The following is a 47,255-nucleotide window of genomic DNA, read 5'->3' on the forward strand; positions in this document are numbered from 1 at the left end:
GTGACGGGCCCGCGCATCGTGACCGACGAAACCAAGAAGGTCATGAAGCAGGTGCTGAAGGACATCCAGACCGGCGAATACGCCAAGAGCTTCGTGCTCGAAGCGGCTGCCGGCCAACCCGCGCTGATCAGCCGCCGCCGCCTGAACGCCGAGCACCAGATCGAAGTGGTGGGCGAGCAGCTGCGCGCCATGATGCCCTGGATCAAGAAGAACAAGCTGGTCGACCAGACCCGCAACTGAGCGCCATTCCACGCGAATCGCAAGGCCACTCCGGTGGCCTTTTTCGTTGCCGGGCCGCCCCTGGACGAAAGGCGCCCCCTTGGGGGCAGCGACCACGCGCAGCGGGGAGCGTGGGGGGACATTTTCATTGGTAACGCTCCACTACACTCGCCGCATGCATGATGGCAACGAATCCGCACTGATCGTCCAGGACGAGGCCACGCCGCGCAAGCGGCGCAAGGGCATCTACATCCTGCCGAATCTGTTCACGCTGGCCGCCTTGTTCGGCGGCTTCTACGCCGTCGTGATGGCCATGAACAACCGCTTCGACCTGGCCTCGGTCGGTGTGTTCTGCGCCATGGTGCTGGACAGCCTGGACGGCCGCGTGGCCCGCATGACGAACACCCAGAGCGCCTTCGGCGAGCAGATGGATTCGCTGTCCGACATGGTGTCCTTCGGCGCTGCACCGGCGCTGATCGCCTACGAATGGACTTTGCGCGAAGCCGGCCGCTGGGGTTGGATCGCGGCCTTCGTCTACTGCGCCTGTGCCGCGCTGCGGCTGGCACGCTTCAACGTCAACACCGGCGTGGTCGACAAGCGCTGGTTCCAGGGCCTGCCGTCACCGGCTGCTGCGGCCCTGGTCACGGGCTTCATCTGGCTCATGACCGAGCTCGAGGTGGCGCGCGCCGACGTCACCTGGTTCATGTTCGCGCTGGCCCTGTATGCGGGCCTGACCATGGTGACCAACGTGCCGTTCTACAGCTTCAAGGACGTGCAGATGAAGAAGAGCGTGCCCTTCGTCGTGATCGTGCTGATCGCGCTGGGCATTGCCATCGTCAACATCCATCCGCCCATCGTGATGTTCGGCCTGTTCGTGGTCTACGGGTTCAGTGGCTATGCCGTCTACGCCTGGCGCAAGGCCAAGGGCCACCAGACCAGCGTGATCAGCACCTCGACCGACGAACCCGACGAGCGCGGCCTGCACAAATGAGACAGTTGTTTGCCAAGCGTGCAGCGCATCTGTGCTAGAGTCCGCGCCATGCAGAATTTCGCGCTAGCCCTACTAATCGACCCCTACGGGCGGAGACGGTAGCGCGCGCGCAACTTTTGTCGAAACGGCCCGTTTGCACCAGCAACGGGCCGTTTTTCTTTTTGGGTTTGCTGGTGTTGTTTGACCACTCTCGAGGATCCGCATGATGTTGAAGAACCCCGCCAGCAAGTACGCCGCCTTTCAACCGGTGCGTCTGACGGACCGCACCTGGCCCGACGCTGTCATCACCCAGGCGCCGATCTGGCTGTCCACCGACCTGCGCGACGGCAACCAGGCGCTGATCGAGCCCATGGACGGTGCGCGCAAGCTGCAGATGTTCCAGGCGCTGGTCAAGATCGGCTTCAAGGAGATCGAGGTCGGCTTCCCCTCGGCCTCGCAGACCGAATTCGACTTCGTGCGCAAGCTCATCGAGGAAGACCTGATCCCCGAGGACGTCACGATCCAGGTGCTGACCCAGGCGCGCGAGCACCTCATCGAGCGCACCTTCGAATCGTTGCGCGGCGCCAAGCGCGCCATCGTCCACCTCTACAACGCCTGCGCGCCCATCATGCGCCGCGTGGTGCTGGGCATGGACGAAGACGGCATCGTGGCGCTCGCCACCGCGCAGGCCCGCATGTTCCAGGATCTGGCCGCACGCCAGCCCGGCACGCAATGGACCTTCCAGTACTCGCCCGAGATGTTCTCCGGCACCGAACTGGCCTTCTCCAAGCGCGTCGTCGATGCCGTGACCGAGGTCTGGCAGCCCACGCCCGAGCGCAAGTGCATCATCAACCTGCCGTCCACGGTGGAGCACTCCACGCCCAACATCTTCGCGGACATGATCGAGTGGATGCACCGCAACCTCGCGCGCCGCGATGCCATCGTGCTGTCGGTTCACCCGCACAACGACCGCGGCACGGGCACGGCGGCCGCCGAGTTCGCGGTGATGGCCGGAGCCGACCGCCTCGAAGGCTGCCTGTTCGGCAACGGCGAGCGCACCGGCAACCTCGATGTGGTCAACGTCGCGCTGAACCTCTACACGCAGGGCGTCTCGCCGGGCCTGGACTTCTCCGAGATCGACGAGATCCGCCGCGTCGTCGAACACTGCAACCAGCTGCCCGTGCACCCGCGCCACCCGTACGTCGGCGACCTGGTCTACACCTCGTTCTCCGGCTCGCACCAGGACGCAATCAAGAAGGTGTTCTCCGCGCGCAAGGAGGGCGACATCTGGAACGTGCCCTACCTGCCGATCGACCCCAAGGACCTCGGCCGCACCTACGAGGCCGTGATCCGCGTGAACAGCCAGTCGGGCAAGGGCGGCATCTCCTACCTGCTCGAAAGCGAGTTCGGCCTGGAATTGCCGCGCCGCCTGCAGATCGAGTTCAGCCAGGTGGTACAGGGCGTCATGGACGCCGAGGGCAAGGAACTGACCGCGCACGACCTCTGGACGCTGTTCGAGAAGGAATACGGTCTGCACGACGTGGCCGCGCCCCAGCACCGCCTGAGCGAGCAGCGCGGCGCCGGTGGCACGACCGAGGTCGAGCTCTCGGCCGACCTGGTCTTCGCCGGGCAACCGGTGCAGATCCAGGGCCGTGGCACGGGTCCCATCGACGCGTTCGTCGACGGCCTGCAGCAGGCCACGGGCCGCGGTGTGCGCGTGATGGACTACCACGAGCACGCCATCGGTGCCGGCGCCAACGCCAAGGCCGTCGCCTACCTCGAACTGCGCGTGGACGACGGCCGTACGCTGTTCGGCGTGGGCATCGACGCGAACATCGTGTCGGCCTCGCTCAAGGCCATCGTGTCTGGCCTGCAGCGCGGCACGCGTGCAGACGACAATGTGGCCGCGGAGGCCGAAGCCGCAACGGCGCGCTGAGCGCCGCGCCTGCACGACAAGGAGACCACGATGAGCGACCAACTGATCATTTTCGACACCACCTTGCGCGACGGCGAGCAATCGCCGGGCGCCTCAATGACGCGCGACGAGAAGCTGCGCATTGCACGCCAGCTCGAACGGCTCAAGGTCGACGTGATCGAGGCTGGTTTCGCGGCCAGCTCCAACGGCGACTTCGAGTGCGTGCAGGCCATCGCGCGTGCGGTGCGCGAGTCGACGATCTGCTCGCTCTCGCGCGCCAACGACCGTGACATCGCGCGCTCGGCCGAGGCGCTCAAGGACGCAGCGCGTGCGCGCATCCATGTGTTCATCGCGACCTCGCCGCTGCACATGGAGAAGAAGCTGCGCATGTCGCCGGACGAAGTGTTCGAGCAGGCCCGCCAATCCGTGCGCTTCGCGCGCAACCTGGTCGGCGACATCGAGTTCAGCCCCGAGGATGGCTACCGCAGCGATCCCGACTTCCTGTGCCGCGTGATCGAGGAGGTCATCAAGGAAGGCGCGACCACGATCAATGTGCCCGACACCGTGGGCTACGCGATCCCCGAGCTCTACGGCAACTTCATCCTGAACCTGCGCCAGCGCATCCCGAACAGCGACAAGGCGGTCTGGTCCGTGCACTGCCACAATGACCTGGGCATGGCGGTGGCCAACTCGCTGGCCGGCGTGAAGATCGGCGGCGCGCGCCAGGTCGAGTGCACCATCAACGGCCTGGGCGAGCGCGCCGGCAACTGCTCGCTCGAAGAGATCGTGATGGCCGTCAAGACGCGGCGCGACTACTTCGGCCTGGATGTGAACATCGCCACCGAGCACATCGTGCCCGCCAGCCGCATGGTCAGCCAGACCACGGGCTTCGTGGTGCAGCCCAACAAGGCCGTGGTCGGCGCCAACGCCTTCGCCCACGCCTCGGGCATCCACCAGGATGGTGTGCTCAAGGCCCGCGACACCTACGAGATCATGCGCGCCGAAGACGTGGGCTGGAGCGCCAACAAGATCGTGCTGGGCAAGCTGTCGGGCCGCAACGCCTTCAAGCAGCGCCTGCAGGACCTGGGCGTGCAGATGGAGAGCGAGGCCGAGATCAACGCCGCGTTCGCGCGCTTCAAGGACCTGGCCGACCGCAAGAGCGACATCTTCGACGAGGACATCCTGGCCCTGGTCAGCGAAGAGAGCGTGGCGCACGAGCAGGAGCAGTACGCCTTCGTCTCGCTCAGGCAGCACAGCGAGACCGGCGAGCGGCCGCAGGCCGAGGTGGTGTTCACGGCCCAGGGCCAGGAGGTGCGCGGTGCCTCCGACGGCAATGGCCCGGTCGACGCCTCGCTCAAGGCCATCGAGTCGCATGTGAAGAGCGGCGCCGAGATGGTGCTGTATTCGGTCAACGCCATCAGCGGCTCGACCGAGAGCCAGGGGGAGGTCACGGTGCGGCTGCAGAACAGCGGCCGCGTGGTCAACGGCGTGGGCGCCGATCCCGACATCGTCGTGGCCTCGGCCAAGGCCTACCTGGCGGCGCTGAACAAGCTGCACAGCAAGGCCGAGCGCGTCGCCGCACAAGGTTAGCGGGGGCACCCCGCAGAGCAAAAAGGCTTCCCGAGGGAAGCCTTTTGCGTTGCCGGGGCAGGACGCTTACTCGACCTTGGCCTTGGCGCGCAGTTCCTGCTGGTACTGCTGCATCTTCTGCTGCTGCAGCTGCTGGGCGATCTGCGGCTTGACCTGTTCCAGCGGCGGGAACTCCTGCTGGCGCTCGTCGTTCAGGCGGATGATATGGTAGCCGAACTGGGTCTTGACGGGCACCTCGGTGGTCTGGCCCTTCTTGAGCTTGACCAGCGCATCGCCGAACTCCTTCACGTAGCCAGCGGGGTTGGCCCAACCCAGGTCGCCGCCGTTGGCGCCGGATCCAGGGTCCTTGGACTGCTTCTTGGCGATGTCCTCGAACTTGCCGCCCTTCTTCAGGCTGGCGATGATGGCCTTGGCGTCGGCTTCCTTCTCGACCAGGATGTGCTGGGCCTTGTATTCCTTGCCTTCGCTGGAATTGGCGGCCTTGACCTTGTCGTACTCGGCCTGGATCTCGGCGTCGGTCACGGGATGGGTCTTCTGGTAGTCCACCAGCAGTTCGCGCACCAGCAGCGACTGGCGGGCGAAGTCCATCTGGGCCTGGAAGTCGGGCGTGGCGTCCAGGCCGCGCTTCTGCGCTTCCTGCATGAACACTTCGCGCATGATGACTTCCTCGCGCAGCTGGCTTTCCTGGTCCGGCGTGACCGGGCGGCCGGCGCGGGCCATCTGCTCGGCCAGCGCATCCACACGTGCCTTGGGAACGGCCTTGCCGTTCACCACCGCCACGTTCTGCGCGAACGTGGGCATGCTGGCAGCACCCAGCACGAGCGCTGCCGCGACTGCGGAATACAGAGACTTCTTCATGTGTTTCCTCAAGAACTTTGGGAGGGCGGGGCCTGGAGCGACGACGGCGTCGCGGCCGGGTGCACGGGAGGGAGAACTTCGATGGCTATGGCGTGCACGCCCTGGGTGATCATTTGGCGCAGCGGATCATACACAAGGCGATGCTGCGCCACGCGCGACAGTCCGGCGAACTGTGGAGAGGCGATGCGCACGCGGAAATGCGTGCCATAGGGTTGCGGGCCGGCGCCCGCATGGCCGGCGTGCGCGGCACTTTCGTCCAGCACTTCGAGCTGCGTGGGCGCCAGCGCCGCACGCAGGACCTGCGCCATGTCCTCGGCCGTCGCCACCATCAGCGGCGCTCCTTGGACTCGATCTCGACCACATCGCCGTCGGACCTGAGATAGCGCGAGACGTACAGGCCCTGGCCGACGATGAAGGCCAGCGGGAACACGTAGCCCCAGAGCTTGAAATCGACCCAGGCGTCGGTGCTGAAGTAGTAGGCCACGTAGCCGTTCACGACCGCCATGAACAGGCAGTAGGCCACCCACAGCCAGTTCAACCGCATCCAGACGGCGTCGGGCAGTTCCAACTGGCTGCCCAGCACGAGCTTCAGAAAGTTCTTCTTGAACACCCAGACCGTGACGGCCAGCGCGAACGCCATGGCGGCGTACAGCACCGTGGGCTTCCACTTGATGAAGCGTTCGTCCTGCAGCACCAGGGTCAAGGTGCCGAACACCAGCACCAGCGCCAGCGTGGCCTTCTGCATGGTCTGCAGCTTGCGCTCCAGCGCATAGGTCACGCCCATCTGGACCAGAGTGGCGACCATCAGCACGGCCGTGCCGACGTAGATGCCATAGAGCTTGTAGGCGCCGAAGAACAGCAGGATCGGCAGGAAATCGAGCAGGATCTTCATGGGCTCACTTGTCCTCGAACTGCAGCGAGGCCGAGTTCATGCAGTAGCGCAGGCCGGTCGGCGCGGGGCCGTCCGGGAACACATGGCCCAGGTGGGCGCCGCAGCTGGCGCAGACCGTCTCGGTGCGCACCATGCCGTGGCTGCGGTCGACGATCTCCTCGATGGCGCCGGGCACGGCTTCCTGCGAGAAGCTGGGCCAGCCGCAGCCGGCGTCGAACTTGGTGCCGGAGTCGAACAGCTTGGCGCCGCAGCAGACGCAGTGGTAGCTGCCATCGGCCCAGTGCTGTTCGTACTTGCCGGTGTAGGGCCGCTCGGTGGCCGCATGGCGGGTGACCTGGTAGGCGGCCGGTTCGGCGCCTTTCTCGGCCAGCAGTGCACGCCATTCGGCGTCGGTTTTCTCGATGGGGCGGGTCATGAGGAACAGCTGATCTCGATGGAGGAGGCCCAGTCGGGCGGGAAGTCGGCATCGGCCTCGCAGCCGGGGTGCTCGTCAAAGGGGGTCTGCAGCAGGCGGTACAAGCGTTCGACCTCGGAGAAGTCCTTGGCCTGCGCACGGCGGATGGCCTGCTCGGCCAGGTGGTTGCGCAGCACGAACTTCGGGTTGGCGCTGCGCATGCGCGCGCCGGCCTGCGCGAGATCGGTGCCGGCCATGCGGCGCTGGTAGAGCGCGGCCCAGCCGTCGAAGGCCGCGCCGTCCAGGAACAGGTCGCGCACGGGCGTGAGCAGCATGCCGGACACCACGGCATCGGACAGCCGGCGCCAGAAGATGGTGTGGTCCACACGCTGCGCGGCCAGCAGCTGCAGCGTGGCCTCGATCAGCGCGCGGTCGTCGTCCAGCGGCTGCGCCAGGCCCAGCTTGGCGCGCATGGCCGTCTCCAGCGCCGCTGGAAAGTCTGCCTTGTAGGTCTCCAACGCGGCCAGCGCCAGGTCCTGGTCTTCGATCAGCGGCAACAGCGCCTGGCCCAGGCAGAACAGGTTCCAGTAGGCGACGTTGGGCTGGCGGTTGAAGGCGTAGCGGCCCTGCGTATCGCTGTGGTTGCAGATGTGACCGGGGTCGAAGGCATCGAGGAACTGGAACGGCCCGTAGTCGATGGTCAGGCCCAGGATGCTCATGTTGTCTGTGTTCATGACGCCATGGCAAAAGCCCACGGCCTGCCATTGCGCGAGCATGGCGGCCGTGCGCTGCGTCACGGCGCGCAGCAGTGCCGCGTACGCATTGCCGGCGAAGTCCACGGCCTGCTCGCGGCACGCGGGGTAGTGGCGGTTGATCACATGGTCGGCCAGCGCGCGCAGCGAAGCGTGGTCGCCGCTGGCCGCGAAATGCTCAAAGTGGCCGAAGCGGACGAAGCTGGGCGCCACGCGCGCGACGACTGCGGCGGTCTCCAGCGCCTCGCGGCGCACCGGCGCGTCCGAGCCCGTCACGCACAGCGCGCGCGTGGTGGCGATGCCCAGTCCCGCCATGGCTTCGCTGCACAGGAATTCGCGGATCGACGAGCGCAGCACGGCGCGGCCATCGCCCATGCGCGAGTAGGGCGTGCGTCCGGCGCCTTTCAGCTGCAATTCCTGGCCAGCGGCAGTTTCGCCGAGCCCGATGGCGCGGCCATCGCCCAGCTGGCCAGCCCAGACGCCGAACTGGTGTCCGCTGTAGACCGTGGCATAGGGCGCGCTGCAAGGCAGCAGCTGGTTGCCCGTGAAGGCCTGCAGCGCGGCATCGGACGCGAACCACCCGGCGTCCAGGCCCAGCAGCGCGGCGACCTCGGCACTGCGGCCGACCCAGTAAGGGGCGGGCAGCGGCGTGGGCTGCAGGCGCGTGAGAAAGGCCGGCCCCAGGTCGGCGAAGCCTGCGCGCCAGGCGACGGGCGTGGGGTCGGCCAGGACGGCCTCGGTGGAAGAGCGCATGCCCCGATTGTCGGGCAGGCGGGTAAACCCCGGCCGGCAAGGGCTACCGCGGCGCCTCAGCAGCCGATCTGGGCGCGGTACTGGGCCGGTGGCACGCCGAACCAGCGCTTGCAGGCGCGGTGGAAGTTGCTGCTGTCCCCATAGCCCAGCAGGTCGGACACATCCGCCAGGCTGTGGCGCTGCTCGGCCAGGTACTGCTGGGCCAGTTCGTGCCGCGTGCTGTCGAGCAGGGCCTGGTAGGACACCTGTTCCTGCTGCAGCCGGCGCTGCAGCGTGCGCTCGGCCAGGCCCAGGCCTTTGGCCACCACCTCCCGGCGCGGCTCGCCCTGGTTCAGCAGGCGCGCGATCTCGCTGCGCACACGGCTCGCCGTGCTGGTCTGGCCCAGCTGGGCGAGTTGCTTGTCCAGCAGCGCCTCCAGCATGCCGGCCAGCTCGGCGTCATAGGTCGGGATCGGGCGGTCCAGGTCGCTGCGCGCGATCAGCATGCGGTTGGCCGGCGCGCCGAAGCGCAGCGCACAGCCGAAGGCCGCGCGCTGCGGCCCGTCGTCGGCGGGCGCGGCATCGGCCAGTTCCACCAGCAGCGGGTCGAATTCCTTGCGCGTGAGCCACTGGCACAGCATCAGCGTGGCCAGCATGGCGTACTCCACGCGCTGGCGCGGGATCGGCAGCGTGCCACCCGTATGCACCGTGGTCAGCCAGATGCCGCGTGCCTCCAGCTGCAGCGAGAAGCCCGTCGCGTCCGAGATCACGGCCATGTAGCGGGCCAGGTGGGCCAACGCGCGGCCCAGGTCGGGGCTGCAGCTCATCACATGGCCCACGGTGCCGGTGTTGCTGTGGGTGGAGGCCAGGTGGCGCTGCAGGCCCAGCGTGGGCTTGCCGGAGCGCGCCACGGCCAGCTGCCACAGCCGTGTGATCTGGTCCACCGGGATGCGCGCGTTGTGCCGGTGCAGCGTGGCGGCGTCGAAACCTGCGTCGCGCAGCAAGGCGGGCACGTCCAGCCCTTCCGCCTCGAACATGGTCAGCACGCCCGTGAGCCAGGCGGCCGAACTCGTGCGCACAGGCAGGTAGGGGAGAGTGGTTCCTGAAGTCATCGGTTTGGCGCGCTTGCGATAGCGGTGTTCGTGCGGACCCCTCCTAGACTTTCTCTTGGCAACGGCCCGAAGCGGCGCAGTATGGACGAGGGTCCGCTGCCCGCGCATTCCGAATAACCCCGAAGCACGGGACAAGGAGACAAGCATGCGTACAGCTTTTTCGGCGGCATCCTCGTGTGCGCAGCGCACCGCGGCGGTGCTGGTTCTTGCGGCCTGCGCGGCGCTGGCGGGCTGCGGTGGCTCCGACGACGACGCCCCCACCGTGCGCAGCACCGCGGCCGGCAAGCTGCAGGGCATCGACGACAGCGCACGCAACGGCACCTGGGCCTGGAAGGGCGTGCGTTACGCCCAGCCGCCCGTGGGTGCACTGCGCTGGCGTGCGCCGGTCGCCCCCGAAGCCTGGACCGGCGTGCGCGTGGCCGACAGCTTCGGGCCCGCCTGCCTGCAGATCGGCCGCATGTTCGGTCCCGGCGCCAACAACCGCTTCGACGAGACCATCGCCACCACCATGGGCCAGCCCGTGGGCAGCGAGGACTGCCTGACGCTCAACATCTGGCGCCCGGCCACGGACGACAGCAAGCTGCCCGTGCTGCTGTTCATCCACGGCGGCAGCAACATCTCGGGCTACACGGCCGACCCGCTGTACGACGGTGCCGCGCTGGCGAAGGCCGCCAACGCCGTGGTGGTCACGGCCAACTACCGGCTCGGTGTGCTGGGCTTCCTGAACCTGGCGCAACTGAAGGTCGGCGGCAGCGCCGGCGACGACTCGGGCAACTTCGCGCTGCTCGACAACATGGCGGCCCTGCGCTGGCTGCGTGCCAACGCCGCGGCTTTCGGCGGCGATGCCGACAACATCACGGTCTCGGGCGAATCGGCCGGCGCCAACAACGTGCTGGCCGTCATGACCTCGCCCATGGCCAAGGGCTTGTTCCACAAGATCGTGGCGCTGAGCGGCGGCATCTCGCTGGCCAGCAACCTGCCGGCCGGCGCCTCGCCCGCGTTGAACCCGCTGGCGACCTGGCAGGCCCATGGCGAAGCCGTGCTGCTGAACCTGCTCGTGGCCGACGGCACGGCCGCCGACCTGGCCGCGGCCAAGGCCTACGTGGCCACGCGCACGGCCGCGCAGATCGCCGACTACCTGCGCGCCAAGGACGGCCACACCGTGCTGAACACCGCGCTGGCCAAGGGCCTGAACACCGGCAACCCGATCCCCGACGGCACGGTCGTTCCCCTTGATCCGATCGCCGCCATCGCGGCCGGCCAGCATGTCAACGTGCCCACGCTGATCGGCAACACGCGCGACGAGGGCAAGCTGTTCGGCGGCCTGCTGCCGCTGTTCGGGCTGCCCGCCGGCTACATCGTCGACGACGCCACGCGCTTTCTCATGATGGCGCGCTTCAATCCCGATGCCGCCACCACGCTCACCACGGCCGACATCGTCAACGCCGCCTATCTGCCTGTGGCCACACCCACGACGGGCTACGACGCACGCACCCGCCTCATCACCCAGGCCCTGTTCGAGGCCAACAGCCAGAACCTGCTGGCCACGCTGACCACCCAGCAGCCCAGGCTCTGGCAGTACCGCTTCGACTGGGCGCAGGAGGCCTATCCCTGGAACGAGGTCTACGGCGCGGCCCACGCCTTCGACCTGGCCTTCCTGTTCGGCAACTTCGGCCCCTCGGTGGTCGGCCAGGTGGTCGGCGGCAACGCCAACCGCACAGGCCGTCTCGCACTGTCCAACGCCATGATGGCCAGCCTGGGCGCCTTCATGCGCACAGGCGATCCGAACGCCGGCGCATTGGGCGCGACTTGGTCGCCCTGGCCGTCCAAGCTGCTGCTCGACGCCACGCCCAACGCGCTCAACACCAGGCCTCAGTGACCATCTGCGCGGCAGGGCGTAGGGGTAAATACCGAACGGTCGTGCGATTACGATGCTCGCCGTTCAAAACAAGCGATTCCGGGAGCCATAGCCATGCTGGGTCTGATGCAGAACCAACCCCTTTTGATCTCGTCCTTGATCGACTTCGCCGAGCGCCACCATGGCGACGGCGAGATCGTCTCGCGGCGCGTGGAAGGCGACATCCACCGCTACGCCTGGCGCGACGTGGCGCGCCGCGCACGCCAGGTCGCCAACGGCCTGGATGCCTGGCAACTGGGCTTCGGTGACCGCGTCGCCACGCTGGCCTGGAACGGCTACCGCCACCTGGAACTCTACTTCGGCGTGAGCGGGTCGGGCCGCGTGCTGCACACCATCAACCCGCGCCTGCACCCCGAGCAGATCGCCTGGATCGCCAACCACGCCGAAGACCAGGTGCTGTGCTTCGACCTCAGCTTCCTGCCGCTCGTGCAGGCCGTGCATGCCAAGTGCCCCACGGTCAAGCACTGGGTCGCGCTGTGCGACGCCGACAAGCTGCCGGCCGACAGCGGCATCCCCGGCCTGCAGAGCTACGAGACCTGGCTGGCCGACAAGCCGGGCACCTACCAATGGCCCGTGTTCGACGAGAACACAGCGTCCAGCATGTGCTACACCAGCGGCACCACGGGCAACCCCAAGGCCGCGCTGTACAGCCACCGCTCGACCACGCTGCACGCCTACGCCGCGGCGCTGCCCGACGTGATGGGCATCAGCGCGCGCGACGCCATCCTGCCGGTCGTGCCCATGTTCCATGTCAACGCCTGGGGCATCCCGTACTCGGCAGCACTCACGGGCGCCAAGCTGGTGTTCCCCGGCCCGGCCATGGATGGCAAGTCGATCTACGAACTCATCGAAGCCGAGAAGGTCAGCTACGCCGCCGGCGTGCCCACGGTCTGGCAGATGCTGCTGATGCACATGAAGCCGGCCGGGCTCAAGTTCTCCACGCTCAAGCGCACGGTGATCGGGGGCTCGGCCTGCCCGCCGGCCATGATCAATGCCTTTCGCGAAGACTACGGCGTGGAGGTGCTGCACGCCTGGGGCATGACCGAGATGTCGCCGCTCGGAACGCTGTGCACGCTCAAGAACAAGCACCTGGACCTGCCCAAGGAAGAGCAGATGAAGATCCTGCTCAAGCAGGGCCGGGCCATCTACGGTGTGGACATGAAGATCGTCGGCGCCAACGGCGAAGACCTGCCGTTCGACGGCAAGACCGCCGGCGACCTGCTCGTGCGCGGCCCCTGGGTGGTGCGCGAGTACTTCAAGGGCGAGGGCGGCGCGCCGCTGGTGCGCGATGCCCAGGGGGTGGAATGGTTCCCGACCGGCGACGTGGCCACCATCGACGCCGACGGCTTCATGCAGATCACCGACCGCAGCAAGGACGTGATCAAGTCCGGCGGCGAATGGATCAGCTCCATCGACATCGAGAACATCGCCGTGGCGCACCCGGCCGTGGCCATGGCCGCCTGCATCGGCGTGTTCCATCCCAAGTGGGACGAGCGGCCCATCGTGGTCGTCGTGAAGAAGCCCAATGCCGAGGTGAGCCGCGAGGAACTGCTGAAGTTCTACGAGGGCAAGACCGCCAAGTGGCAGATCCCGGACGACGTGGTCTTCGTCGACGCGATCCCGCTCGGCGCGACCGGCAAGATGCTCAAAACCCGGCTGCGCGAGCAGCTCAAGGACTACCGACTGCCGGGCTTGTGAGCCGCACACGACACCGCCTAGGGCAATCCCTCAGCGGTGGCGCAAACGAAGACTTGTAACCTGCCCGCACTTTTTCAGACCACTAGGAGACGAACGAATGAAGCCTGTTGTACGAATCGTTGCAGCCGCTGCGCTGCTGGCCTGTGCGATGGGCGCCTTCGCCCAGAAGGGCGAGACGGTCAAGATCGCCTGGATCGACCCGCTATCCGGCCTGATGGGGCCGGTGGGCAACAACCAGGTCAAGAGCTTCCAGTTCTTCGCCGAGAAGTTCAACCAGAGCAATCCGGCCGGCGTGAAGTTCGAAGTCGTGCCCTTCGACAACAAGCTGAGCCCGGCCGAAAGCCTCAACGCCTTGAAGGCCGCGCTTGACCAGGGCGTGCGCTACATCACGCAGGGCAACGGCTCCTCGGTCGCCGCCGCGCTGATCGACGCGATCGACAAGCACAACGCGCGCAACCCGGGCAAGGAGGTGATCTACCTCAACCACTCGGCCGTGGACCCGGACTTCACCAACAGCAAGTGCAACTACTGGCACTTCCGTTTCGATGCCGACACCTCCATGAAGCTGGAGGCGCTGACCAGCTACATGAAGGAGCAGCCCGACATCAAGAAGGTCTACCTGCTCAACCAGAACTACTCGCACGGCCAGCAGGTCGTCAAGTTCTCCAAGGAGATCATGGCGCGCAAGCGGCCCGACGTGCAGTTCGTCGGTGAAGACCTGCACCCGCTGGCCCAGGTGCGCGACTTCGCGCCCTACATCGCCAAGATCAAGGCCTCCGGCGCCGACACCGTGATCACCGGCAACTGGGGTTCGGACCTCGCGCTCTTGATCAAGGCGGCCAACGAGGGTGGCTACAACGGCAAGTTCTACACCTACTACGCCGGCGTGACCGGCACGCCCACGGCGCTGGGTACGGGCGGTGCAGGCCGCGTCTACCAGGTCGCCTACAACCACTACAACATGGGTGGCCAGATGGGCAAGTGGATGACCGAGTTCAACACCAAGTTCAAGGACGACTTCTACACCGGCTCGGTGATCCACATCTACACGGCGCTGTCCGAGGCCATGGCCAAGGCCAAGTCCACCGACCCCGTCAAGGTGGCGGCGGCCATGGAGGGCCTGAAGTTCAAGAGCTTCAACGGCGATGTGGAGATGCGCAAGTCCGACCACCAGCTGCAGCAGCCGCTGTACCTCAGCGTCTGGCAGAAGGCCGACGCCAAGTACCCCTACAGCCCGGAGAACACCGGCATGACACTGGCGCCGGTGCAGACCTTCGAGTCCTACGTGTCCAGCACGCCCACCAGTTGCCAGATGAAGCGGCCTGGATGACACCCACGCGGTTCCGCGGGCGGCACGCTGCCGCCTACCGGCCCGATCCAGAGGTTCTGGCTCGGGCCTTTTTTTGAGGTTGACCTGGTGGTCGCAAAGGTGAGGTGATGGAGTTCTTCACGATCTCGATGCTCAACGGGCTGAGCTACGGCCTGCTGCTGTTTCTGCTCAGTTCCGGGCTCACGCTGATCTTCAGCATGATGGGCGTGCTCAATTTCGCGCACGCAAGCTTCTACATGCTGGGTGCCTACGCGGGCTACACCGTGTCGCAGCTGGTCGGCTTCTGGCCGGCACTGGTCTTGGCGCCCATCGTGGTCGGCGTGCTGGGCTCGCTGTTCGAGCGGCTGTGCCTGCGCAAGGTCCACAAGTTCGGCCACGTGCCCGAACTGTTGGTGACCTTCGGCCTGTCCTTCGTGATCCTGGAGATCGTGCAACTGGTCTGGGGCCGGACGGCGGTGCCGTTCACCCCGCCGCCCGTGCTGCAGGGGCCGGCGTTCACGCTGGTCCAGCATTCGGTGGACGGGCTCAGCCTGGTCTGGGGCGCGGCACCGGCCGGCATGTGCCAGGCGGCGGACGCCGCCGTGCGCGTGGTGTGCTCGCCGTTCCCGGCCACGCGGGGTTTCATGATGCTGGTGGCCGTGCTGATGCTGGTGGCCGTCTGGCTGCTGCTCACACGCACACGCATCGGCCTGGTGATCCAGGCCGCGCTCACGCACCCCGAGGCCGTGGAATCGCTGGGCCACAACGTGCCGCGCGTGTTCATGCTGGTGTTCGGCGCGGGCGCCGGGCTGGCCGGGCTGGCCGGCGTGATCGGCGGCAGCACCTTCGTGACCGAGCCGGCAATGGCGGCCACGGTGGGCTCCATCATCTTCGTGGTCGTGGTGGTCGGCGGCATGGGCTCGCTGTCGGGCGCCTTCCTCGCGTCCATCCTGATCGGCGTGGTCCAGACCTTCGCGGTCGCCATGGACGGCTCGCTGCTGGGCCTGCTGCGCAGCCTGGGCATGGAGCCGGGTCCGGCGGCCAGCAGCAATGCGCTGGTCACGCTCACGGTCTCGCAGGTGGCACCCATCCTGCCCTACCTGTTCCTCGTGCTGATCCTGATCTTCCGGCCCAAGGGCCTGCTTGGCAGCCGGGAGGGTTGAGATGTCGAAATCACACTACAGCTTCAAACCCTGGAACGTCGGCCGTGTCGTCGTCTGGGGCCTGTTCGCGCTCGTGATGGCGGTAGCACCGCTGCTGTTCACGAGCAACCTGTCGGCGACCATGCTGTCGCAGATGGGCATCGCCATCATCGCCTGCCTGTCCTACAACATGCTGCTGGGCCAGGGCGGCATGCTGAGCTTCGGCCACGCGGTCTACACGGGCCTGGGCTCCTATGTGGCCATCCATGCGCTGAACATGGTCAGCGGCGGCCAGCTGCCGATCCCGGTCAGCCTGCTGCCCATCGTGGGCGGCATCGCCGGCATGTTCTTCGCCGTGCTGTTCGGCTACGTGACCACCAAGAAGGCCGGCACGCCCTTCGCGATGATCACGCTGGGCATGGCCGAACTCGTGTTCGCGATGTCGCTGATGTTCTCGGGCTTCTTCGGCGGCGAGGCCGGCGTCAGCGGCAACCGCGTGGCCGGCAAGCCCTTCTTCGGCGTCAGCTACGGACCGCAGATCCAGGTGTACTACCTGATCGCCGTCTACACCTTCGTCTGCGTGGCCGCCATGTTCGCGTTCACGCGTACGCCGCTGGGTCGCATGCTCAATGCCGTGCGCGACAACGCCGAGCGCGTCGAGTTCATCGGCTACAGCACACGCCGCGTGCGCTACATCGCCTTCATCATCGCGGGCTTCTTCGCCGGCATCGCGGGCGGCCTGGGCGCGCTGAACTTCGAGATCGTGACGGCCGAGGTGGTGGGGGCAGGGCGTTCGGGCGGCTACCTGCTGTTCACCTTCCTGGGCGGGGCTACCTTCTTCTTCGGCCCCATCATCGGCGGCATCCTGATGGTGCTGGCCTTCGTGCTGCTGTCCGAGTTCACCAAGGCCTGGCTGCTGTACCTGGGCCTGGTGTTCCTGTTCATGGTCATGTATGCGCCGGGGGGCATCGCCAGCCTGGTCATGATGAACCTGCGCGTGGCCGCATTCGGCCAGCTGCGCCGGCTGTGGACCTCCTACCTCGCACTGGGCGGCACGGCACTGGTGCTGCTGGCGGGGGCCGCGGCGATGGTCGAGATGGTCTACCACCTGCAGCTCGGTGCGGCCATGGGCTCGGAACTGCGTTTCCTGGGCGCGACGCTCGATGTGGCGAGCGTGGACAGCTGGTTCGGCTGCATCTTCGTGCTGCTGACCGGCATCGGCCTGTTCGAGGTGGCCCGCCGCAGCTTCATGCACGACTGGGGCGAGGCCCAGGTCGCGATCGAAAAGGAAATCAAACGGCGGGAGGCCGCGTGAGCCAGTCCACATCCACCACGGGCTACGCGCTCGAGCTCATCAACCTGCGCAAGAGCTTCGGCAAGACCGAGATCATCCGCGGCGCCGAACTGAAGGTTGCGCCCGGCGAGCGCGTGGCCATCATCGGCCCCAACGGCGCCGGCAAGTCCACGCTGTTCAACCTCATCAGCGGGCGCTTCGGCCCCACCAGCGGCGAGATCCGGCTCAACGGCCAGCGCATCGATGGCCTGGCGCCGTACGAGATCAACCGGCGCGGGCTGTCGCGCAGCTTCCAGGTGTCCAACCTGTTCACGCGGCTGTCGGTGTTCGAGAACCTGCGCTGCGGCGTGCTCTGGTCGCTGGGCTATCGCTACGCATTCTGGAAGTTCCTGGCCGATCTGAAGGACGCCAACGACCGCGCCGAGCAGCTCATGCACATGCTCAAGCTGGACAAGCGCCGCGACGTGCTGGCCATGAACCTGACCTATGCCGAGCAGCGCGCGCTCGAGATCGGCCTGACGATCGCGGGCGGCTCCAGCGTGGTGCTGCTCGACGAACCCACGGCCGGCATGAGCAAGAGCGAGACCACACGCTTCATCCAGCTGATCCGCGACGTGACCGTGGGCAAGACGCTGCTGACGGTGGAGCACGACATGGGTGTGGTGTTCGGCCTGGCCGACAAGATCGCCGTGCTGGTCTATGGCGAGGTGCTGGCCTTCGACACGCCCGACGCGGTGCGCGCCAACCCGCGCGTGCAGGAGGCCTACCTCGGCTCGGTGCTCGCAGAACAGCAAGCAGGTGGACATTGAACATGCTGAAGATCGACAACCTGCACGCCTACTACGGCAAGAGCCATGTGCTGCATGGCGTGAACCTGGAGATCGGCCAGGGCGAGATCGTCGCGCTGCTCGGGCGCAACGGCTCGGGCCGCTCGACCACGGCCAAGGCCATCATGGGCCTGGTGGACTGCACCGGCCAGATCGCCTGGAAGGGCCAGGACATCCTGGGGCGCAAGGCCTACGAGATCGCGCACCTGGGGATCGGCTACGTGCCCGAGAACCGCGACATCTTTCCCACGCTGACGGTGCACCAGAACCTCATGCTGGGCCAGAAGGGCAAGGGGCAGGGCAGCCGCTGGGGCTTCGACGACATGTACGGCATGTTCCCGCGGCTCAAGGAGCGCCAGCACACCGAGGCCGGCGTGCTCTCGGGCGGCGAGCAGCAGATGCTGACCCTGTGCCGTGCGCTGATGGGCGACCCCGACCTCATCATCATCGACGAGCCGACCGAGGGCCTGGCGCCCAAGATCGTCGAGCTGGTCGGCGAATACCTCAAGGCACTCAAGGCGCGCGGCATCTCGGTGCTGCTGATCGAGCAAAAGCTGACCATCGCCATGAGCATCTCCGACCGCGCGCTGGTCATGGGCCACGGCAGCATCGTGTTCCAGGGCACGCCCGAGGCCCTGCGCGCCGATGCCTACATCCGCAAGGAGTGGCTGGAGGTGTAGCCCAGCGCGGCCTGCTGCACGCCGCCCGCATCGGGCAGCGTGAACCGGCTGATCAGCGCCGCCAGCGCCTGCGCCTGCTGGCGCAGGCCTTCGGAGGCAGCGGCGGCCTGCTCGACCAGCGCAGCGTTCTGCTGCGTCATCTGGTCCAGCGCAGAGACTGCCGTGTTGATCTGCGCGATGTCCTCGGTCTGCGCGCGGCTGGCAAGGGCGATTTCGCCCAGCGTGTCGGCCACGCCCTGGATGGCGGCCACGATGCCGGCCATGCCCTGGCTGGTCTGGCCCACGAGCTGCGTGCCAGTTGCCACGCTGCCCATGGATTCGGCGATCAACACCTTGATCTCGCGTGCGGCCGCGGCCGAACGGTTGGCCAGCTGGCGCACCTCGGCTGCCACGACCGCGAAGCCGCGGCCGGAAGCGCCGGCGCGGGCCGCTTCCACGGCCGCGTTGAGCGCGAGGATGTTGGTCTGGAACGCGATACCGTCGATCACGCCGACCACGTCGGACACCTTGCGCGAGGACTGCTCGATGCCGGCCATGGTCTGCACCACCTGGGCAAAGGCGGCGCTGCCCTCGACCGCCTGCGCCGCGGCCTGGCGTGCGCGCGCCTGGGCATCCTGCGAATGCCTTGCCGCGTGCTGCAGCTGGCCTGTGATGTGCTCCAGCGAAGCTGCAGTCTGCTGCAGGCTGGAGGCCGCCATGCCCGTGCGCTCGGACAGGTCGTGGTTGCCCAGAGAGATCTCGCCCGCCCCCGTGCGCACGGCCTGGGCCGCGTCGCGCACCTGGCCCACCAGGCCGCGCAAGGCCCCCTGCATGCTGGCCAGCGACTGCAGCATGCGGCCGGCCTCGTCGCGGCCATGGCCAGCGATGTCCTCGCGCAGGTCCAGGCTGGCCACGCGCTGGGCGGTCTGGCCGGCCTGGCGGATCGGGCCCGAGATGCTGCGCACCAGCCACCACGCAAGCAGGGCGCCCAGCAGCAGTGCGGCCAGGCCGAAAGCCAGCAGGGCCTGGTGTGCCGAGGCGCTGAGCGCTGCGATGTCCTGGCCCGTGGCGTCGATGGCCTGACGCTGCAGCGTGGCCAGTTGATCCAGGCTGGCCATGAGCAACTGCATGGCCGGCTCGAAGCGCTGGGCAAAGACCTGGCGGATGCGCTCGGTCAGGCCGGAGTCGCGCGCAGCGACGAGTTCCTGTACGGCGGCCTCGAAGGCCTCGCCGTGGCGCAGCACCAGTGCGAGCCGCTCGGCATCCGCCTGACCTGCGAGGCGTTGGCGCAGCTGCTGCAGCAACCGGTGGTACGCGGTGCGCGTGGCCGCAATGTCGGCCATCAGCAGTTCGCCCACCTCGGGCTCGGAGCTCAGTGCGAAGGCCTTGTAGCGCGCAGCGTTCGTGGCCTGCAGCCGGTAGGCATCGGCCACGAGGCGTTCGTTCACGACACTGTGACCGATGGCCTGCTGCGTGGCCGCGTCGACGCGCTGCAGCGAGCGGATGCCGATCGCCGTGCCCGCCAGGCACAGCACAAGGGTCAGGCAGAACGCGCCCACAAGGCGACGCGCGAGTACGGGTTGGGGCGAAGAAGCATCGGTCATGGGACGCCGCGCATTGCATCCCTCCGGCGTGACGTTCTGAAGACAAAGTCACATGGAAACAAGGTGTAACGCCAAGCCCCGAATCCATGTCCCGACCGGGACAACACCGATCCGGCAGCGACGACTTCACCCCTAGAATGAAAAGTGAACGGTCGTTCGTTTCATGTCCAACGAGGAGCTCCAGCATGACCGCTGCCTATGCAGTCCACGGTGACGTTGCCGTCATCAGCCTGAACAACCCACCGGTCAATGGACTGGGGCTTGCGACCCGCCAGGGCATCGCCGATGGCCTGGCCAAAGCCAATGCCGACAGCGCCGTGCGCGCCATCGTGCTGACCGGTGCCGGCAAGGCCTTCTCGGGCGGTGCCGACATCAAGGAGTTCGGCTCACCCAAGGCGCTGCAGGAACCCAACCTGCTCAGCGTGATCCTTGCCGTGGAGAACTCGGCCAAGCCCGTGGTCGCGGCCATTCACTCGGTCTGCATGGGCGGGGGATTGGAACTCGCGCTGGGCTGCCATTACCGCATCGCCGCGCCGGGCTGTGCTGTCGCACTGCCCGAGGTCAAGCTGGGCCTGGTGCCCGGTGCGGGCGGCACGCAGCGCCTGCCGCGCGTGCTGGGTGTGGAAGCGGCCCTTAACATGATCGTGAGCGGCGAGCCGGTCAAGAGCGAGTTCATCGCCGCTGTGCCGGGCCAGAAGCTGTTCGACAAGATGGCGGCATCGCCCGAATCGCTGGCCGAGGAGGCGCTGGCCTATGCGCGTTCGGTGGCCGAAGCGCGGCCGCTGCCCCTCGTGCGCAACCTGCCCTGCAAGCACCCCAAGGGCGACGCCTACTTCCAGTTCGCGCGCAACATGGTCAGGGGCATGGCCAAGAACTTCCCCGCGCCGGCCAAGTGCGTGGACACCGTGGAAGCGGCCACCAAGCAGAAGTTCGACGCCGGCATGGCCGCCGAGCGCGAGGCCTTCATCCACCTGATGTGGACGCCCGAGTCGCGCGCGCTGCGCCACCTGTTCGTGTCCGAGCGTGCTGCGTCCAAGATCCCCGACGTGCCCGAAGACACGCCGCAGCGCAAGATCGAGAAGGTGGCCGTGATCGGTGCCGGCACCATGGGCGGCGGCATCGCCATGAACTTCCTGAACGCGGGCATCCCGGTCACCATGCTGGAGATGAAGCAGGAGGCGCTGGACCGCGGCGTCGCCACCATCCGCAAGAACTACGAGGCCCAGGTCAAGAAGGGCAAGCTCAAGCAGGACAAGTACGAGCAGCGCATGGCGCTGCTCAAGACCACGCTGGCCTACGAAGACCTGGCCGACGCCGACCTCGTGATCGAGGCCGTGTTCGAGGAACTGGGCGTCAAGGAGCAGGTCTTCAAGCAGCTCGATGCCGTCATGAAGCCCGGCGCCATCCTGGCCAGCAACACCTCCACGCTGGACGTGGACAAGATCGCCGCGTTCACGCAGCGTCCGCAGGACGTGGTGGGCCTGCACTTCTTCAGCCCGGCCAACGTCATGAAGCTGCTGGAGGTGGTGCGCGGCGCCAAGACCGGCAAGGACGTGCTGGCCACCGTGATGACGGTGTCCAAGAAGATCAAGAAGACGGCCGTGGTCTCGGGCGTGTGCGACGGCTTCATCGGCAACCGCATGGTCGAGCAGTACGGTCGCCAGGGCGGCTTCCTGCTCGACGAGGGCTGCACGCCCGAGCAGGTCGACAAGGCCATCGAGAAGTTCGGCTTCGCCATGGGCCCGTTCCGCATGGGCGACCTGGCCGGCAACGACATCGGCTGGGCCATCCGCAAGCGCCGCTATGTCGAGAAGCCCGGCATGAAGTACAGCAAGACGGCCGACCTGCTCTGCGAGCGTGGCCGCTTCGGCCAGAAGACCGGCGCAGGCTGGTACGACTATGTGGCCGGCAAGCGCGACGCGGTCCCGAACGCCGAGGTCGTGAAGATGATCGAGGAGCACCGCAAGAGCCTGGGCATCACGCCGCGCAAGATCTCGGACGAAGAGATCGTGCAGCGCCTGGTGTTCGCGCTCGTCAACGAGGCGGCCCACATCCTGGAAGAAGGCATCGCCAACAAGGCCAGCGACATCGACGTGGTCTACATCTTCGGCTATGGCTTCCCCGTGCACCGCGGCGGCCCCATGCTGTATGCGGACCAGGTCGGCCTGTTCAACGTGGTCCAGGCCATGCAGCGCTTCGCGACCAACCCGCTGGACGACGCCGCGTTCTGGCAGCCCGCGCCGCTGCTCGCGCGCCTGGCCGCCGAAGGCAAGACCTTCAACTGATCATCCCAAAGAACAAGGAATTGCCATGACCAACGCCGTCATCGTTTCCACCGCCCGCACGCCGCTGACCAAGAGCTGGAAGGGCGCCTTCAACATGACCTACGGGCCCACGCTGGGCGCGCACGCCGTGCAGCATGCCGTGCAGCGCGCCGGCATCGAGGGCGCCGAGGTCGAGGACGTGATCATGGGCATGTCGCTGCCCGAAGGCACGACGGGCGGCAACGTCGCGCGCCTGATCGCCATCCGCGCCGGCCTGCCGGTCACCACCGCCGGCCTCACGATCAACCGCTTCTGCTCCTCGGGCCTGCAGTCCATCGCGCTGGCCGCGCAGCGCATCGTCGCGGGCGAGAACGATGTCCTTGTGGCCGGCGGCCTGGAAAGCATCTCCTGCGTGCAGCAGGAGGTGAACCAGCACATGGCCGTGGACCCCGAGCTCAAGGCCATGAAGCCCGAGATCTACTGGAACATGCTGCAGACTGCCGAACAGGTGGCCAAGCGCTACAACATCGGCCGCGATGCCATGGACGAGTACGGCGCCGCCAGCCAACAGCGGGCCGCGGCCGCGCTGGAGGCCGGCCTCTTCAAGCAGGAGATCGCGCCCATCACCGTGACCATGGGCGTGGCCGACAAGACGCTGGGCCTCGTCACCAAGAAGGTGACGGTGGAGAACGACGAGGGCATCCGCCCCGGCACCACCTTCGATGCCATCCATGGCCTGCGCTCGGCGTTGCCGGGCGGGCTGATCTCGGCCGGCAATGCGAGCCAGTTCTCCGATGGCGCAGGCGCCTGCGTGCTCATGCACGAGTCGCTGGCGCAGAAGAAGGGCCTGCAGCCGCTGGGCCGCTTCCTGGGCTTCGCCGTGGCCGGCTGCGAGCCCGACGAGATGGGCATCGGCCCGGTGTTCGCGATCCCCAAGGTGCTCAAGCGCCTGGGCCTCACGGTCAACGACATCGACCTGTGGGAACTCAACGAGGCCTTTGCCGTGCAGGTGATCTACTGCCGCGACAAGCTCGGCATTCCCGCCGAGCGTCTCAACGTGAACGGCGGCGCGATCGCGGTCGGCCACCCCTACGGTGTGTCGGGCCAGCGCCTGACCGGCCATGCGCTGATCGAGGGCAAGCGCCGCGGCGCCAAGAAGGTGTGCGTGACCATGTGCATCGGCGGCGGCATGGGCGCGGCCGGCATCTTCGAGGTGCTTTGATGGCCCAGCCAGTGCCGTCGGCCGAAGAATTCCTCGCGTTCGGCCGCCAGGCGCTGGCATCGCAGCCCTTCAGCCAGTTGCTGGGCGCGGAGCTGACGGCGCTGCAGCCCGGCGCGGTCGAGCTGCAGCTGCCGCTCACCACGCAGCTGCTGCAGCAGCATGGCTTCGCCCACGGCGGCGTGCTGAGCTACCTGGCCGACAACGCGCTGACCTTCGCGGGCGGCACGGCCATGCGCGTGCCGGTCGTGACGGCCGAGTTCAAGATCAACTACCTGCGGCCCGGCGTGGGCGAGCGCCTGATCGCGCGCGCGCGCGCCGTGCACGCGGGCCGCTCCCAGACCGTCTGCAGCTGCGAGGTGTTCGCGCTGCAGGACGGTGCCGAGAAGCTCTGCGCGCTGGCGCAGGGCACGATTGCCGCCTTGCCCGAGAAAGCCACCCCATGAGCCTGCGCCCCCTGCTGGATTTCCTGCTGTACGACTGGCTGCAGGCCGAGAGGCTGACCGGCGCCGCACGCTACGCCGAGCACTCGCGCGAGACCTTCGATGCCGTGCTCGACACCTGCGAGCGCATCGCGCGCGAGAAGTACGCACCCTTCAACCGGCTCGTGGACACCGAGGAGCCGCGTTTTGACGGCGAGAAGGTGATCCTGCCGGCGGCCACGCAGGCAGCGAGCCGCGCCTACGCCGAGTCCGGCATGCTCAGCGCCGCGCAGGACTACGACGAAGGTGGCATGCAGCTGCCGTTCACAGTGGAGGCCGCGGCCAACGCCTTCTTCGCGCTGGCCTCGGTCAGCATCAACTCGGCGTTGCTGACCAAGGGCAATGCCAATTTGCTGCTGGTGCATGGCACTGAGCTACAGAAAGCCGTGTTCGCGCGCAACGAGTTCAATGGCCGCTTCTCGGGCACCATGTGCTTGTCCGAGCCGCAGGCCGGCTCCTCGCTGTCGGACGTGGCCACACGTGCCGTGCCCGATGGCGATGGTTTCGAGGCCGATCCGCTGGGGCCGCGCTACCGGCTCACCGGCAACAAGATGTGGATCTCCTCGGGCGAGCACGAAATCAACGAGAACATCGTCCATCTGGTGCTGGCCAAGATCCCGGGGCCGGACGGCAAGCCGATCGCGGGCACGCGCGGCATCTCGCTGTTCATCGTGCCCAAGAAGCTGATCGACACCGCAGGCCAACTGACGGGCGAGCGCAACGACGTGGCGCTGGCCGGCCTGAACCACAAGCTGGGCTGGCGCGGTACGACCAACACGCTGCTGAACTTCGGCGAGGGCAAGTACCCCGTGCGCGGCGGCGCAGGCGCCATCGGCTACCTCGTGGGCCAGCCGCACGAAGGCCTGCGCTGCATGTTCCACATGATGAACGAGGCCCGCATCGCGGTCGGCACCTCGGCCACCATGCTGGGCCTGGCCGGCTACTACGCCGCGCTGGACTACGCCAGGAACCGGCCGCAGGGTCGGCCCCAGGGCAAGGCCGGCAAGGATGCGGCCGCGCCGCAGGTGCGCATCATCGAGCACGCGGACGTCAAGCGCATGCTGCTCGCGCAGAAGTCGTACGGGGAGGGCGCGCTCGCGCTGGAGCTGTATTGCGCGCGCCTGGTGGACGTGTTGCGCACCGGCGATGCGCAGGCCGTCGCCGAGGCCGGCCTGCTGCTGGAGGTGCTGACACCGATCGCCAAGAGCTGGCCCAGCGAATGGTGCCTGGAGGCCAACTCGCTCGCGATCCAGGTGCATGGCGGCTACGGCTACACGCGCGACTTTCCGGTCGAGCAGTACTGGCGCGACAACCGCCTGAACATGATCCACGAGGGCACGCACGGCATCCAGGCCATGGACCTGCTGGGCCGCAAGGTGCGCATGGAGCAGGGCCGCGGCCTGCAGCTGCTGGGCGCGCGGCTGGAGCAGACCATCGCGCGTGCCGGCGCGCAGCCGGCCCTGGCCGAAGAGGCCGCGGCGCTGAAGAACGCCTGGGCGCAGGTGCTACAGGCCACGCAGGCCGCCTGGGCCGGTGGCGAGCCCGAGCGCGCGCTGGCCAATGCCGTGCCCTACCTGCAGGCCTTCGGCCACACGGTGCTGGCCTGGATCTGGCTGGACGTGGCCTGCAGCGTGCCGGCGGACGGCAGTGCGGCGGCGCAGGGCCGTCTCGCCGCGATGCGCTTCTTCTACCGCTACGAGCTGCCCAAGATCGGCGCCTGGCTGGCGGTGGTGGCGCGCTGCGACAGCACCTGCATGGACCTACCCGAGGAAGCCTTTTGAGGCTGCGCACGTGACACCCGGGCCGAAAGGCTTGGGTACAGTGCACGCATGGCAACACCTCGCAACCTCAAGCGGCTCCAGAACCTGGTCTGGATCCTGATCTACGGCGGCCTTCTGACGCTGGTGTTCGGCCTGGCGGTCGGGCGCGGCGAGGAAAAGGTGCTGGGCCACAGCCTGGTCGTCGGCGGCGCCATCGTCGCGGCGATCGGCGTGGTGCTGATCTTCGTGCGGGCGCGGCTCAAGCCTTCGCCCTGAACCACCCAACCATTCCCAAGAAGAAACAAGGAGCAACATGAGCCGCAACATCCAGCAACTGTTCGACCTGAAGGGCAAGACCGCCCTTGTGACCGGTGGCTCACGCGGCCTGGGCCTGCAGATGGCGCATGCACTCGGAGAGGCCGGCGCGCGTGTGATGCTGAGTTCTCGCAAGGCCGAGGACCTGGAACAGGCCGTGGCCGAACTCAAGGCTGCCGGCATCGAAGCCGACTGGATCGCCGCCGACTGCGCCAAGGAAGACGAGACGCGCGGCCTGGCGGACCAGACGCTGGCGCGCTTCGGCCGCGTCGACATCCTGGTCAACAACGCGGGCGCGAGCTGGGGCGTGCCGGCCGAGGAGCACCCGGTCGCGGCCTGGGACAAGGTCATGAACCTCAACGTGCGTGGCTACTTCATCCTGGCCCAGCAGATCGCCAACGGCTGCATGATCCAGCAGGGTGGTGGCCGCATCATCAACATCGCCTCGATCGCGGCGCTGAACGGGAACCCGGTCGGCATGAAGACCCTGGCCTACAACACCTCCAAAACGGCCGTGATCGGCTTCACCCGCACGCTGGCGGCCGAGTGGGGCCGCTACGGCATCACGGTCAACGCGATCTGCCCAGGGTTCTTCCGCACCAAGCTGTCCAACGGCCTCATCGACAGCCTGGGCGAGGACAAGATGAAGGCCGGCGCGCCGCTGCAGCGCCTGGGCGACGACGAGGACCTCAAAGGCATCACGCTGCTGTACGCGAGCGACGCCGGCAAGCACATCACGGGGCAGTGGCTGGCCGTGGACGGTGGTGTCAGTGTCGTCCTGGGTGCTGCATGAGCACACCGATCCAGCAACTCTTTGCCGTGCCCTTCATCGACCACCTGGGCATCAGGCTCACGCGCTTCGAGGACGGGCAGTCCGAGATGCGCTACGAAGCCAAGCCCGAGCACCTGAACAACTTCCATGTCACGCATGGCGGCGCCTGCATGACGCTGCTGGACGTGACCATGGCAGCGGCCGCCCGCAGCCTGCGGCCCGAGATGGGCGTGCTGACCATCGAGATGAAGACCAGCTTCATGCAGAGCGCGCGCGGCCCGCTGATCGGCATCGGCAAGGTGCTGCAGGCCACCGGCCGCATGGCCTTCACCGAGGCCCGCATCGAAGACCAGGAGGGCCGGCTCTGTGCCCATGCCACCGGCACCTTCAAGTACATCCCGCGCGCCCCGGCCATGGCCGAGCCGCCCAGCGACTGAGACCAGTTCAACGGAGACCACCATGCCACGCAACCAGCAGATCCTGCTCGACAACCGTCCCGAGGGCGAAGCCCGGGCCAGCAACTTCAAGCTCGTGGAGACCGACACGCCCGCGCTGGCCGACGGCCAGGTGCTGGTGCGCCACCACTTCATGAGCCTGGACCCCTACATGCGCGGACGCATGAACGAGAGCAAGAGCTACGCGCAGCCGCAGCCCCTGGGCCAGGTCATGCAGGGCGGCACCGTGGGCGAGATCGTCGAGAGCCGCCATCCGCGCTTCGCCGTGGGCGAGAAGGTGGTCGGCTTCGGCGGCTGGCAGCAGTACAGCGTGGTCGACGCCAACCTGCCCGGCGTGCTGCGCAAGGTCGACACCAGCCAGGTGCCGCTGTCGCACTACCTGGGCGCGGTGGGCATGCCGGGCGTCACGGCCTGGTACGGCCTGGTCAAGATCATCGCGCCCAAGGCCGGCGAGACCCTGGTCGTGAGCGCGGCCAGCGGTGCCGTGGGCAGCGCCTTCGGCGCACTGGGCAAGGCGCGTGGCTGCCGCGTCGTCGGCATCGCGGGCGGGCCGGACAAATGTGCCTACGTCAAGGACGAACTCGGCTTCGACGACTGCATCGACTACAAGGTCCACGGCGACGTGAAGAGCCTTTCGGCCGCGCTCAAGGTGGCCTGCCCGGACGGCATCGACGGCTACTTCGAGAACGTGGGCGGGATGGTCATGGACGCCGTGATGCTGCGCACCAACGCCTTCGCGCGCATCGCGCTGTGCGGCATGATCGCCGGCTACGATGGCGCACCACTGCCCATGGCCAACCCTTCGCTGCTGCTGATCAACCGCATCAAGCTCGAAGGCTTCATCGTCAGCGAGCACATGGAGGTCTGGCCGGAGGCGTTGGCCGAACTCGGCGGCCTGGTGGCCAGCGGCAAGCTGCGCCCGCGCGAGTCCATCGCCCAGGGCCTGGCGGCGGCGCCCGAAGCCTTCCTGGGCCTGCTCAAGGGCCGCAACTTCGGCAAGCAGCTGGTGCAACTCGCCTGACGTTTTCCAGGAGGCCGCCATGGACCAGACGCACGAAGTCTTCAACCAGAGTTCGGCGCTGGTCGACTACGACCTGTTCGCCACCAACCGCGGCCTGCGCGATGCGCTGGTGTTCCACGCCCCCGACCTGCAGCTGGCACCGCTGCAGTCACTCGGGCGCGAACTGGGCACGGCCGCCATGCAGGCCCATGCGCGGCTGGCCAATGTGCACGGGCCGCAACTGCACACGCACGACCGCTTCGGCCACCGCGTGGACGAGGTGGAGTTCCATCCGAGCTACCACGCGCTGATGGCGGCCGCCGTGGGCGCAGGCCTGCACGGCACGCCCTGGGCCGGCGGCGCGCATGCCCATCTGCAGCGGGCCGCTGGCTTCATGCTGTTCACCGAGCTCGAGCCCTCCATGCTGTGCCCGATCTCGATGACCTACGCAGTGGCGCCCGCGCTGCGCGGCAATGCAAACATCCATGCCGATTGGTCGCCCAAGCTGCAGAGCCGCTGGTACGACCCGCAGCTGCGCTTCGTCGCCGACAAGCCCGGCGTGACCATGGGCATGGGCATGACCGAGAAGCAGGGCGGCTCGGACGTGCGCGCCAACACCACGCAAGCCGCGCATGCTGGCCGCGACGGCTGGGGCGAGCGCTACGCGATCACGGGGCACAAATGGTTCTTCTCTGCGCCGATGTGCGATGCCTTCCTGGTGCTGGCGCAGGCGCCTGCCGGGCTGTCGTGCTTCTTCCTGCCGCGCGTGCTGCCGGATGGGACCCGCAATGCCATCCGCATCCAGCGCCTGAAGGACAAGCTCGGCAACAAGGCCAACGCGAGTTCCGAGGTCGAGTTCCACGGCGCCCAGGCCTGGCTGGTCGGCGAGGAGGGCCGCGGCGTGCCGCAGATCCTCGAGATGGGCACCATGACGCGGCTGGACTGCGCCCTCGGCACCTCCGGCCTCATGCGCCAGGCGCTTGCGCTGGCGCTGCACCACACGGCCGAGCGCAAGGCCTTCGGCAAGACGCTGGCCTCGCAACCCCTGATGCGCAACGTGCTGGCCGATCTGGCGCTGGAGTCCGAGGCTGCCACCGCGCTCGCGCTGCGCCTGGCCCATGCCTTCGACCGCGCCGACGATCCCCACGAGCAACTGATGGCACGGCTGCTCACACCCGTCGCCAAATTCTGGATCTGCAAGCGCGGCAGCGCCTTCGGCCAGGAGGCCATGGAATGCCTGGGCGGCAACGGGTATGTGGAGGAGGGCGGCGAGGGCGTGATGGCCCGCATCTACCGCGAGATGCCGCTCAACTCGATCTGGGAAGGCGCGGGCAACATCATGGCGCTGGACCTGCTGCGCGTGCTGCGCAAGGGCGATGTGGCCGAGGCCCTGGCCGCGGAACTTGCGCCTGCGCGTGGCAACGCCGCGCTGGACCGCATGGCCGCCTTGCTGCCGCAGCGCATCGCGCAGGTCGAGGGCGAGGTCGAGGCCCGGCGCCTGGCCGAGGACATCGCGTTGGCCGTGCAGGCGGCGCTGCTGGTGCGGCATTCGGCCCCGGCCGTGGCCGATGCCTTCTGCGCCTCGCGCATTGCCGGCGACTGGGGCCGCAGCTACGGCAGCCTGCCGTCGGCCTGCGACTTCGATGCCATCATCGCGCGCGCCACGCCCCACTGAACAAGGAGAACGCCCCATGTCCGACCTGATCCTGCACCACTTCGCCACCTCGCCGTTTTCCGAGAAGATCCGCCTTGTGCTGGGCTACAAGCAGCTGGCCTGGAAGTCGGTGCACATCCCGCCCATCATGCCCAAGCCCGATGTGGTGGCGCTGAGCGGCGGCTACCGCAAGACGCCGCTGCTGCAGATCGGCGCCGACATCTACTGCGACACCGCGCTGATCTGCGACGTGCTGGAACACCGCCAGCCGCAGCCCAGCCTATACCCGCCGCAGCACAAGGGCATGGCGCGCATCCTCGCGCAGTGGGCCGACACCAGCTTGTTCTGGGCCGCCATGGCCTATGCGATGCAGCCCAAGGGCCTGGCCGACATGTTCGGCAACATGCCGCCCGAGGCCGCCAAGGCCTTCGGCGAAGACCGCCGCGCGATGCAGGTCGGCATGACGCGGCTGCGCCCGGCGGACGCCACGGCGGCGCTCAAGTCCTACCTGCGCCGGCTGTCCGAATCGCTGGAATCACAGGCCTGCCTGGTCGATGCCACGCCGGGCCTGGCCGATTTCGCGGCCTACCACCCGCTGTGGTACGTGCGCACGCGCACGCCGTCGATGGCCGGCATCTTCGATGCGTTCCCGTCGGTGCTGGCCTGGATGGACCGCATGGCCGCCATCGGCCATGGCCAGCACGACAAGCTGGCCAGTGGCGATGCGGTGGCCATCGCGGCCGCGGCCGAACCCTTGCCCGTGGCAGGCCAGACCTTCCAGGACGAGCACGGCATCGCCCTGGGCAGCCGCGTGACGGTGGCGGCCGAGAGCTTCGGCCTGGAGACCACCGAGGGCGAACTGGTCGCGGCCACGCGCATGCACTACACCTTGAGGCGCACCGATCCACGTGCGGGCACGGTGCATGTGCATTTCCCACGTGTCGGCTATGTGCTGAAAGCTGTCTGACGAGAAAGAGACGAGCGTGATCACCGACTTCAAGAACAAGACCGCCGTGCTGACCGGCGCCGGCTCGGGCTTCGGCCTGGAGTGCGCGCGCATCGGCGCCCGCCTGGGCATGCGCCTGGTGCTGGCCGACGTGCAGCAGGACGCGCTGGACCGGGCCACGGCCGAACTCACGGCGTTGGGCGCCGAGGTGCTGCCGTTCCAGCTCGACGTGTCCAAGGCCGAGCAGGTCGAGGCGCTGGGCGCGGCGACGCTGGCGCGCTTCGGTGCGCCGCACCTGGTGTTCAACAATGCCGGGGTCGGATCGGGCGGCCTGGTCTGGGAGAACAGCGCGCACGACTGGGAGTGGGTGTTCGGCGTCAATGTCATGGGTGTGGCCCACGGCGTGCGCGTGTTCACGCCCATGATGCTGGCCGCAGCCAAGAACGATCCGGCCTGGCGCGGCCACATCGTCAACACGGCCAGCATGGCCGGCCTGCTGACGCCCCCCAACATGGGCATCTACAACGCCAGCAAGCACGCCGTGGTGGCCCTGACCGAGACCCTGTACCAGGACCTGGCATTGGTCACCGAGCAGATCAGCGCGTCGGTGCTGTGCCCTTATTTCGTGGCCACTGGCATCGACACCAGCGAACGCAACCGCCCGGCCGATCTGGCGGCTGGCGCAGCCTCGCGCAGCCAGCAGGTGAGCCAGGCCATGATGGGCAAGGCCGTGGGCGCAGGCAAGGTGTCGGCCGCCGAGGTGGCCCAGAAAGTCTTCGACGCCGTGGCGGCGCAACAGTTCTACATCTACAGCCACCCGCGCGCGATCGGCTCGGTACAGGTGCGCATGGAAGACATCCTGCAGCAGCGCAACCCGACCGACCCGTTCGCGCACAAGCCCGAGCTGGGCGTCGAATTGCGCAAGGCCTTGCGCGGCTGAAACCTCGGTTCAGTGCAGCCGGCGCGTCCGGTTCTGCTCGAACAAATCGACCTGCAGCACGGCGTCGTCCGTGCGCTCCAACGAGGCCGTGTAGCGGGCCAGTTCGGCGTCCTCGATGAAGCTGGCCGAGGAGGAGGCGGCCAGCAGCCGCTCGGCCGACTGGGGCCGCGCGATCGCGTAGCCCTGCACGTAGTCCACGCCGATCTCCACCAGGGTGCGCACGGTCGCCAGGTCCTCGGCCCATTCGGCCACGGTGCGCATGCCCAGGTTGCGGCCCAGGTTCACGATGGCTTCCACGATGGCCACGTTGGCCGGGTGCTTGTTCATGTTGACGATGAAGCTGCCGTCGATCTTGAGCAGGTCCGCCGGCAACTCCTTGAGGTAGGAGAACGAGGTGTAGCCCGCGCCGAAGTCGTCCAGAGCGACCTTGGCGCCGTAGCTGCGCACCTTGTCGATGAAGCGCCGCGTGTTGTCCAGGTCGTGCAGCGCCACGCTTTCGGTGATCTCGAAGCACAGGAAGCTGGCGACGTGGATGTTGTGCGCCAGCAGCGTGTAGACGTCGTTCATGAACTTCTCGTCGTTGAGCGAGGCGCCCGACAGGTTCATGCAGACGAAGCGGGTGTTGCGCAGCCTGGTCAGGTGGGTGTTGAGCCAGGTCAGCGCGGCCGACAACACCCAGCGGTCGATCACGCCCATGCGGCCGCTGTTCTCGCCGGCGGAGATGACGCGGTCGGTCGGCACGAGCTTGCCGTCCGCATCCCGCATGCGCAGCAACACCTCGAAGTTCAGCGAGGCGTGCGGTGCCGACAGCGACATGATGGGCTGCATCTGCAGGAACAGGCCCTCGGTGGCGCGGCCCCCAGACAGGCGCTCGACCAGCTGCAGCTCGGCATGGTGGTCCTGGAAGGCCTGGGCGTTCTTCTCGTAGACCACCAGGCCCTCGTTGTGGCGCGTCTTGGCCTCGCGGCAGGCGCGGTCGGCGGTGGAGACGGCGTCCTTGAAGCGCGTGCCCGGGCTGACCTCGATCAGGCCGATGGAGCCGCGTACATGGAATGCCTTGTCGCCCACGCGGTAGGGCGTGCCGCCGATGGCCGAGACGATGCCCTGGCAGATCACGGCGGCCAGCGGCATGCGCGTGTCGGGCATCATGATCAGGAACTCGTCGCCCCCCATGCGGCCCAGCGCCATGCTGCCCGACAGCATGTTGCCCACGCGCGCGCAGACCTGCTGCAGCACTTCGTCGCCGGCGTTGTGGCCGAACAAATCGTTGATGAGCTTGAAGCGGTCCAGGTCCAGGTAGGCCAGGGCCAGCGGATGGCTGTTGTCCATGCCGGCCAGCGCGCGTTCGAGTTCGCGCTCGATGCCGCGGCGGTTGAGCACCTTGGTCAAGGCGTCGTTGTTGGCCATGAACTGCAGTTCCTCGGTGGCGCGCGAGGAGTCCGTCACGTCCTGCAGCGAGCCTTCGACCTTGTCGCGCGCGCGCGCGGCCTTCACCAGGAAGCGCTTGTGCACGCCAACGCCTTGCGGCTTGCGGCCCCGCAATTCGAGCGACACGTTGTCCTGGGTCTGCAGCAACTGCAGCAGCTGCACCCAGGCGCCTTCGTGGAAGTAGCGGTCCCATGCTTCGCGGCCCGGCGCCAGCACGTCGGTGGCCAGCATCGTGCGCAGGGCCGGGTTGGCGCTCGTGAAGCGCCCCTGCAGGTCCAGCGTGAACAGGCCGATCGGCATGGCCTCGAAGGTGTGCTCCAGCTGGGCCTGGGCTTCCAGGCGCTGGTTGTGCTCCTGGCGCATCTGCTCGGCAATGGCCAGCGAGGCGAGCAGGCTGGACGACAGCGCGGCCGTGACGCTGTTGACGGCGCCGATCAGACCACGCATGCCGACCGCGGCCGAAACCACTTCGTACAGGCTGGCGGCCAGCGTCACGGCCAGCGAGGCGCTATACCACATGGCCACGCGCGAGCGCGTGCGGACCAGGATCTGGCCCAACAGGAACACCGCGATGCAGGTGCCCACGCCGGTCGCGGCCCAGATGTAGGGCAGCACCGTGCCATACGGCAGCAGTGCAGACATCACCAGCAGCGGCGGGGCCGGCCACATGATGGCGCGCAGCAGCGGCGCGTAGCCGACCTTGGCCAGGTCTTCGCGGAACAGTTCGCGGAACAGCGTGGCCGTCAGCGTGTAGTACAGCGACATCGTGAACAGCCGCATGCGCGGCATCCATTCGGTCGGCACCGTCCGGCCCAGCCACTGGGCGTCCCAGCCGGCGGACAGTGCGCCCATGCGCAGGTTCACGAGCAGCCAGACCGCGAACAGCACGTACATGCCGCTGCGGTTGACCAGCGCGGTGGTGAGCACGAACAGCGCCAGCACGATGAGGCCGCCGTCCAGCAGCCCGGCGTTGCGGTGGAACTCGAAGCCGGAACTGGCCAGGGCTGCCGTGGGCCACTGCAGCACGGTGATGCGCGCCGGCCCGACGAAATGGCCTTCGCACAGCAGGGCGGCCGGTTTGCCGGCGGCGTCCAGCCGCACCGCGAAGCCGGCCTTGGCTGCCGACAGATGGCCTTCACTGGACATGCGGCTGGCGCTGCCCAGTGGCTGCAGTGTGGCGGCATTCCAACAGCGCAGGTCGGTGGCGTGGCGCGAAGCGAACTCGATGCTGTCGGTGGCGGCATCCACCCGCTGATCGGCCAGCGGCACCAACATCCAGAACGCGGCCTCGGACAGCCGCGTGTCCTGCAGCACGACCGGGGAGGGCGCGGATCGGAGCAGCGCCAGTGCCTCCTGCGGCGACAGGCCCGCGCCGTCCGCAGGCGCTTCGACCACCTGGAAGGACAGACTGCGCGCACCCGTGCTGCCGTACTGGTTGGACCAGGCCAGCAGGGCGAACAGGCTCACCACCAGCAACACAGCCGGCAGCGCATAGATCCCCATCGCATACAAGGCCTTGTCGAGACCTGTGTTCAGCCGAGAAAGCCGCAGCACGCTGCCGTTCATGTTGTTCTCAGTCCGCCAAATGCCCGAGCCGAACCGGCATGGTGTAAGCCGGCCACAAATTGAAACAAATTATGGGGCTAATTCGGCAGGTGCTGGAGCAAATCGCGTGTGTCCGGGGCAAATTCGGCAGGCTGGTCCGGGCTTTTCTCACGCCCGCCGTCGCCTTTACATCTGCATCCGAGGCAACGGTGCCGCAAGTGCATGGGTTTTCAACCCGTTGCGGGCGGGCGCCTGGCCCAGGTCGATGTCCACATGGTCCGTGCGGAACACGAACTGGAACAGCGGATGCTGCAGTTCGGCCCAGTGCTGCTCGGCGCCGCTGACCTCCAGGCACATGATGCGGTGTGGCAGATTGCCAACATGGGCCAGCGGGACGTAGCCGAGCGCAGGGTCGACATCCGTGAACAGCAGGCGCTCGTACTGGCGGTCGATGGGCGTGCGGGCCGTGATGACCATCCAGTCGATGCCCTGTTGCTGGCAATAGAGGAAGAAGGCCTTGAACAGCACGGTCTTGACGGCGCGTCCCTGGGTCGGCTCGCCGACGCCCAGGCGGGTGGCCTCGGCCAGCGGGCTGTGGCGCATTTTGGGTGGCAGCGTCAGCGAGTGTTCCAACGGCAGTGGTGCAAATGCATTGGTCTGGATGCGCATGGTGCCCAGTGGCGTGCCGTCCAGCTTGGATTCGGCCAACAGCACCACGGTGCCGTCCATGGTGTCGTAGCTCTCGGGTGCGCGCAGGCTTTCGGCGAACGCTGGCACGTGGCGGGCATAGGCGCTGTGGCGCACATGCACCGCCTTGTGCAGGTCGGCCTCGGAACGCACGACGCGCACGCTGAATGGCAGGCGTTCGGCCTGCATCGGCAGAGCCAGCAACTCTTGCGTGCGCGACCAGCCAGAAGGCGCCGGGCGACCATGGTGTTCATTCAGATTCACAGCAACCTCCCCGGCCGGCCCGCGCTGCGACAACTGCCCGCATGAACCCGCCATTAACATGTGAACGAATGTAAATTTCGGTTTCGGCGAACAGAAGTCGCGCTTTGGATGAAGCGGTTGTAGGTGTTTCGGAGACAGAACGTCCATAGAACGGTGGATGCGTGGCGGGGCGGGGGCCTATGGCAAACTGCCGCCCCTTCCCCCCATTGCGCCAGCGTTTCTCCAGGATGCTCCAGAAAATCTTTCGCCAGCTCGCCGCTGAAATCAAGATCCGTGAAGACCAGGTCAGGGCGGCCGTCGACCTGCTCGATGGCGGCGCCACCGTGCCCTTCATCGCCCGCTACCGCAAGGAGGTCACCAATGGCCTGGACGACGTGCAGTTGCGCGAATTGGAGGCCCGCCTGGCCTACCTGCGCGAACTGGAAGACCGGCGGGGCGCCGTGCTCAAGAGCATCGAGGAGCAGGGCAAGCTGACGCCCCAGCTGCGCGCCGCGATCGAGGCTGCGGCCTCCAAGCAGGAGGTCGAGGACCTGTATCTGCCGTACAAGCTCAAGCGCCGCACCAAGGGCCAGATGGCGCGCGAGGCGGGCATCGAGCCGCTGGCCGACAAGCTGTTCGCCGATCCCACGCTGGTGCCGGCCGACGAGGCCGCCGCCTTCGTCAAGGCCGAGAAGGGCGAGAACGGCGAAGACTTCACCACCGTGCCCGCGGTGCTGGACGGCGTGCGCGACATCCTGTCCGAGCGCTGGGCCGAGGACGCCGCGCTGGTGCAGGGCCTGCGCGCCTGGCTCTGGGACGAAGGCCTGCTGCAGAGCAAGCTGGCTGCCGGCAAGGACGAGAACAACGCCGACGTTGCCAAGTTCCGCGACTATTTCGACTACGACGAGCCGATCGGCCGCGTGCCCTCGCACCGCGCGCTGGCCGTCTTCCGCGGCCGCGCCCTGGACATCCTGGACGCCAAGCTCGTGCTGCCCGACGCGGATGCAGCACCAGCCAAACCCGGCCAGCCCGTGCCCAGTCTGGCCGAGGGCCGCATCGCGCTGCACCTGGGCTGGAGCCACCAGAGCCGACCGGCGGACGATCTGCTGCGCAAGTGCGTGGCCTGGACCTGGCGCGTCAAGCTGAGCCTGTCGACCGAGCGCGACCTGTTCACGCGGCTGCGCGAGGACGCCGAGAAGGTCGCCATCAAGGTCTTCTCCGACAACCTGCGCGACCTGCTGCTGGCCGCGCCGGCCGGCCCGCGCGTGGTGATGGGCCTGGACCCGGGGATCCGCACCGGCGTGAAGGTGGCCGTGGTCGATGCCACGGGCAAGCTGGTCGACACGGCCACGGTCTACCCGCACGAGCCGCGGCGCGACTGGGAAGGCGCGCTGCACACGCTGGCCCAGCTGTGCGCCAAACATGGCGTGAACCTGATCGCCATCGGCAACGGCACGGCCAGCCGCGAAACCGACAAGCTGGCGGCCGACCTGATCAAGCGGCTGGAGAAGCTCGCGCCCGACGTGCAATTGCAGCGCGTGGTGGTCAGCGAGGCCGGCGCCTCGGTCTATTCCGCGAGCGAGTTCGCCTCGCAGGAAATGCCCGACGTGGACGTGAGCCTGCGCGGCGCGGCGAGCATCGCGCGCCGGCTGCAGGACCCCCTGGCCGAGCTCGTCAAGATCGACCCCAAGTCCATCGGCGTGGGCCAGTACCAGCACGACGTGAACCAGGGCGAGCTGGCGCGCACGCTGGAGGCCGTGGTGGAGGACTGCGTCAACGCCGTGGGCGTGGACCTCAATACCGCCAGCGTGCCGCTGCTGTCGCGCGTCTCGGGCCTGTCGCCCAGCGTGGCCAAGGCCGTGGTGCGCTGGCGCGAAAGCCATGGTGCTTTTGCCAGCCGCCAGCAACTGCTGGAAGTCAGTGGCCTGGGGCCCAAGACCTTCGAGCAGAGCGCGGGTTTCCTGCGCATCCGTGGCGGCACCAATCCGCTGGACATGACCGGCGTGCACCCCGAAACCTATGCCGTGGTCGAGCGCATCCTCGAACGCGCTGGAAAACCCGTGCAGGAATTGATGGGTCGCGCCGAGATGCTCAAGACCCTCCGGCCCGAACTCTTCGCCAACGAGAAGTTCGGCGTCATCACGGTCAAGGACATCATGTCCGAGCTGGAGAAGCCAGGCCGCGATCCGCGGCCGGACTTCAAGGTGGCGCGCTTCAACGACAACGTCGAAGACATCAAGGATCTGGTCGAGGGGATGCTGCTGGAGGGCACGGTCAGCAACGTGGCAGCTTTCGGCGCCTTCGTCGACCTGGGCGTGCACCAGGACGGGCTGGTGCATGTGAGCCAGCTGTCCAACAAGTTCGTCACCGATGCGCGCGAGGTCGTCAAGACCGGCGACATCGTCAAAGTCAAGGTGCTGGAAGTGGACGTGGCGCGCAAGCGCATCAGCCTGACCATGAAGCTCGACGCCGCGCCTGCGCGCCGCGACGCCCCGCGCGAGAACCGTTTCGAGCACAGCGGCGCGCGTCAGCGCCACGGCGGCGGCGGCCGGCAGGAGGCTGCGGCGCCCTCGGCCATGGCGTCGGCCTTCGCCAAGCTGCAGGGCGGCAAGCGCTGAAGCAAGGCACGCGCGGCGGGCAGACACCATGCAGGCGACCAGCGCCCAGGACCGGGAGCCAGAACTGCCGAGCAGCCCCAAGTTGGTCGCGCTGCTGCTGACCGAGCTGTCCAGGCCCGTCCCGGACCTGCGCCGCACCAGCCAGCTGTTCTGCGGCGACCCGGCCTTGGCCATGCGGCTGCTGCGGCTGGCCAATGCGGTGCACCGCGAGGACACGCGCGGCGTCATCAGCGTGGCACAGGCACTGGCCCTGCTGCCGACCGAGGCGTTGCGCCCGCTGGCCGAGGCTGCCGCGCGGGCCAGCGTGCCCAACGCCGTGCCAGGCCTGTCGCTGCCGCAGTTCTGGCGCTTCAGCCTGCAGGTGGCCAAGCTCGCGCGTGCGCTGGCTGCCAGCGTGCGCCAGAACCAGGCCGTGGCCTACACCGCGGGCCTGCTGCACGCCATGGGCGAGCTCGTGCTGCACGCCGGGGCGCAGGACGACATGGCCTCCGTCAACCTGATTGCCAGCCTGTGCGACGTGCGCCGCGCCAAGCTGCAGCAACGCATGCTGGACACCACCTATGCCGCAGCCGGTGCCACGCTGGCGCAGCAGTGGCAGTTTCCGGGACCCTTGGTGGATGCGCTGCGCTACCAGCTCGCGCCGTTCGAGAACGAGGTCTACGAGCCGCTGGCCGGCCTCGTGCACCTGGCGGCCTGGCGTGCGCGCACCCAGGAATCGGGCTACGACGAACGTGCGCTGGCCACCAGCTTCCCGGGGGAAGTGGGCCTGGCCCTGGGCCTGGACATCGACATGGTGCTGCAGCAGGACCCGATCGACTGGGGCGGCGGAGACGCCGTCCACATCTGATGCAAAAGCCTCCACAAGACCTGTTGACGCCGACCATGCGCGGTGTGATCGACCGCATGCACCGCGCCGGCCGCCCGCCGCTGCACAGCCTGCCGCCCGAGCAGGCGCGCGCGGCCTATGCGCTGGGGGCCGGCGTGCTGGACATCCCGCTGCGGCCGCTGGCGCGCGTGCAGGACCTGGCGCTGCCCACGCGCGACGGCGCCAGCCTGCCGGCCCGCCTGGTGGCACCCGCCGCCGAGGCACCGCTGCCCGTGCTGCTGTACCTGCACGGCGGCGGTTTCACGATCGGCTCGGTCGCGACGCACGACACGTTGTGCCGTGAACTGGCGCACCAGGCCGGCTGCGCCGTGCTGTCGCTGGACTACCGGCTCGCGCCCGAGCACCGCTTCCCGACCGCGCAGAACGATGCCTGGGATGCCTTGCAATGGCTGGCCGAGGAGGGCGCTGCGCTGGGCCTGGACACCACGCGGCTGGCCATCGGTGGCGACAGCGCCGGTGGCACGCTGGCCGCGGTCTGCGCCATCGCCGCGCGCGACGCTGGCTTGCCGCTGGCACTGCAGCTGCTGTTCTACCCCGGTTGCGCGGCCTTCCAGGACACGCCCTCGCACCAACGCTTCGCCGAGGGTTTCGTGCTCGAGTCCGCCAGCATCGACTGGTTCTTCGACCAGGTGCAGCCTGACCGGCCGGCGCGCGCCGACTGGCGCTTCGCGCCGCTCAACGCGCCCGATGTCGACGGCGTGGCGCCGGCCTGGATCGGCCTGGCGGAATGCGATCCGCTGGTCGACGAGGGCGTGCTGTACGCCGACAAGCTGCGTGCGGCAGGCGTGGCGGTGGACCTGGAGATCTACCGCGGCGTGGTGCACGAGTTCATCAAGATGGGCCGGGCCATCCCGCAGGCGCGCATGGCCCATGCCGACGCAGCGCGCGCGCTCGCCATCGCCTTGCAGACGTCAGGAGACACCGCATGAAACGCCAGGACTTCCGCTTTTTCCACCGCCTGCGCGTGCGCTGGGTCGAGGTGGACATGCAGAAGATCGTCTTCAACGGCCACTACCTGATGTACTTCGACACGGCCGTCACCGCCTACTGGCGCGCGCTGGCACTGCCCTACGAAGAGGGTTTCGCGGCGCTGGGCGGCGAGCTTTACGTGAAGAAGGCGACCGTGGAGTACCACGCTTCGGCGCGCAACGACGACCAGCTCGATGTGGCACTGAAGTGCGAGCACGTGGGCCGCAGCTCCATGCGCTTTGTCGGCGCGATCTTCCGCGGCAACCAGCTGCTGATCACGGGCGAGCTGATCTACGTGTTCGCCGATCCGGCCGAGCAGAAGTCGCGCCCGGTGCCGGATGCGCTGCGCGCGCTGCTGCTGGACTACGAGGCCGGGCAGCGCGTGACGCAGCTGCGGCTGAACAGCTGGGATGCGCTGCAGGCCGACGCACGCCGCGTGCGCACCGAGGTCTTCATCGAGGAGCAGGGCATCGCGCGCGAGGACGAGTGGGACGAGGCCGACGCCACGGCCGTGCATGCCGTGCTCTACAACCGGCTGGATCAGCCCGTGGCCACGGGTCGGCTGCTGCAGCATGCGCCCGGCGTGGCCAAGATCGGCCGCCTGGCCGTGCGCCACATGCTGCGCGGTGCCAACCTGGGTGCCGAAGTCCTGCAGGCCCTGGTGCGGACCGCGGCAGCGCGCGGTGACCGCGAGGTCGTGCTGCACGCCCAGCGCAGCGCCGAGGGCTTCTACCGCCGTATGGGCTTTGCGGTGCGCGGCGAGCCTTTCGACGAGGTCGGCATCGCCCACGTCGAGATGGTGCTGCCGCTCACGGCTCAGACGTCGGCGAGCAGGGCGTAGGGGAGGGGCTGCAGCTGCAGCGCAGGGCCCGTGGCGCTGCCGGCATGCAGGTCGTTGGCCTCGGCGGCCGCGATCTGCACCGAGACCACCGCATCCCAGCCACCGGCGGGGTTGGCGGCGGCCTGCACCACGGTGCCCGTGGGCTGCTCGGCATCGCTGGCCTGGAACACCTCCTGGCCGGCGGCCAGTTCGGCATCGGCATGCACGACATAGGCCCGGCGCTTGAGCGTGCCGCGGAACTGGCTGCGCGCCACGACCTCCTGGCCCGGGTAGCAGCCCTTCTTGAAGCTCACGCCGCCGACCGACTCGTAGTTCAGCATCTGCGGCACCAGCGCCTCGAACAGCGGCTGCGTGACCAGCACCACGCCGCTGCGCACCTCGGACAGCTGCCAGTCCGCCAGCGGCAGGGCCGGTGCGTCCGGCGGGGCGGCCTGCGCGGGCAACACCAGCAGCGCGCGCGGCTGGCCATCGGCCGGGTACAGCGCGACCGCCACGCCGCCCGCCACCTCGCGGCGGTGCCAGGGCGCGGGTTCGCCGTCCAGCAGCGTGGCCGCGCTGGGGCCCAGCGCGCCCAGCAGCTGGAAGTCTGCGGTCGCATCGCGCAGCTTGGCCTTGGCACGCATCACGAACATGGACAGGCGCTTGAGCGTGGGCGCCAGCAGATCGCGCGCGCAGACCAGCAGCACCTGGCCGTCAGTCCAGCGCAGGCCGACGAAGCTCGCCTGCATGCGGCCCTTGGGCGAACAGAACGCAGCGAGGCGCGCTTCATCGGGCGCCACGAGCACGAAATCCTGGCTCAGCTGGCTGTGCAGGAACTTGGCGGCTTCCTCGCCCTGGACGGCGATCACGCCCAGATGCGTCAGCGGCGCGAGGCCATTGCGGGTGTCGGCAGTGGGTTGCATGGGCTGAATTATCATGGCCGGCTCTTGTTCTCCTGGCTTGTAGGGCTGCTGTGCGTCGTGCGCTGATGGTGTTGTTGGTGGTGGCCTGCGCGGCGGCGGCGGGTGCCTGGTGGTGGCTGGACCAGCCCCTGCGGCTGGCCCGCGCGCCGGTGGAATTGAACATCGCACCCGGCAGCAGCGCGCGCGCCATCGCTGGCGCTGCCACCGAGGCCGGTGTGCTTGCCCCGGAATGGGCCTTGTTCGGCTGGTTCCGGCTGTCGGGCCAGTCGCGCCTGATCAAGGCCGGCAGCTATGAATTCGCACCTGGCACGACACCGCGCACGCTGCTGGACAAGCTGGTGCGCGGCGAACAAGCCCTGCGCGCGGTCACTTTCGTGGAAGGCTGGACCTTCCGCCAGATGCGCCAGGCCCTTGCGAAGGCCGACCGCATCCAACCCGACAGCCGCACGCTCGACGATGCGGCGCTGATGGCCGCGCTGGGCCGGCCCGGCATCGCGCCCGAAGGCCGCTTCTTCCCCGACACCTACAGCTACGCGAAGGACAGCAGCGACCTGGCCGTGCTGCGCCAGGCCCTGCAGGCCATGGACAAGCAGCTGGACGCGGCCTGGTCCCAGCGCCTGCCCGGCGTCGCGCTCAAGACACCCGAGCAGGCCCTGGTGCTGGCCAGCATCGTCGAGAAGGAGACAGGCCATGGGGAGGACCGGGCCGACATCTCCGCCGTCTTCCACAACCGGCTGCGCATCGGCATGCTGCTGCAGACCGATCCGACCGTGATCTACGGCATGGGCGAGCGCTTCGATGGCAACCTGCGCCGCAGCGACCTGCGCACCGACACGCCCTTCAACACCTATACGCGGCCTGGCCTGCCGCCCACGCCGATCGCGATGCCCGGAGCGCGTGCACTGCTTGCGGCCGTGCAGCCTTCCGATTCCAAGGCCTTGTACTTCGTGGCGCGCGGCGATGGCACCAGCCATTTCAGCCAATCGCTGGACGAGCACAACCGCGCCGTCAACCGTTACATACGCGGGCGTTGAGCCACATGCAGCCACCACGCGGACTTTTCATCAGCTTCGAAGGCATCGACGGCGCCGGCAAGTCCAGCCACATCGCGGCGCTCGCCGACGCCTTCCGTGCCCAGGGGCGCACCGTCACGCAGACGCGCGAACCGGGCGGCACGCCCGTGGCCGAGCGGCTGCGCGAGCTTGTGTTGCACGAGGACATGGATGCGCTGACCGAAGCCCTGCTCGTGTTCGCCGGCCGGCGCGACCACCTGCGGCGCGTGATCGAGCCGGCGCTGGCGCGCGGCGAGGTGGTGCTGTGCGACCGCTTCACCGACGCCACCTTCGCCTACCAGGGCGCCGGCCGCGGCTTCGACCTGGGCGTGCTGGCTTCGCTGGAGCAATGGGTGCAGGCCGGCGAGGCCCTGCCCGCCGGGCAGCTGCGCCAACCCGACATGACGCTGTGGTTCGAGCTGGCGCCCGAGGTGGCGGCGCAGCGGCTGGCCGCTGCGCGCGCGCCCGACCGCTTCGAGGCCGAGCCCGCCGCCTTCTTCGCCCGCGTGCACAGGGGCTATGCACAGCGTGCCGAGGCCGCGCCCGCGCGCTTCGTGCGGATCGCGGCCGATGCCACGCGGCATGCGGTCTGGCAGCAGATCACGGCGGCCATGGTGCGGCGCGGCTGGCTGGCCATCATGGTCGCCGCGCAGGCGGGGCCGCGATGAGCGCCGCGCCGGGCCATCCCAAGCCAGCTCGCGCCCGCTTGGCGGGACAGGCCGCAGGCCGAAGGGTGCGTCCATGAGCCTCGCGCCCTGGTTGCAGCGCCAACGCACCAGCCTGCTCGCGCAGCGTGGCCATGCCTGGCTGCTCCACGGCCCCTCGGGCCTGGGCCAGTACGAATTGGCGTTGGAACTGGCGCGTGCCTGGCTGTGCGAGCGTGTCGACCGGCCGGAGGGGCAGGGCGCCTGCGGCGCCTGCGCCAGCTGCCACGCTATCGATGTGCGCGCCCATGCCGACCTGTGCGTGCTGTTGCCCGAGGTGGAAATGCTGGCCCTGGGCTGGCCGCTGGACGAGAAGGCCCAGGCCGAGGTCGACGACAAGAAGCGCAAGCCCAGCCGCGAGATCCGCGTCGAGGCCATGCGCGCTGCCGTCGAGTTCGGGCAACGCACCAGTGCGCGCGGACGCGGCAAGGCGGTCCTGGTGTTTCCGGCCGAACGCATGAACATGATCAGCGCAAACGCCTTGCTCAAGACGCTGGAGGAGCCACCAGGCGATGTGCGTTTCGTGCTGGCGACAGGGGCGGCGCACTTGCTGCTGCCCACCATCCGGAGCCGCTGCATGGGCCACCAGATGGCCTGGCCCACGCCGCAGGAGGCCCAGGACTGGCTGCAGGCGCAAGAAGGTGTGGCGACGGCCGACGTTCCGGTGCTGCTGGCAGCCGCAGGAGGCCGCCCCGAAGAAGCGTTGCGCATGCACGAGGCCGGTCGCAGCGCGCGCGCCTGGAGCGCTTTGCCGCAGGCACTGGCGCGCGGCGACATGGGTGCAGTCAGCGGCCTGGCGCCCGTGGAGCTCATCGATGCCATGCAAAAGCTCTGCCACGACCTGCTGCGCGTGGGGCAGGGCGCAGCGCCGCGCTTCTTCGCGAGCGCCGACCTGCCGCCGCCGGCCCGGCTGGGCACCTTGCTGCAATGGTCGCGCAAGCTGCAGGACAGCGCCCGGATCGCCGAGCACCCTTTGAACGCCGGCCTGATGTTGGAATCGCTCGTTGCGCTGGCGAAAAGCGCCCTAAACTCGCGCCCACCATGAGCAGTCCCGCCCCGGCACCGCGCCCCAGCGTCATCCAGTTGGCGATCAAGGAAAAAGCCGCCCTGTACGCGGCCTACATCCCCTTGTTCGCGGAAGGCGGCATGTTCATTCCGACCTCGCGCGAGTACCAGCTTGGTGACGACGTCTATGTGCTGCTGTCCCTGCCGGAAGACCCGCAGCGCTACCCGATCGCCGGGCGCGTGGCCTGGGTCACGCCATCGCGTGCGTCGGGCAACCGGACGCAGGGCGTGGGCATCCAGTTCCCCCGGGACGAGAAGTCGCGCCAGCTCAAGGAAAAGATCGAGGACCTGCTGAGCGGCCATTTGATGTCCGATCGGCCCACCCAAACCGTTTGATTTCGCACGCCGGCCCGCGCGCCGGCGCTGCCCGCGCATGTACACCGATTCGCATTGCCACCTGAGCGACCCCGAGCTGCTGGCCCGGTTACCGCAGATTCTTGACGCCATGGCCGCCGCGCAGGTCGACCGCGCGATGTGCATCTGCACCACGCTGGAAGAGTTCGACACCGTCCACGGAATCGCCATGGCGCACCCGCAGATCTGGGCGACCGTGGGCGTGCACCCTGACCAGGAAGATGTGCAGGAGCCCGGTCTGGACGACCTGCTGACCCGCGGTCGCCTGCCGCGTGTGCTGGCGATCGGCGAGACCGGCCTGGACTACTACCGCCTGGGCGAGCGCAGCGTGGCCGATGTCGAGTGGCAACGCGAGCGCTTTCGCACCCACATTCGGGCTGCGCGGCAGCTCGGCAAGCCGCTGGTCATCCATACCCGATCGGCCTCGGACGACACGCTGACGATCCTGAGGGAGCAGGGCGAAGATGGCTCGGCCGGAGCCGCCGGTGGTGTGTTCCACTGCTTCACCGAAACCGAAACGGTGGCCCGTGCAGCACTGGACCTGGGTTTTTACATCTCCTTGTCCGGCATCCTCACCTTCAAGAACGCACAGGACCTGCGTGACATCGCCGGCTTCGTCCCGTTGGACCGCCTGCTGATCGAAACCGACAGCCCCTATCTGGCCCCCGTGCCGCACCGGGGCAAGACCAACCAGCCTGCGTGGGTGCCACATGTCGCGGCCCAGATCGCCGCGGTGCGCGGCCTGGCCGTCGAGGCGATCGCCGCGCACACCAGCGCCAATTTCGACGCACTTTTCCGGCCCGAGACGGCATGACGATGGAAATGCAACGGCGCCATTGCCTGGCTGTTCTTCTGTTGGGCGCTACAAGCGTGGCAACAGCGGGTTCGTACGATGACTTCTTCGCCGCCATTGCCGCCGACGATGCAACGGCTGTCACCAACCTCCTGCGGCGCGGCTTCGACCCCAACACGCGTGACCCGAACGGCCAGCATGGCCTGTACCTCGCCATCCGTGCGCGGTCGTCTCGTGTGACGCAGGCCTTGATCGACTGGCCGAAGACCGAGGTCGAATCACTGAACAAGGCCGACGAAAGCCCGCTGATGGCGGCGGCACTGGATGGCCAGCTGGAAGTCTGCAAGACGCTGATCGCCCGCGGCGCGGCGGTCAACAAGACGGGATGGGCACCACTGCATTACGCCGCGACCAGCGGGCACCTGGAGGTGATGCGGCTCTTGCTGGAGGAACATGCCTTCATCGATGCGGAGTCGCCGAACAGGACCACCCCCTTGATGATGGCCGCGCGCTACGGCAGCCACGAGGCGGTCAGGCTGCTGCTGCAGGAAGGTGCGGAGCCATTGCTCAAGAACGAGCAAGGTATGACGGCCATCGATTTTGCGAATTCCGTCAGCCGGGCTGACGTGGCCAAGCTCGTCGGAGATGCGGTGCGGCAGCGCCAGCCCAGAGGAAAGTGGTGAAATTGCTGACGAACAGCTGACGTGCGGCGCGTTTTGCAGGCCATTTTGTTGGCTTACGGCCTATAGTCGCGTCCGCTTGCATCGTTTCGGAAGGCAATGAACACTCCTGAGCACCATTTGACGGCGGTGTACCTGCTCGCAGCAAGCATTATTGTGCCGCTGGTGATCGTGAGCGTTTGGCGCTATCTATCGAGACGACAGTACCGCAAGGCTCAGGAGGCCATGCGCCGGGGCAACCAGTTGCACCGCAGGTGGCTGGAGAGCAGCAAGGCCGACCACGAGCAGGCCAGGGAAGGCTGAAGGCGCTTGATCGACGGCAGCAAACCTAACCCGCATTAAGTCGTTGTTTTGGTTGGTTTTTCACTTTAGTCCGGGTCAATTTTGCTCCCTGACTGGTGGAAGCAAAGCTAACCCGCTGTCGGCGCCAGGCAGCAAAGTTGACCCGGAGTCGGCGCACTGGAAGAAAAGCTAACCCGCCGTCGGATGTTTGGAAGCAAAGTTGACCCGATGTCGGGTGACTCTCAAAACCACTCGGTCAGTCCCTCCGGTCTGCGCCAACGATATGGTTATGCAACCTTCGACGCTTCCAGGCCTCACTGACTGACGGCGGCAAACCTACTCTGTTGATTTCCACGCAGAACTGACCCACCGCCACAGGTAATTTCCGTCCAAATCTGACCCACGTAAGAACCCTAACTGAATCGACCCGGATTTCCTAGACACCTTCAAGCCGTTGGGAATGGCGTCGTTCGAACTCCACCGGCGAAGTGTCGCCGGCCGTGCCGTGGCGACG

43 protein-coding genes (1 of these 43 running past the window's edge) are annotated in these 47,255 nt (G+C 67.9%); 33 read left to right on the plus strand and 10 right to left on the minus strand.

Translation table 11 applies throughout. The features are described from left to right. The 4 genes from ilvC to ASF45_RS09000 all read left to right on the plus strand — a co-directional run. Positions 1-240: the 3' portion of a ketol-acid reductoisomerase gene (gene ilvC, locus ASF45_RS08985; protein WP_056660222.1), read on the plus strand. The gene continues 777 nt to the left of window position 1, outside the view; 240 of the gene's 1,017 nt are visible here — the last part of the coding sequence; its start codon lies off the left edge, out of view; its stop codon occupies positions 238-240. A gap of 154 nt (positions 241-394) precedes the next feature. Then, on the plus strand, positions 395-1,210 hold the full coding sequence (gene pssA / locus ASF45_RS08990; protein ID WP_056660225.1) for a CDP-diacylglycerol--serine O-phosphatidyltransferase: 816 nt from the start codon (positions 395-397) through the stop codon (positions 1,208-1,210). A gap of 205 nt (positions 1,211-1,415) precedes the next feature. Further along, on the plus strand, positions 1,416-3,125 hold the full coding sequence (gene leuA / locus ASF45_RS08995) for a 2-isopropylmalate synthase (protein WP_056660382.1): 1,710 nt from the start codon (positions 1,416-1,418) through the stop codon (positions 3,123-3,125). Between the two features lie 30 nt (positions 3,126-3,155). Continuing rightward, positions 3,156-4,694, plus strand: a complete 1,539-nt coding sequence (locus ASF45_RS09000; protein ID WP_056660228.1) for a 2-isopropylmalate synthase — start codon at positions 3,156-3,158, stop codon at positions 4,692-4,694. A gap of 66 nt (positions 4,695-4,760) precedes the next feature. Here ASF45_RS09000 and ASF45_RS09005 read toward each other — a convergent pair whose 3' ends face one another. Genes ASF45_RS09005 through ASF45_RS09030 form a run of 6 tightly spaced genes read right to left on the minus strand, consistent with a single transcriptional unit; the run spans position 4,761 to position 9,434 of the window. Further along, complete coding sequence (locus ASF45_RS09005; protein WP_056660231.1) at positions 4,761-5,552, minus strand: peptidylprolyl isomerase; 792 nt, start codon at positions 5,550-5,552, stop codon at positions 4,761-4,763. Positions 5,553-5,560: 8 nt separating this feature from the next. Further along, the gene (locus ASF45_RS09010; protein ID WP_056660235.1) at positions 5,561-5,881 is read right to left on the minus strand and encodes a BolA family transcriptional regulator; all 321 of its coding nucleotides are present in this window, start codon (positions 5,879-5,881) and stop codon (positions 5,561-5,563) included. Next, entirely contained in the window at positions 5,881-6,444 is a 564-nt protein-coding gene (locus tag ASF45_RS09015) for a septation protein A (RefSeq protein ID WP_056660238.1), read from the minus strand. Before ASF45_RS09015 ends, ASF45_RS09010 begins: the two co-directional genes overlap by 1 nt. Positions 6,445-6,448: 4 nt before the next feature. Further along, complete coding sequence (gene msrB / locus ASF45_RS09020) at positions 6,449-6,859, minus strand: peptide-methionine (R)-S-oxide reductase MsrB (protein ID WP_056660241.1); 411 nt, start codon at positions 6,857-6,859, stop codon at positions 6,449-6,451. Next, complete coding sequence (locus ASF45_RS09025) at positions 6,856-8,343, minus strand: YdiU family protein (RefSeq protein ID WP_056660244.1); 1,488 nt, start codon at positions 8,341-8,343, stop codon at positions 6,856-6,858. The genes msrB and ASF45_RS09025 overlap by 4 nt, the downstream gene beginning before the upstream one ends. A 56-nt stretch (positions 8,344-8,399) precedes the next feature. Next, entirely contained in the window at positions 8,400-9,434 is a 1,035-nt protein-coding gene (locus ASF45_RS09030; RefSeq protein ID WP_056660247.1) for an AraC family transcriptional regulator, read from the minus strand. A gap of 145 nt (positions 9,435-9,579) precedes the next feature. Here ASF45_RS09030 and ASF45_RS09035 point away from each other — a divergent pair, with 145 nt between their 5' ends. The 7 genes from ASF45_RS09035 (at position 9,580) to ASF45_RS09065 (ending at position 18,302) form a co-directional block, all read left to right on the plus strand. Next, positions 9,580-11,313 (plus strand): carboxylesterase/lipase family protein, encoded by a 1,734-nt coding sequence (locus ASF45_RS09035; protein ID WP_056660250.1) that lies wholly within the window; start codon positions 9,580-9,582, stop codon positions 11,311-11,313. A 93-nt stretch (positions 11,314-11,406) separates the two neighbouring features. Beyond that, the gene (locus ASF45_RS09040; RefSeq protein ID WP_056660253.1) at positions 11,407-13,050 is read left to right on the plus strand and encodes a 3-(methylthio)propionyl-CoA ligase; all 1,644 of its coding nucleotides are present in this window, start codon (positions 11,407-11,409) and stop codon (positions 13,048-13,050) included. A 97-nt stretch (positions 13,051-13,147) separates the two neighbouring features. Continuing rightward, complete coding sequence (locus ASF45_RS09045) at positions 13,148-14,380, plus strand: branched-chain amino acid ABC transporter substrate-binding protein (RefSeq protein WP_056660256.1); 1,233 nt, start codon at positions 13,148-13,150, stop codon at positions 14,378-14,380. 107 nt (positions 14,381-14,487) lie between these two features. After that, positions 14,488-15,522 (plus strand): branched-chain amino acid ABC transporter permease, encoded by a 1,035-nt coding sequence (locus tag ASF45_RS09050; RefSeq protein WP_056660259.1) that lies wholly within the window; start codon positions 14,488-14,490, stop codon positions 15,520-15,522. 1 nt (position 15,523) lies between these two features. Then, positions 15,524-16,816 carry a branched-chain amino acid ABC transporter permease gene (locus ASF45_RS09055; RefSeq protein WP_056660262.1) on the plus strand — a complete coding sequence of 431 codons (1,293 nt, stop codon included), beginning with the start codon at positions 15,524-15,526 and terminating at the stop codon, positions 16,814-16,816. Next, positions 16,813-17,604, plus strand: coding sequence for an ABC transporter ATP-binding protein (locus tag ASF45_RS09060; RefSeq protein WP_056660266.1), 792 nt, complete (start codon positions 16,813-16,815; stop codon positions 17,602-17,604). The genes ASF45_RS09055 and ASF45_RS09060 overlap by 4 nt, the downstream gene beginning before the upstream one ends. A gap of 2 nt (positions 17,605-17,606) precedes the next feature. Then, entirely contained in the window at positions 17,607-18,302 is a 696-nt protein-coding gene (locus tag ASF45_RS09065; RefSeq protein ID WP_056660269.1) for an ABC transporter ATP-binding protein, read from the plus strand. Here ASF45_RS09065 and ASF45_RS09070 read toward each other — a convergent pair. Beyond that, the gene (locus ASF45_RS09070) at positions 18,272-19,885 is read right to left on the minus strand and encodes a methyl-accepting chemotaxis protein (RefSeq protein ID WP_056660272.1); all 1,614 of its coding nucleotides are present in this window, start codon (positions 19,883-19,885) and stop codon (positions 18,272-18,274) included. The two genes, ASF45_RS09065 and ASF45_RS09070, sit on opposite strands and share 31 nt — an antisense overlap. A gap of 185 nt (positions 19,886-20,070) precedes the next feature. Here ASF45_RS09070 and ASF45_RS09075 point away from each other — a divergent pair, with 185 nt between their 5' ends. The 11 genes from ASF45_RS09075 to ASF45_RS09125 are packed head-to-tail and all read left to right on the plus strand — an operon-like array spanning position 20,071 to position 31,692. Beyond that, the gene (locus ASF45_RS09075; protein ID WP_056660275.1) at positions 20,071-22,170 is read left to right on the plus strand and encodes a 3-hydroxyacyl-CoA dehydrogenase NAD-binding domain-containing protein; all 2,100 of its coding nucleotides are present in this window, start codon (positions 20,071-20,073) and stop codon (positions 22,168-22,170) included. 25 nt (positions 22,171-22,195) lie between these two features. Continuing rightward, positions 22,196-23,371: an acetyl-CoA C-acyltransferase gene (locus ASF45_RS09080; RefSeq protein ID WP_056660278.1), complete on the plus strand. Its 1,176-nt coding sequence runs from the start codon at positions 22,196-22,198 to the stop codon at positions 23,369-23,371. Continuing rightward, positions 23,371-23,814 (plus strand): PaaI family thioesterase, encoded by a 444-nt coding sequence (locus ASF45_RS09085; protein ID WP_200932134.1) that lies wholly within the window; start codon positions 23,371-23,373, stop codon positions 23,812-23,814. Before ASF45_RS09080 ends, ASF45_RS09085 begins: the two co-directional genes overlap by 1 nt. After that, on the plus strand, positions 23,811-25,631 hold the full coding sequence (locus ASF45_RS09090) for an acyl-CoA dehydrogenase (RefSeq protein WP_056660281.1): 1,821 nt from the start codon (positions 23,811-23,813) through the stop codon (positions 25,629-25,631). Before ASF45_RS09085 ends, ASF45_RS09090 begins: the two co-directional genes overlap by 4 nt. Before the next feature lie 48 nt (positions 25,632-25,679). Continuing rightward, the gene (locus tag ASF45_RS09095; protein ID WP_056660284.1) at positions 25,680-25,886 is read left to right on the plus strand and encodes a hypothetical protein; all 207 of its coding nucleotides are present in this window, start codon (positions 25,680-25,682) and stop codon (positions 25,884-25,886) included. Between the two features lie 37 nt (positions 25,887-25,923). Then, positions 25,924-26,718, plus strand: a complete 795-nt coding sequence (locus ASF45_RS09100) for an SDR family oxidoreductase (RefSeq protein ID WP_056660287.1) — start codon at positions 25,924-25,926, stop codon at positions 26,716-26,718. Continuing rightward, complete coding sequence (locus ASF45_RS09105; RefSeq protein WP_056660290.1) at positions 26,715-27,134, plus strand: PaaI family thioesterase; 420 nt, start codon at positions 26,715-26,717, stop codon at positions 27,132-27,134. The genes ASF45_RS09100 and ASF45_RS09105 overlap by 4 nt, the downstream gene beginning before the upstream one ends. Before the next feature lie 22 nt (positions 27,135-27,156). Continuing rightward, positions 27,157-28,173 (plus strand): NADP-dependent oxidoreductase, encoded by a 1,017-nt coding sequence (locus ASF45_RS09110; RefSeq protein ID WP_056660293.1) that lies wholly within the window; start codon positions 27,157-27,159, stop codon positions 28,171-28,173. A gap of 19 nt (positions 28,174-28,192) precedes the next feature. Further along, the gene (locus ASF45_RS09115) at positions 28,193-29,827 is read left to right on the plus strand and encodes an isovaleryl-CoA dehydrogenase (RefSeq protein ID WP_056660296.1); all 1,635 of its coding nucleotides are present in this window, start codon (positions 28,193-28,195) and stop codon (positions 29,825-29,827) included. A gap of 16 nt (positions 29,828-29,843) precedes the next feature. Further along, positions 29,844-30,773, plus strand: a complete 930-nt coding sequence (locus tag ASF45_RS09120) for a glutathione S-transferase family protein (RefSeq protein ID WP_056660301.1) — start codon at positions 29,844-29,846, stop codon at positions 30,771-30,773. 16 nt (positions 30,774-30,789) lie between these two features. Further along, complete coding sequence (locus tag ASF45_RS09125) at positions 30,790-31,692, plus strand: SDR family oxidoreductase (RefSeq protein WP_056660303.1); 903 nt, start codon at positions 30,790-30,792, stop codon at positions 31,690-31,692. Positions 31,693-31,701: 9 nt separating this feature from the next. On the opposite strand, the gene ASF45_RS09130 is transcribed toward ASF45_RS09125, so the two are convergent. Beyond that, entirely contained in the window at positions 31,702-34,686 is a 2,985-nt protein-coding gene (locus tag ASF45_RS09130) for a bifunctional diguanylate cyclase/phosphodiesterase (RefSeq protein ID WP_056660306.1), read from the minus strand. A 165-nt stretch (positions 34,687-34,851) separates the two neighbouring features. Then, a complete protein-coding gene (locus ASF45_RS09135) occupies positions 34,852-35,763 on the minus strand; it encodes a hypothetical protein (RefSeq protein WP_156472914.1) in 912 nt (303 codons plus the stop codon). Between the two features lie 80 nt (positions 35,764-35,843). Here ASF45_RS09135 and ASF45_RS09140 point away from each other — a divergent pair, with 80 nt between their 5' ends. Genes ASF45_RS09140 through ASF45_RS09155 form a run of 4 tightly spaced genes read left to right on the plus strand, consistent with a single transcriptional unit; the run spans position 35,844 to position 40,909 of the window. Next, positions 35,844-38,213 (plus strand): Tex family protein, encoded by a 2,370-nt coding sequence (locus tag ASF45_RS09140; RefSeq protein WP_056660312.1) that lies wholly within the window; start codon positions 35,844-35,846, stop codon positions 38,211-38,213. A gap of 28 nt (positions 38,214-38,241) precedes the next feature. Further along, positions 38,242-39,060, plus strand: a complete 819-nt coding sequence (locus tag ASF45_RS09145; protein WP_056660315.1) for an HDOD domain-containing protein — start codon at positions 38,242-38,244, stop codon at positions 39,058-39,060. Then, entirely contained in the window at positions 39,060-40,028 is a 969-nt protein-coding gene (locus ASF45_RS09150) for an alpha/beta hydrolase (RefSeq protein ID WP_056660318.1), read from the plus strand. The genes ASF45_RS09145 and ASF45_RS09150 overlap by 1 nt, the downstream gene beginning before the upstream one ends. Next, on the plus strand, positions 40,025-40,909 hold the full coding sequence (locus ASF45_RS09155; protein WP_056660321.1) for a YbgC/FadM family acyl-CoA thioesterase: 885 nt from the start codon (positions 40,025-40,027) through the stop codon (positions 40,907-40,909). The genes ASF45_RS09150 and ASF45_RS09155 overlap by 4 nt, the downstream gene beginning before the upstream one ends. Here ASF45_RS09155 and ASF45_RS09160 read toward each other — a convergent pair. Next, entirely contained in the window at positions 40,885-41,811 is a 927-nt protein-coding gene (locus ASF45_RS09160; RefSeq protein ID WP_056660324.1) for a folate-binding protein YgfZ, read from the minus strand. The two genes, ASF45_RS09155 and ASF45_RS09160, sit on opposite strands and share 25 nt — an antisense overlap. Before the next feature lie 65 nt (positions 41,812-41,876). Here ASF45_RS09160 and mltG point away from each other — a divergent pair, with 65 nt between their 5' ends. From mltG to ASF45_RS09195, 7 genes are all read left to right on the plus strand, one after another. Beyond that, entirely contained in the window at positions 41,877-42,845 is a 969-nt protein-coding gene (mltG, locus tag ASF45_RS09165; protein ID WP_056660327.1) for an endolytic transglycosylase MltG, read from the plus strand. Between the two features lie 5 nt (positions 42,846-42,850). After that, positions 42,851-43,531 (plus strand): dTMP kinase, encoded by a 681-nt coding sequence (tmk, locus tag ASF45_RS09170; protein WP_056660330.1) that lies wholly within the window; start codon positions 42,851-42,853, stop codon positions 43,529-43,531. A 73-nt stretch (positions 43,532-43,604) separates the two neighbouring features. Next, positions 43,605-44,612: a DNA polymerase gene (locus ASF45_RS09175; RefSeq protein ID WP_056660333.1), complete on the plus strand. Its 1,008-nt coding sequence runs from the start codon at positions 43,605-43,607 to the stop codon at positions 44,610-44,612. Continuing rightward, entirely contained in the window at positions 44,609-44,968 is a 360-nt protein-coding gene (locus ASF45_RS09180; RefSeq protein ID WP_056660337.1) for a PilZ domain-containing protein, read from the plus strand. The genes ASF45_RS09175 and ASF45_RS09180 overlap by 4 nt, the downstream gene beginning before the upstream one ends. Before the next feature lie 37 nt (positions 44,969-45,005). After that, positions 45,006-45,800, plus strand: coding sequence for a TatD family hydrolase (locus ASF45_RS09185; RefSeq protein WP_056660340.1), 795 nt, complete (start codon positions 45,006-45,008; stop codon positions 45,798-45,800). After that, positions 45,797-46,462, plus strand: a complete 666-nt coding sequence (locus tag ASF45_RS09190) for an ankyrin repeat domain-containing protein (protein WP_369802110.1) — start codon at positions 45,797-45,799, stop codon at positions 46,460-46,462. The genes ASF45_RS09185 and ASF45_RS09190 overlap by 4 nt, the downstream gene beginning before the upstream one ends. A 96-nt stretch (positions 46,463-46,558) precedes the next feature. Beyond that, positions 46,559-46,762, plus strand: a complete 204-nt coding sequence (locus tag ASF45_RS09195) for a hypothetical protein (RefSeq protein WP_156472915.1) — start codon at positions 46,559-46,561, stop codon at positions 46,760-46,762. Positions 46,763-47,255: the final 493 nt, after the last annotated feature.

The organism is Pseudorhodoferax sp. Leaf265 (assembly GCF_001422365.1).
Taxonomy (GTDB): domain Bacteria; phylum Pseudomonadota; class Gammaproteobacteria; order Burkholderiales; family Burkholderiaceae_C; genus Pseudorhodoferax.

Excerpts from the sequence above, each read along its gene's own strand:
- pssA (WP_056660225.1), top strand. The coding sequence starts at position 395 with ATGCATGATGGCAACGAATCCGCACTGATCGTCCAGGACGAGGCCACG.
- leuA (WP_056660382.1), top strand. The coding sequence starts at position 1,416 with ATGTTGAAGAACCCCGCCAGCAAGTACGCCGCCTTTCAACCGGTGCGT.
- ASF45_RS09000 (WP_056660228.1), top strand. The coding sequence starts at position 3,156 with ATGAGCGACCAACTGATCATTTTCGACACCACCTTGCGCGACGGCGAG.
- ASF45_RS09005 (WP_056660231.1), bottom strand. The coding sequence starts at position 5,552 with ATGAAGAAGTCTCTGTATTCCGCAGTCGCGGCAGCGCTCGTGCTGGGT.
- ASF45_RS09010 (WP_056660235.1), bottom strand. The coding sequence starts at position 5,881 with ATGGTGGCGACGGCCGAGGACATGGCGCAGGTCCTGCGTGCGGCGCTG.
- ASF45_RS09015 (WP_056660238.1), bottom strand. The coding sequence starts at position 6,444 with ATGAAGATCCTGCTCGATTTCCTGCCGATCCTGCTGTTCTTCGGCGCC.
- msrB (WP_056660241.1), bottom strand. The coding sequence starts at position 6,859 with ATGACCCGCCCCATCGAGAAAACCGACGCCGAATGGCGTGCACTGCTG.
- ASF45_RS09025 (WP_056660244.1), bottom strand. The coding sequence starts at position 8,343 with ATGCGCTCTTCCACCGAGGCCGTCCTGGCCGACCCCACGCCCGTCGCC.
- ASF45_RS09030 (WP_056660247.1), bottom strand. The coding sequence starts at position 9,434 with ATGACTTCAGGAACCACTCTCCCCTACCTGCCTGTGCGCACGAGTTCG.
- ASF45_RS09035 (WP_056660250.1), top strand. The coding sequence starts at position 9,580 with ATGCGTACAGCTTTTTCGGCGGCATCCTCGTGTGCGCAGCGCACCGCG.
- ASF45_RS09040 (WP_056660253.1), top strand. The coding sequence starts at position 11,407 with ATGCTGGGTCTGATGCAGAACCAACCCCTTTTGATCTCGTCCTTGATC.
- ASF45_RS09045 (WP_056660256.1), top strand. The coding sequence starts at position 13,148 with ATGAAGCCTGTTGTACGAATCGTTGCAGCCGCTGCGCTGCTGGCCTGT.
- ASF45_RS09050 (WP_056660259.1), top strand. The coding sequence starts at position 14,488 with ATGGAGTTCTTCACGATCTCGATGCTCAACGGGCTGAGCTACGGCCTG.
- ASF45_RS09055 (WP_056660262.1), top strand. The coding sequence starts at position 15,524 with ATGTCGAAATCACACTACAGCTTCAAACCCTGGAACGTCGGCCGTGTC.
- ASF45_RS09065 (WP_056660269.1), top strand. The coding sequence starts at position 17,607 with ATGCTGAAGATCGACAACCTGCACGCCTACTACGGCAAGAGCCATGTG.
- ASF45_RS09070 (WP_056660272.1), bottom strand. The coding sequence starts at position 19,885 with ATGACCGATGCTTCTTCGCCCCAACCCGTACTCGCGCGTCGCCTTGTG.
- ASF45_RS09075 (WP_056660275.1), top strand. The coding sequence starts at position 20,071 with ATGACCGCTGCCTATGCAGTCCACGGTGACGTTGCCGTCATCAGCCTG.
- ASF45_RS09080 (WP_056660278.1), top strand. The coding sequence starts at position 22,196 with ATGACCAACGCCGTCATCGTTTCCACCGCCCGCACGCCGCTGACCAAG.
- ASF45_RS09085 (WP_200932134.1), top strand. The coding sequence starts at position 23,371 with ATGGCCCAGCCAGTGCCGTCGGCCGAAGAATTCCTCGCGTTCGGCCGC.
- ASF45_RS09090 (WP_056660281.1), top strand. The coding sequence starts at position 23,811 with ATGAGCCTGCGCCCCCTGCTGGATTTCCTGCTGTACGACTGGCTGCAG.
- ASF45_RS09095 (WP_056660284.1), top strand. The coding sequence starts at position 25,680 with ATGGCAACACCTCGCAACCTCAAGCGGCTCCAGAACCTGGTCTGGATC.
- ASF45_RS09100 (WP_056660287.1), top strand. The coding sequence starts at position 25,924 with ATGAGCCGCAACATCCAGCAACTGTTCGACCTGAAGGGCAAGACCGCC.
- ASF45_RS09105 (WP_056660290.1), top strand. The coding sequence starts at position 26,715 with ATGAGCACACCGATCCAGCAACTCTTTGCCGTGCCCTTCATCGACCAC.
- ASF45_RS09110 (WP_056660293.1), top strand. The coding sequence starts at position 27,157 with ATGCCACGCAACCAGCAGATCCTGCTCGACAACCGTCCCGAGGGCGAA.
- ASF45_RS09115 (WP_056660296.1), top strand. The coding sequence starts at position 28,193 with ATGGACCAGACGCACGAAGTCTTCAACCAGAGTTCGGCGCTGGTCGAC.
- ASF45_RS09120 (WP_056660301.1), top strand. The coding sequence starts at position 29,844 with ATGTCCGACCTGATCCTGCACCACTTCGCCACCTCGCCGTTTTCCGAG.
- ASF45_RS09130 (WP_056660306.1), bottom strand. The coding sequence starts at position 34,686 with ATGAACGGCAGCGTGCTGCGGCTTTCTCGGCTGAACACAGGTCTCGAC.
- ASF45_RS09135 (WP_156472914.1), bottom strand. The coding sequence starts at position 35,763 with ATGGACGTTCTGTCTCCGAAACACCTACAACCGCTTCATCCAAAGCGC.
- ASF45_RS09140 (WP_056660312.1), top strand. The coding sequence starts at position 35,844 with ATGCTCCAGAAAATCTTTCGCCAGCTCGCCGCTGAAATCAAGATCCGT.
- ASF45_RS09145 (WP_056660315.1), top strand. The coding sequence starts at position 38,242 with ATGCAGGCGACCAGCGCCCAGGACCGGGAGCCAGAACTGCCGAGCAGC.
- ASF45_RS09150 (WP_056660318.1), top strand. The coding sequence starts at position 39,060 with ATGCAAAAGCCTCCACAAGACCTGTTGACGCCGACCATGCGCGGTGTG.
- ASF45_RS09155 (WP_056660321.1), top strand. The coding sequence starts at position 40,025 with ATGAAACGCCAGGACTTCCGCTTTTTCCACCGCCTGCGCGTGCGCTGG.
- ASF45_RS09160 (WP_056660324.1), bottom strand. The coding sequence starts at position 41,811 with ATGCAACCCACTGCCGACACCCGCAATGGCCTCGCGCCGCTGACGCAT.
- mltG (WP_056660327.1), top strand. The coding sequence starts at position 41,877 with ATGGTGTTGTTGGTGGTGGCCTGCGCGGCGGCGGCGGGTGCCTGGTGG.
- tmk (WP_056660330.1), top strand. The coding sequence starts at position 42,851 with ATGCAGCCACCACGCGGACTTTTCATCAGCTTCGAAGGCATCGACGGC.
- ASF45_RS09175 (WP_056660333.1), top strand. The coding sequence starts at position 43,605 with ATGAGCCTCGCGCCCTGGTTGCAGCGCCAACGCACCAGCCTGCTCGCG.
- ASF45_RS09180 (WP_056660337.1), top strand. The coding sequence starts at position 44,609 with ATGAGCAGTCCCGCCCCGGCACCGCGCCCCAGCGTCATCCAGTTGGCG.
- ASF45_RS09185 (WP_056660340.1), top strand. The coding sequence starts at position 45,006 with ATGTACACCGATTCGCATTGCCACCTGAGCGACCCCGAGCTGCTGGCC.
- ASF45_RS09190 (WP_369802110.1), top strand. The coding sequence starts at position 45,797 with ATGACGATGGAAATGCAACGGCGCCATTGCCTGGCTGTTCTTCTGTTG.
- ASF45_RS09195 (WP_156472915.1), top strand. The coding sequence starts at position 46,559 with ATGAACACTCCTGAGCACCATTTGACGGCGGTGTACCTGCTCGCAGCA.